This window comes from Bradyrhizobium hereditatis, from assembly GCF_020329435.1.
In the GTDB taxonomy this organism is placed as follows: Bacteria; Pseudomonadota; Alphaproteobacteria; order Rhizobiales; family Xanthobacteraceae; genus Bradyrhizobium; species Bradyrhizobium hereditatis.
On the sequence record NZ_JAGKJK010000007.1, the window covers coordinates 57672 to 112478 of the forward strand.

Here is a 54807-nt window from a genome sequence, read left to right on the forward strand (position 1 = left end):
CCACGCGATCGCCGCGCCCGTGGGCATGAACTGGCTGGTATCTGTTCGCCACAGGCCCCCGAGATCGAGCCCGTAACGTGCGCCCAGCATGTGCACGGCGAGCGCCAGCAGCACTCCGGAAACAATCGCGCCGGCCAGAATCAGGCGGCGTGGAAAATAAGTCGTCTGGGCCATGGCCCGCTTGTAAGGTAAAGCCGGCGCACCGCGCAAGCAGCCGGCTTCGAACGACACGGATATTTTGAATTGCCGACATCACTACCGAACGAAGCAACGGAAGGCGAGGGCGCACGCCCGATCAGCTACGCTTACAAGGCGTCACTGATCTCCTCGGCACAGCAATTCGAGCTGACGGATGCCGGATTGTCGTGGCGAATCGGCAGCCGGTCCGGCGTGTGGCCCTATACCGATATCGCGTCGATCCGCCTGTCGTATCGGCCGATGTCACTGCAAGCCCGTCGCTTTCGCGCCGATATCGCACGGACCGGCGGCGGCCGGATCGCCATCGTCTCGACCACATGGCAGACCGTCTCGCTGATGACGCCGCAGGACCAGGGCTACCGCACCTTTATCACCGAGTTGCACCGGCGAATGAAGGAAGCAGGCAGCAAGGCTTCGTTGACCGGCGGCATCGGAACGGTGAGCTACGCCACGGCGGTTGTGATGCTGGCGCTATTGGCCGTCGCCATGATCGGATTGCTCGGACGCGCACTGGCCACCTCCGAGTTCACCGGCGCACTGTTTCTGGTCGCGATCGCCATCTGGTTTGCCTGGACCATCGGCGGCTTCATCAAGCGCAATCGACCGCGCAAATATTCGTTCGACGAGCTTCCCGAGACATTGCTGCCATAGAAGGCGTCGCAATCAAGCGACACGAAATGTGATTTCGTGAAGTGGGCGAGGACGCGGCACTCTGTGGCTAATGGACGAATTGCCGTGACCACGCCGACGATGCGACTGCCGACAGAGGCCGAGATTGCCGCGATCAATGCGCAGCATCTGATCGAGACGCCGCTGCGCCCGGCCGACCTGCTGTTCGTGTTCGGCACGCGCGAGGATGTCGATGCGCGTGTCGATGAAGCCGCCCGGCTATGGGGCGCGGGATATTTTCGTTGGGCGATCGTCAGCGGCGGGGTGACGCCAGGATCGGATCTGCCTGAATGCGAGATCATTGCCGGCGCGATGGCCGCGCGCGGCGTTCCTGCCGGCATCATCCTGAGAGAGGATCGCGCGATGAATACCGGCGAGAACGTGATCTTCTCGCTACCGATCATCGAAGAAGCGATCGGGCTCGCTAACATCCGCAGCGTGATCTGCCTCGGCAACACCTGGACCGCGCGCCGCTATCCGATGACGCTGCATCGACACTGGCCGGAAGTTGAGAAGATGCTGGTCACGGTCGACAGCTTCAGGACGCCACGGGCCCTTTGGCACACCGATGCCGAATTCAGCCGCCGCATACTCAAGGAATGGGACAAGATCGAGCCGTACAAGGCGAGGGGCTTTATCGCCGAATGGCCCGATGGCAGGCAAGCGCCGCGGTGAGCGCGTCGTTCGCTTAACCCATGATCGACGCGCCGCGAACAAGTAGCACAAGTATCCAAGGCATGATCCGGAAAAGTGTGAAAGCGGCTTTCTGAAGAGATCATGCTCAAACAAAGACCTAGAGCGCGATGACGATGCATCCAAATCGCATCGCGCTTTATGCCGTGTACTCACAAATGTCCAATGTCTGCCATGCCGACCATAGCGACCAGAAAGCGGACAACGCTGAATGTCCGAGAAGGGCCAGAATCGGTCATTTCAGGGGTTGCGCGCGACGGTCTAAAGCGGATACCCCAGTTAAGCTAAGCGGAGACGGGCAGCACGCGAGCGCTCAGCGCGTCCGCTCCTACGCCGAAACCGAGTTTCCGTCAGGTGGCAAAGAGAAATCGAGACGACTTTACCGATAGAACGAAGTTGCAGATCGCGAAGCGCGCGGGGTGGCTGTGCTCGTTTCCGACGTGTCGCACGCCAACGGTTGGAGCGACGTCTGACGGCGAAGGCGAAATCAACATAGGCACGGCAGCCCACATATGCGCGGCCGCTCCTGGCGGCCCGCGCTACGATGCGACCATGACGCCCGAGGAGCGCTCTTCAGCAAAGAACGGCATCTGGATGTGCCGCGACCATGGTAAGGCGATCGATTCCACCGATGCCCAATTCACCGTCGAGCGGCTGCGCGAGTGGAAGAGGCAAGCGGAAAACGAGTCTTGGCGGCGCGTGCTGCGCAATGAGGCGGCGACCGGGCAAGCGGATGCTACCGACCCGCGATTGGCGCAGCGCCTTCGCGCGGCCGCCGAAGCGGACCTCAGGGTTTTTCGGCAGACCGCGAAATGGCCCGTCACCTCGGTCGCACTCACACTTAAAGTGGATGACTTCGACGAGCCAGTGACAACAAGCTCGCTTGCAGGCGCGGTCACGTCGCTGGATGATCTGATCCTTGTCGCACCGCCCGGCATGGGAAAGACCACGACGCTCTTCCAGATCGCCGAAGGCGTACTGGCCGATGGCAAGGGGACGCCGCTCATTGTGCCGCTCGGCGATTGGGCAACGGAAGGCGCGACGGTTCTCGACTCTATTCTCAAGCGTCCAGCGTTCCGTGGAATCTCGGAAGACGACTTCCGCAAGGCCGCCGCGCAGCCTGGCATTGTGCTACTTCTCGACGGATGGAACGAACTGGACATGCGAGCGCGGTCCCGCGCGCGCGTGCAGGTCGTGGCTCTAAAGGCGGAATTGCCCGAACTCGGCCTCATCGTCTCCACGCGCCGGCAAGCACTCGACGTTCCTTTCGGGGGAACCCGCGTCGACCTTCTGCCCCTCAACGAAGGGCAGCAGATGCAGATCGCCGTCGCGATGCGCGGCGACGCAGGTGCGAAGATCGTCGATCAGGCATGGCGCACGGCCGGCGTGCGTGAGCTCGTGACCATCCCGCTCTATCTGACCGCCCTGCTCTCCCTTCCCGAGAACGCACCATTCCCGACGACCAAGGAGGAAGTACTGCGGCACTTTGTGGCCGTGCACGAGAAGGAGGCGAGCCACGCGGAGGCGCTTTACGTCGTCGCGCAAGGATTTCAGCAGGATTACCTCGACGGTCTCGCCGTCTTCGCTACCCGAGCGGCAAACACAGCAATCGCCGACACCAACGCCCGGCAATCGATCTTCGACACAGAAAACCTGCTGGCTGACAACAGACAGATCACGATCAAGCCGCAGCCCGACGCAGTGCTCAATGTGCTCGTCAGCAACCACCTGCTGATGCGCGCAGGCGACACACTGGGATATGCATTCCAGCACCAGCAGTTTCAGGAGTGGTACGCCTCTCATTCGGTCGAGCGCCGGATCATCGCCGAGGTCGACGATCCCAAACAGCGCGAGACGTTGAAGGCGGAAGTCTTCAATCTCCCAGCATGGGAGGAACCCATCCTCTTTGCAGTCGAGCGGCTGGCGCGCGGCGATGTGCACCAACGCACCGCGTGTGGCAAGGCGATCGTCGCCGCGTTCGAAGTCGATCCGATCCTAGCCGCCGAGATGATCTTCCGCTCCACGGAAGAAGTATGGTCGCAGATCGCCGCGACCATTCAGGGACTGGTGGCGCGGTGGCACGCCCCCGGTAAAGTTGATCGCGCCGTCAGATTCATGATCACGTCCGGCCGCTCCGAATTCCTCGATGCAGTGTGGCCGCTCATTACTGATGAAAACGATCAGATCAGCCTGAAGGCGTTACGCAACTGCAGGCGTTTTAGACCGTCGGTCCTTGGAAGTGACGCAGAGAAGAAGATCAAGGCTTTGTCCCCGCACCTCCGGACAGTGCTGCTGAGCGAAATGGCCTCGCGCAGCGGCATGGATGGCCTCGATCTCGCAAGCGCCATTGCGAAGAACGATCCGGATCCTGAAGTGCAGGCATCCGTCGTCGACGCGCTAACGTTCCGGCGCGCGGACCGGCATGTGGCGGAAGTGCTGCAGAATGCCGGCGAAACGACCTTCGATTTGATTGTCCGCAGGGACCTCGTCGACGACGTGGACGACGACCAGGTCAAGAAAGGCGTCGCGGCAGCGCGCATGCGGCAGGCGGCGGAAAAAACATCGGCTTATGATCGCCTGCGCGTGATCGTGTACGCGCAAGGAGGCGAGGACCGAAGCGCTGAGCTGACCGACATCATCAGCACGATGGAGATCGAACAGCGGCAGGATGCCGGGGTGCAATTGATCTATGAAGCGCGCAAACGTTATTCGGACGCGATCACGCAAGGCCTGCTGGCGCGTGTACGTGCAGGCCGCGCGCTGTTTTACGGCGCGGACGACATTCTGGCATCCGCCGGATTCGCTCTGGAAGAGGAAGCGCTTCTGGAAATCGCGCTTTCCGATCCCGGCCGCCACGATGATCGCGCAGAAGCCGCCGCGTCGGTGCTGGGCCCGATCGCCGTGGGCCGCATGGTTGATGCGTTCCTCGACGCAGGAGCGCGGCTGCGCGTCGATGGAAGATTCGACCAAACCGCGAGCGAGATATACAACGGACTACAGACTCGAATCGCGCACGTGCAGGGCGCGAGTCTCGTCGCCGCTGTGCTTGCGCGCTCGGTGCAGGCGGACAACGGGCGGATGGCGCGCTTAGCCGAACTTCTCTCGCGACATCCCGATGGCGACACAGATCGCGGCAGACCCTTCGATCCGGCCTCGCTCGCGGCCGTTGAAGCCCTCGTCGAAGACTGGGGCAGCCGGATGCTGGCCTCTGCGGACGCGCAGCGCTGGCATAAGGCCAGCATCGCTACGCTGCCAGCCATGCTCCCTCCGTAGGCCTGTTGCCCATCTTGAAACGGCTACTGGACGATAATCTGCGGCGTTACCGGGCGTTCCGCGAGGAGGCAAAAGCTGCTGGCTGGCGGCAAGGCGAGGCCTCGAATGAAGCTCACCAGCCCATGACGCACGAGTACCAGCGTGCATTCCTGGCAATCAAAGCGCCGGAAACGGCCGCCATGATGCAGGAATACCTACAAGACGAGCACTTCGGCGAACTTGCCGCGCAGGTGCTCGCTGACCAATGGCGCACTGCAAACGAGCTGCCGAAAGATAAGCGCTTTCCGTTCGGCGTGGACTTCTCGGGCGTGGAGGAAAAGCGCGCGGCGCGCGCCGTCGATCCTGACGCAACGTCGGCGGAGGCGGAAGCGATCTTCGCGGCTATTGAGTCCCTCATTGCGGATGGCGCGACCGACGAGCAGAAAAAGCTCGCCGTCGCTCTCGGCATTGTGGCGTCACGGCTCCCGCACGGGCAGCGTGATAGCACGATCCAGAAGCTCATTGCCCTCGCACCGAGGCGCACACGTTCTGATCTGCTCCTGGGCCTCGTCCTCTCGGGGGAGGAGATCGACACCAAAATTGTCGGCGACGGGATCTCCGAAGTCCTCGAGGCAGCAAAAACCAAGCCATGGATATTGACGCAGAGCGATGGTGATGAATTGAAAAGTTGGCTGCGCCTACTGCCGTTCGTAAATCAACCGACCGAGGCGTTAGCCTTCGTACGTGACATGCCGCCCGCGCAGCGCGAGCCGCGCTTCTTGGAGGGGATGGTCGGAGCTCTTGCCGATGCTCCTTCGGGCGAATCTGAAGAGGTCTTATTCAAGCTCGCCGAGGAAGACCCGCGCTTCTATTTGAACGACCGGTGGCGCACGGCAGTCCTGCGGTTCGGCACACCATCTTCAGCACGTCGAATCGTTGACCTGACCGCCAGCGGGGCTTTCGACCGGACGGGAAATCACTGGCATTTGGCGGGAGAACTCGGCAGCCTGATCGAGGCACATCCGGATCTACGCGCCCATTTGTATAGCCTATTGAAAGGCGGCCCAACTACGCCCGGACTTGCCATGCTGGCCCGGGCAGTCGCAGAGGCTCCCGACGAGGACGGCTTGCTGTTACTCATAAAATTCGAACAGGAACAGAAACGGACCTTTGTGACGTGGCAAACCATTGACCGGCTCGTCACACAGCATGTGCCGTCTAGCGATTGGGCAGGTGCATACGACGTTGTTCCGGTTCCTGCCGGCAGCTTGCGCCAAAAGCTGCTGGCACTGACAACAGACGGCGGTCACGCTGACGCCGCTGCGCGGTGGCTGCGTCAGATTGACTGGATTAGGGATGAACACGGAATGCCGGAAGCAGAGCCGCGTCACCCCGATCTGCCGTCCGGCAAGTCATGGCCAATTATGCAGCCAGACCCGGACGCTACAGCGGAAGGTTAGCTCCGCTGCGTCGAAGGCCAGCGATGTCCGTTGTTGACCCGGCCATGCGGGAAGATCTCCTTCGGGTCATTGGCGGAAGAACGCTAGGCGACCATAACGCGTCCGCTTCTGGGAGGATAGCGACCGAATTGCGCTGCGGAAGAGTCGGTTGAGACCGCGAGTCGGACCGTGATTCAAGCTTGGGAAGCCAGGGCCCGAATCATGCGCTACGAACTCACCGATCATGAATCGACGGCCAACGGATTGAGCGCTTCTTCAGACTACTCGGTCGTATCGACGTCTTCCTTTGCCGTCAGCATGCCCGATAGCGTTCGCAGCGCCAGATCGAGCTGCTCGGTGCTGGGCGCGCCGAGCGCCAGGCGGACGGCGTTGGGGGCATGGCCTGGAGTTACAGCGAACGTAGTCGAAGGGGTGAGCGCGATGTCGCGCCGGGCTGCGGCCGCAACGAAGGTCTGCGAGCGCCAATGTGGGGGCAGGGTGAGCCACAGATGGTAGGACTTGACGTTCGCCTGCACCTCGAAGCCGGCGAGGTATTTGGCCGCCAACTGCTGGCGCCGCGCCGCATCGATCCGTTTCAGGCGTGAGAGTTCGGCCACTGTGCCGTCGGCCATCAGCCGTTGCCCGGCCGCGAATGCAAAGCCGGAAGCCGTCCATCCTCCCGATCGAACCGCGGCCATGACGCGCTCCCGCAGACGCGGCGGCGAAACGATGAAGCCGAGTGCAAGGCCAGGCGCCACCTTCTTCGACAGACTGTCGAGCGTGATGCAGATGTCGGGCGCCAGCGCGGCCATCGGCGTTTCCTCATCGAGAAAGCCATAGACGGTGTCCTCGATGACGGTGAGGCCGAGTTTTTCGACGACACGCAGCAATTCGGCCCGGCGGGCCTGCGGCATGGTCATGCCGAGCGGATTTTGAATTGTCGGCTGGATGTACAGCGCCGACAAATGGGCCTCTCGGTGCGCCTTCTGCACGGCGTCGGGGCGAACGCCGTTCTCATCCATCGAGAGCGGCACAAGCGTGACGCCGAGCCGTGCGGCGATGTCCTTGATAAAGGGATAGGTCAGCGCCTCGACGCCACAGCGGCCGCCACTTGGCACCGTCGCTGCCAGCGCGGCGGCGATGCACTGCCTGCCGTTCGCGGTGAAGACGAGCTGATCGGGGGCCGGAGACCAGTCCTGGCGGGAAAGAAACTCGGCGGAAATCGTCCGCGCCGCCAGCGTGCCCGTCGTAGTCGAGTGCCGCAATGCGAGATCGAGCACTTCGGGGCGCTCGAGTCCCGCAAGGCTCCTTGCGATCATCGCTGATTGTGTCGGCAGGATCGGATAGTTCACTTCCAGATCGATGCGTGCGCCGCGAGGTTCGGTAGGCATGGCGATGCCGCGGCGCGTTTCCCCCGAAACGAAGGTGCCACGCCCGACTTCGCCGACCACGAGGCCACGACGCAACAGCTCTGCGTAAACCCGGCTCGCGGTCGAGACCGCGATCTTTCGCTGATACGCGAAGCTGCGTTGCGGAGGCAGGCGGTCGCCGGGCTTGAGCGAGCCGTTGGCGATCTCGGCTGCGACGGTATCGGCAAGCTTCAGGTACTCGAACTTCGACATTATTGCACCGAGAGCAATGTTTCCCTTGCACCGAGAAATGTATCGGATCATTTTGAACCCATCAAGCCCATGATTGCACTGAGAGGGGTGCAAGCAATCAGATCATTGGAAGGTGCAGGCGCCTCGCAGCGTTTGCGCCAACGGCAGCGGTTTGCCGTGTGAAAGAAGGAGAAGGACGATGACGACGATATCCCAGACGGCAGGTCAGTCTGCTTCCCGCAAGAGCCCGGCCGGATTTTTCGGCGTGCTCGCAGGCTGGGTGAACGGCATCGTCACCTATTTCGCGCACCGCGAGGCTGTCAAAACGTTAAGCGAGCTGGACGATCGTGCGCTTCGCGACATCGGGGTCGAGCGCAGCCAGATTGAATCAGCCGTGCGCGGCATGATTGATCCGATGTACGGGCGGATGATGTGAGGCATTTGGATTGAATGCTCTGACACCGTCGGCCCGGTCGATAGGCCGGGCCGAGTTTTTCGCGGGGCGCTCCGGCGTAACGTCCTACGTGGGCGATGCGGACAACATCGACAATATCGTCGCCGGCGGCACCGCGTCGGTGACGGCGAACATTTCGGGGCCCGGACGCAAGCGCCGTGAGGCTGCTGGCCGGGTCCGTCGTACTTTGCATGGGGTTGTTTTCGATATTTTGTGTTTGGACCCTGCGATGTAGCCCCGAAAGCGCATCTGCACGACGTCCAGGCTACGAGATCGTGGTGCTTTGCGCTCCGCTAGTGCCGGACTACCAGCACCGAGCACTTGGCGTAACGCACGACGTGGCCGGCATTGGACCCGAGAAAATAGGTCCGCATCGCCGGCCGGTGCGAGGTCATCACGATCAGATCCGCCTTGATCGCCGCCGCCTCTTCGAGGATCTCGTGATAGATGCCGCCTTTCCGCACTGCGGCGGAAATGCGTGATGGCTCGATGCCGGATTCCTTTGCCACGATGGCGAGCGCTTCCTCCGATGTCGCGCGCTGCTGGGCGTCGAAATCGGCGGGTACATATTCCGCTAGCATCGCCGGCGTCATCGGCAGCACGTTGAGCAGACGCACTTTGCCGTTCCATGTCTGCGACAGCGTTGCGGCGGTGGCGATCGCGGGCTTGGCAAGGTCGGTGTCGGCCAGATCGATTGGCACGAGAATCGACTTGAACATCTGCTGCTCCCGCTGCGACGGTCCGGTTCCGATTTATCAGAAGCCGACTCTAGCCTCTTGTTTTGACGCGGTTTCTTTTAAGCGAACTTGTTACTATTTCGCTCGAAAAACGGTGGTCAGTTTAGCATGATCGGACTTGGATGTCCGCCTGACTCAATCATCGAGCGCCTGCTTCAGCAGCTTCGGGCTAGTGAAGCGCACAAGCTTGCCGCGGCGGAACGCCACCTCGCTCCAGTCGTCGATCGCGAAATCCAGGATGGCGAGGCCTGCGGTTGGCAGATTGTCCTCAAGTGATTTCTTCGCCGCCGCGTCGCCGCTGCCGGCGAGCATGAGCGCCAGCTCGTGCATGCCGGGATTGTGGCCGATCAGCATCAAGCGCACGGGATCGGTGACCTCGGCCATGCGGATGATTTGCAGGAGCTGCGTCGGCTCGGCACCGTAAATCTCGTCGAGCAATTCGACCTGGGGCTGCGGCGGTCTATCCCGCACTGCATCCTTCATCGCTTCGCGCGCGATTTCCCAGGTCTGCCGCGCCCGCACAGCGGTTGAAACCAGAACGGCATCGGGAAAGGGCGGATGCCGGCCGATCCAGGTTCCGATGGCGGCGGAGTCCCGCCGGCCGCGTTCGTCGAGACGGCGGTCGTGGTCATGGCCCGAAGGCGCGTCGTGTTCTGTCTTAGCGTGACGCAGCAGCATCAAACGGCGCATGGGCGCATTCTCGATTCGGTCTTAGTCTGGACTAATCTACAGGCTCATGTCTCGGACAAGGTGACAAGCGCCGCAGCGGCCCGTAAGAAACGCCATGCCCGAGACTTTCACAAGTGTGACCAACGGCCCCGAGGATGACGCGCCTTTTCGCTCGCGTCTTTCATTCGACCTGGATGTTGACATTTGCGTGGTGGGAGCCGGACTTGCCGGCCTCACCGCAGCGCTGGAGGCCGCGCGACTTGGCGCCAGCGTGGCCGTGCTCGAAGGCCGACATGTCGGCTGGAACGCATCTGGCCATCAAGTCGGCACAGTCATGCCGGGCTACAGTCTTCCAATCGGCGACCTGATCGAGCGGGTCGGGCTCGAGGACGCGCGCGAGCTGTGGGCGATGTCGAAGGAGGGCGCCGAATACGTTCGTGCCGCCGCGACCGAAGACGCGATGCCGGGAATCGCCCTGACGGAAGGGGCGCTGGAGGTCTCCAATGTCGACGCCGGCGAGACGCTGATCAGCCGGCTGCAGTCATTGAGCGAGGATTTCGAGACCGAGGTCGAGGGATGGCAAGTCGATCGCGTTCGCGATCAGCTTGGAACGGAGCGATATTTCCACGGCATCTATTTTCCGCGTGCGTTCCAGATCAACGGCCGCAAATACATCCACGGTCTTGCCGCGCAGGCAAGGCGGGCCGGTGCGCGCATCTTCGAGGACACGCCCGTCGTCAGCATCGATCCGTCAGGCATTCGCAAGCGTATCGTGACGCCATCGGCGCGGCTGCGCGCCTCTCACATCGTGCTGGCCGGCAACGTCCATCTCGGTGCCCCGTTGCGCCGCCTGTCGGAAACGCTGCTGCCGGTCTGGCGCTATGCCGCCGTGACGGAACCGCTTGGCGAGCGGTTGGGCGAAATCATTGCCTTCAAGGGTTCGGTGGCCGACAGCGACGGCATCGATCATTTCCGGATCGTGGATGGTGATCGGCTGATGTGGGCGAGCCCGGAAACCACCTGGGAAGCGCGGCCAAGCCGGTACGGCCCCGCCATTCAGCGCCGCATCGCCACCGTCTTCCCAAGGCTCGGCAAGGTGCCGATTGCCAACGTGTTCGGCGGTGCGGTCGGGGTGACGGTGCATGGCATGCCGCAGATCGGCCAGCTGCGCAAAGGGCTGTGGGTCGCCAGCGGTTTCGGTCGTCAGGGGCTGAATACTGCGGCAATGGCGGGGCAGGTGATTGCACGCAGCATCCTCTGGGGCGAGGACCGCTGGAAACTGTTTTCGCCGTTTGAGCTGGTCTGGGCGGGCGGCGTTACCGGCCGCGTCGCCGGCCATTTGATCGGCCTGTGGGGGCGGGGTCATTCCGCCGCAGCGGGCGCGCTGGCCCGTTACCGCGAGGGCGCACGCGCCCGGGAACGTGTTCGCGAGGCGCGATTGGCGGAAGCCAATCGGCAGGCCGGAGCCAGGCCACCGCGCCGTCCGCCGCCGGGCGCGCCGCGCCCGGTGCGGCCGCAGCCGCCGCGGCCCGCCGAGCCGCAGGACGGCGGAATGCAGGCGGCTTCCTCGCGGGAAAGTGAGAAAATTCGCGGCGGATCGATGTAACGTCGGCGTCTTGGACCCGTATCTGATGGCGACGCTTATGCCCGCCACGCGCACGGAGACTTCCATGTTCGACCGCCGTATCCTGCTTGCATCCGTTGCCGGCCTGTTTGGCCTGGCCGCGTTCCGCTGGCTGCGTTCAACGCCGGCAGAGGCCGCCGGGAAATTCGAGATCGAAAAGACCGACGCCGAATGGCGCGCGCAGCTCACGCCGCAGCAATACGAAATCCTGCGCAAGCACGGCACCGAGCGCCCAGGTTCGAGCCCGCTGCTGAAGGAAAAGCGCAAGGGCATCTTCGCCTGCGCCGGCTGCGATCTGCCACTGTTCTCCTCGGATACCAAGTATGACAGCGGCACCGGTTGGCCGAGCTTCTGGCAGCCGCTCGACAATGCCTTGGGCAAGACCGAGGACCGCAGCTTCGGCATGATACGCACCGAAGTTCATTGCCGCCTCTGCGGCGGTCACCTTGGTCACGTCTTCGACGACGGGCCGCCGCCGACCGGTTTGCGCTACTGCATCGACGGCTTTGGGATGGTGTTTCACCCGGCGGGGCCCTCCGCTTCGTAACCGCCGTTGCTCGGCAATTGTTGCCCGCCCGGCAAATGTGCCCCGGTCCCCGGACCGGGGATTTTTTATTAAGTCATTGATTTTTATTGATTTTGTAGGTTGGCACACCACTTGCGACATCTTCTCCCGACGCGGCCTGCGTTTCCTTGGACCCGGCGAGCCGCCCGGATCGAAATTGGAGAAAATGTCATGGGTATCTTCGGCGCTCTCACCACCGCGGTCGGCGGTCTCCGCGCCAACTCCTACGCGCTGGAAAACGTCTCGGGCAATATCGCCAACTCGCAGACCACCGCTTTCAAGCGCATCGATACCTCTTTCCTTGACCTTATTCCGCAGACCGCAACGACCGCGCAGCTCGCCGGCGGCGTGACCACGCAATCCCGCGCCACCAACTCGGTGCAGGGCGACGTGCAGACGGCGTCGGTTGCGACGTTCATGGCGATCAACGGCAACGGCTTCTTTGCGGTGCAAAAGCCCGGCAACTTCACCGACGGCACGCCGGTGTTCGACGGTGTCGACCGTTACACTCGCCGCGGCGACTTCCAGCTCGACAAGAGCGGCTACCTCGTCAATGGCGCCGGCTATTATCTGCAGGGCGTGCCGATCGACCCGACCACCGGCAATCCATCCGGCAGTTCGCCGCAGGTTCTCCGGTTCCAGAACGACTTCTTGCCGGCGCAGCAAACCACCAGGATCGACTATCGCGCCAACCTCGCCAGCTATCCGCTGACGACCAAGCACGACGTTTCCGTTCCCGGATCGGAATTGATCGTGCCTGGATCATACAGCGCCGGACATAATCCGTTGGCGCTCGGCACACCTGCGGCGCCTTATACCGACGCCTCCAGAAGCGGCACCACCCAGAACAACAAAGCGACGCCGTCGGTTGCAAACACGGCCGCGACCCTGCTTAGCGGCGCGGCTGGCACCAACTCGATCTCCACCAATTTTGTCGCGGGCGACACCATCACGGTCAACGGCCAAACCCTCACCTTCATGGCGTCGGGCACCGCCGTCGGCCCCAACCAGATCAACGTCGACGACAGTATCGGAACCTTGCTGGGCAAGATCGACTTCCTCCAGGGCACGTCAGTCGCGTCCACGATCGCCTCCGGCTCGATCACGCTGCACTCCGGCACCGCCAACAACCTCACGATCTCAAGTTCGAACACCGCAGCTTGGGCTGCCCTTGGCTTTACCGGCACCGTGACGGCGACGCGCGGTGGTGGTGGCGGCGTCGGCACCGGCCAGGTCGTCGGCAACGACAACTCGACGTTCCTCGCCGAGTCGATCGCGGGCGGCGCGGTTACGACCTACGACATCTCGGGCGCGCCGGTGAACTTGCAGTTCCGCTGGGCCAAGGTCGACAGTGCCTCGCTCGGCGCCGGCCATACCGATACCTGGAACCTGTTCTACCAGGTTAATCCCAACGCAACCGGCACTCAGGTCGCGTGGCAGAACGTCAACACCAACTTCACCTTCTCGGCGTCAGGCCAGATGTCGCCGGCGATTCCGTCCGTGGAGCTGACCAATGCCGTCGTCAACGGCGTCGCGCTGGGCAGCCCCGTCATCAATTTCGGTACCGGCGGCGTCACCCAGTTCGCGGATGCCAACGGCAACGTGCAGGTCAACCAGATCCAGCAGGACGGCTTCCCGGCCGGCCAGTTGCAGTCGGTCGGCGTCGGCACCAATGGCCGCATTGTCGGCAACTACTCCAACGGCCGCAACCTCGACCTTGCCGAAATCTCGGTCGCGACCTTCAACGGCACCAACTTCCTCAAGCGCGTCAATGGCGGCGCGTTCGAGGTCACCGACGGATCCGGACAGGCGCTGTATGGCAAGGCCGGAACCATCGTCGGCTCGTCGCTGGAAGGATCGAACACCGACATCGCCGATGAGTTCACCAAGCTGATCGTCACCCAGCAGGCCTATTCGGCCAACACCAAGGTCATCACCACTTCCAACACGATGGTGCAGGATCTCCTGAACGTGCTGCGCTGATCTGCGATGGCTCGTTCGCGAATGCGATTTGAGATGGGCAATTAGTCATGGGTTTGAGTCAAGCTCTCTCTACCGCGATGTCCGGCCTGCGCGCGACGCAAGCCGCGATCTCGCTAGTTGGATCGAACGTCGCCAACGCGGAAACGCCGGGTTACGTCAGGAAATCGGTCATCCAGTCCGCCGGCGTGACCGGCGATTACGGTTCGAGCGTTCTGCTCCACGGAGTCGACCGGCAGCTCGATCAATATCTGCAGGCGGCGTTGCGGACGGAAACCTCCGGCGCAGCCTATGCCGATATCCGCTCGACCTTCCTTCAAAATTTGCAAAGCGTCTACGGAAACCCGTCCGAAACCGGCACCATCGAGGACGCGTTCAACAAGCTCTTGACCGCCTTTCAGGGCCTCTCGACGAGCGCGGACTCGGCGTCGGCGCGTATCGCTGCCGTCGGCGCCGCGCAGACGATGGCGCAGACGCTCAACGCAACGACGCAAGGCATTCAGAACCTTCGCGCCAACGCCGAGATGGGCATCAACGATTCGATCTTTACGGCGAACAACGCGATGGCCCAGATCGCGTTCATCAACAACCAGTTGCAGAAAAACGGCAAGACCGACGCCGCGACGGCGTCGTTGCTCGACCAGCGCGATCAGTACATCACGCAGTTGTCGGCGCTGATGGATATCAGAACCGTCGTCAACGATCTCAACCAGGTGACGGTTTTCACGAATTCCGGCGTGCAGCTCGTCGGAACCGAAGCGGCGCAACTGACCTTCAATCCGCAGGGCACGATGACGCCCAACACGCTGTACAATCCCACCGATCCGACCAAGAGCAACGTCGGCACCATCACCATCAATTTCCCGCATGGCGGCAGCTACGACCTGGTGTCGACCAAGTCGATTCGTTCGGGTAAGATCGCGGCCTATCTCGAGCTGCGCGACGAGACCCTTGTGAAGGCGCAGGCGCAGATCGACCAGTTCGCTGCCGCGATGTCGAGTGCGCTGTCGGACAAGACGACAGCCGGCACCGCCGCTCCGGCGTCCGTCCTGCCGCAGGCCGGCTACGATCTCGATCTCACCGGGTTGCAGTCGGGTAACGTCATTCACGTTAGCTACAAGGACAACACCACCGGCATTACGCACAATCTGTCGATCGTGCGCGTCGACGATCCGAGCGTGCTGCCGCTGAGCAACAATGCAACGCTCGATCCGAACGACGAAGTGCTTGGCGTCAATTTTTCCGGCGGCATGGCCTCGGTGGTTTCCCAGCTCAACGCCGCGCTCGGGCCGACCGCCAATCTGCAGTTCTCCAATCCGTCGGGCTCGACCTTGCGCGTCCTGGACGACGGGGCAACGAATCGCTCGGACGTCCTGGCGGCCTCGGTCACCACGACCATATCGTCGCTCACCAGCGGCAACGCGCAGCTCCCGCTGTTCACGGACAATGGCGGTCTCTTTACAGGCGCGATCACTCCCAATGGTCAACAGCAGGTCGGCCTTGCCGGCCGCATCAGCGTGAATCTCGGGCTGCTCGGCGATCCCTCGCGTAGCGTCGTGTTCTCCACCAACCCGTTGACGGCTGCCGATGACACGACGCGTCCCAACTTCATTCTCGATCAACTGCAGACCGGCTCTTATCGTTATTCGCCGCAAACGGGCATCGGGACCACCGCCGCGCCGTTCACGGGGACGCTGATAAACTTCGCCAAGCAGTTTCTCAGCCAGCAGGGCGAGGCGGCGACCTCCGCCAAGCAGCTCGCGGACGGTCAGGCCGTGGTGTTGAACACGCTGCAAAAGAAGGTGACGGATGCTTCTGGCGTCAACATCGACGACGAGATGGCGCATCTGCTCGCACTGCAGAATGCCTATTCTGCCAACGCCCGCGTGATGTCGTCGATCAAGCAGATGTACGACACGCTGATCCAGGCCATGTGAGGGTTTCATGTCGATCGACGGCGTTAACGGCAGAACTTCCTACATCGGGACCTCGATCATGGGACTGCGGCGGCAGCTCGACGAGCTGACGCAGCAACTCGCCAGCGGCAGGGTCTCGACGAGTTACGCCGGGCAGGGGGCCAATCGAGGCTTTGCGATCAGCCTGCGAGCGCAGGTCAGCAGCATCGATGCGTTCGCGGACACCGCGAAGAACGTCAATACGCGGCTCAACGTCGTCAATCTGGCGCTGCAGGGAATGATCGACATCGGAAAGTCAGTCAAGGGCGCGGCGAGTACGTCGACAATCGTGCTCAACGACAACGGCCAGACCTCCGGCCAGATCACGGCGCAGGCCGCGTTCTCGAACGCGGTGTCGCTGCTCAACAGCCAGTCGGGTGACCGCTATCTGTTTTCCGGACGCACCACCGATACGGCTGCAACCGTGCCGGGCGACGTCATGCTCGATGGCGTGGGAACGCAGGCCGGTCTAAAGCAACTGATCAATGAGCGACGCCAGGCCGATCAGGGCATCGGCAACATGGGGCATCTGACGGTTTCGTCGCCGCCACTCACGACCACGGTGACCAGTCTCGCCGAGGACGGCTCGTCGTTCGGGTTGAAGCTGGGAGCGGTCACCTCGTCGCTGACGGGCGCAATCGTGACGCAGCCAGCCGGCACGCCGCCGGCGACCACGATCGACCTAGGCGCCGTCAATCCGAGCGATGGCGAGAAGGTCACCTTCAATTTCAATCTGCCTGACGGTACCACCGAGGCGATCACGCTGACGGCGACCACGACGAATCCGCCGCCCGCCGGTTCGTTTTTGATCGGCGTCGATACGGTTGCGACAACGGCCAACCTGCAGGCCGCGTTGACGTCCTCCATTCAGACGCTGAGCGACACCTCGCTGGTTGCCGCATCTGCGATCACCGCGTCCAAGAACTTCTTCAACCCGTCGGCGACCGTCATTGGAAGCGCCGTCAACAATCAGAATACGGTGCCGGGACCTATCACCGGCGCGACACTGCTGTCCGGCGCTGCCGGAACGGATTCGCTCTCCGCCAGCTTTGCGGCGGGGGACACCATCACCGTCAACGGCACGCCGATTACCTTCGTCGCTGCCGGCGCGACCGGCAACCAGCTCAATATCACCGACAGCGTGCAAACCTTGCTCGCCAAGATCGATTCGATCACGGGGACCAGTACGCTATCGACGGTCACGGGCGGCGTGATTGCACTACATGGCGGCGACGGCGAAAGCCTTTCGATCTCCAGCTCGAACGCCGCGGCGTTCGCGGCGCTTGGCTTCAGCGGCACGCCGAGTGCGAACCCCGCGCCGCTGCGCGTCAATGGTCCGCCATTTGCCACGGCCACCAATCTGATTGGCGGCACTTCGACAAACACGGTGTCGTGGTACACGGGCGAAATCGGCGCTGATCCGGCACGCGGCACCGCCATCGCGCGCATCGACCAGTCGGTCACGGTGCAATATGGTGCCCGCGCCAACGAACAGGCGCTGCGGTATCAGTTGCAGAACATTGCCGTATACGCCGCGGTGACAACCAACGCCAACAATCCGAATTCGAAGGCGCAGGTGAACGCGCTGCAGCAGCGGATTTCGGCAAACCTGGCGCCGCAGACCGGGCAGCAGTCAATTCAGGACATGCAGGCGGTATTCGCCGGCGCGCAGAACGCCATCAAGGCGTCGACCGACCGCCAGATCCAGCTCAAGGGAATGGCGCAAACCATGCTCGACCAGATCGAGGGCATCAATCAGGACGAGGTCGCGACCAAGATCCTGGCGCTGCAGACCAGCCTGCAGGCCTCGTATCAAACGACTTCGATGCTGTACCAGATTTCGCTCACCAAGTTCCTGCCGATCTGATCGAGCGGCTTCGTACTCAAAACAAAAAGGCCTCCTTGCGGGAGGCCTTTTTCGTTTGCAGGTGAACGTCCTTGTTATGCGGATTTTCGATCGGGCTGTTCGGCCGATTGCAGTTTGCGAGCGCTCTCCAGGATCTGCTGTTCATGGACGATCAGTTTCTTCGCTTCCTTCAGCGCATGGTAGAGATCGCCGTTCAGTGTATAATTGTTGATGCCCTCGATGAATGGCCATGCGCTCGGCATCGTCGTGATGATGTCGCGCACTAGGCTGAAATAGGTCGGGTGGTGCGCCATAGGATCCGGCGACAGGTACATGAGCTGGACGGCGAGATAGACCAGCTTGGCCGGCGTGTCGGCAGTTTCGGGTGTGAGGATGTCTTTCTCGCGCAGGATCGGAATCCTGTCGCCGTCGATCAGCAGTCTGGCGCGCTGATCGGTGTTGGTGATCACGCAGGCGCCGATGATGATTCGCTCGTGCGGTTTGAGCTCGACTTTCAAGGCCATGCCTTTTCTCCATTTGGCGCTTTTCGCGCGTGTCGTGCCCGCCGGCAGATTCGGCATCCTTCCCGAGGATGGTTAACCAATGGTGAAGATGCGATTTGTGCCCATTAGACGGGGCTTTTTTGCACGCGGCCAGTAGAACTACGGGATGAGTTCGGACGCGGCGAAGTAATTTCAGATTCACGGTCTTCGTAACTTCGATGCCGCCAGAACCTGATCAACGTGCTGCAGACCGGCTCGTCGAACGTGACGCTGGTCGCTGGCCGACACCAACGAGGAAAACTGCGAACAGCCAGGCGCCGTCGACCCGCTGTCAATCGCGGTGTCTGCGCTGGCTGGCCAATCAGTCGAAGCAGAGCGTGCCGCAGTTTCTGCGCTAAGCGGGCGGGCAACGTCAACCATCAAGGCGGCGGGGAAAACCGCGCCGTTTTTTTGGATCATGACTTCGCCCGAGAAATAAAAGCGTCGGTCGAACAAAAACACAGAAGCCGAGAATTTAGCGTTCGATCTTAATTCCATCAGAACTAATGGCCGGCATGCTGCCGCAAATATGGATTTTTTGCCGGACTACCGACACAATCGGTAACGCTTGCTAACCATATTTAAAGGCGCAACCTGTATGAAAGTTGGGCAGTTTTTCTCAAGTCCCGCGGTGTCCTGCGAACCGCTCCCATCGAGGTTATGAATGTCTAATGCAGCCCAGGCCTACGCGCGTACATCGCAAACGACGACGTCTCCCCGTGAAATCGAAGCGCAGGCACTGCTGAAGGCCGCACGGCAGCTTCAGGAAGTCCAGGCCAATTGGAACGGTCCTGACAAAGCCATGCACAACGCGCTGCTCTTCAACCGTCGGCTCTGGTCGATCTTCATGAGCGCCGCGGAAGCGCAAGAGAATCCTCAGCCGATGGAAGTACGACAGAACATCGCGAACATCGGCGTTTTCGTGATGAAGCAGACGGTCGACATGCAACTGAATCCGGATCCGGCCAAGCTGAAATCGCTGATCGACATCAATTGCAACATCGCTGCTGGCCTTTCGGGCCGCGGCTAACCGTCAGACCGAGTGTGCCTGAATGGCTGACCTCTGGAACATCATATCAGCCAACTACAAAACGGTGGGAATGACCGTCCCGTCCAATACTCCGTACGTGGCGGTCGATCCCAAGCTCTATGAAGGCAGCTGGACTGGAAAATACGCCGACCAAAAGACGTTCAAGATCACCGTCTCGAACGTCACGGGCTTCCGCGCCAAGGTGCAGTACCAGAGCGGCGGTACCAACAAGTTCCAGGAAGTGCTGATCAAGGACAACGCGTTCCGGATCGGCGATACCAAGTTCACGCTCGCGGGCAACAATACCGCGCTGATCAAGAACGTCGTCACCGATGCCGCCAGCGGACAGACTTATCTTGATCAGGCTTACGCGAAGCGTTCTTGAGCTGTCAGCGGCGGCAAGGCCGCCGATCGCGGTTTCTGATGTCAATCAGATCCGGAGCGCTTAAGCCTTGCGGTCCGTCGCGCGGAGGCGCTGCGGCGCGTCCTTGGTCAGATCGAGAGTGTGGAAATAGGCACGCCGACGCAGCACCGCTTCCTCGGGAAACTGCTTCACCACCTGGCTCGTCTTGACGTCAATGACCTGATAGACGACGGCGCGGGCGTCGCGATCGATCACCACATTGTTCGCTACCGAGGGGTTCGCATTCGAAATGGAGACGCGGACGGCCGCGGAATCGGTGCTAGCGCGCGCACCTGAATCGACTGCCGAGACGCTCTGGCTCGCCGGCAGTTCGGTTGCGACCGCATGTTGTGCCGCCTCGCTCACATGCTGAACGATCGGCGCGGCAACCGGTGCCCCCACCGGCTTGATGTTGAAATCTGTACTCATGGCAGCCTCCAGGCCTGCTGCGAGTCAAATCCCAACCCCTCGTTGGTTGCAATATAGCCCAGTACATCTCAACATGATGTTAGGGAACACGCTGAATCCCGCTCTCACGCGAGCGCGCAAATTTAGTGAAAATTGTAGGCAAAGCGAAAATTCCAATCGCTTACAGCGAACGGCTCACCGAGAGCGGGGTGATATTGCGCGGACCCGGTGCAGTGCGTTGTCCCGAAGCCGTATAGGTGCTCGGGATGGTCTTGCGCTGGATCTCGGTGTTGACGCCGCGCACGATGCCCTCCGACACCGCGTGCGCAGTCGCAAGGACCGTGAGATTGATCTGCAGCATCGCGCGGAAGGTGTCGTGATGGTGGCGCAGCGTGGCCAGCAATTCCGGTGCCACCTGCGCCAGATACTTTTGCCCATTCTTGAGATTTTCGACCGTGATCATGTAACGGCGTGACAGGTCGCCCTTCTTCTCCTCCAGCCGCATCGCCTCGCGCACATTGCCGGCGCGCACCAGTTCGGTTTCGCGCTCGATAATGTCGAGCAGCCCGCTCATCACTTCCATCAGCTCTTCCGCGAGCTTGCGCGCCTCTGCTGGCGTGGAGATTGCTCTTGCGGGTGCCGGTGCGGGCTTGGCTTGAGGATGAAGGCTCATGTCGGGATTCCTTTGGATCAGCCGGCGCGGTTGGCTTGCTGCAGGATCAGGGTGCGGAAGACGTCGTTGGAAATGCCGATGCCGCCGGACCTGGCGAACGACTTCGAGTATTCGTCCGTCAGCATCGAGCGCCAGACGCCGGTGCCGGGCGTATCGCCGAACGGACCTTCGCCCTTGATGCCGGTGGTCATCTGCGAAAACATCGAATTGAGGAACATCGCCTCGAACTCTTCTGCCTTGGCGCGTGTCTTTTTCTGCGCGTCGGGCGAAACCTTGGTCAGCGCGTCCGCGAGCTGCAGGTCCTTGCGGCCGTTGATAAGCGATGCCTTATTGTAGGAATTGGCGATCGCGTTCATCACATCACCTCGATGTCGGCCTGGATCGCGCCCGCAGCCTTGATCGCCTGCAGGATGCCGATCAGATCGCGCGGTCCGATGCCGAGCGCATTGAGACCGTCGACGAGCTGCTGCAGCGAAACGCCGTCCTTGACGATGGCGAATTTCTTGCCGTCTTCGCTGACGCTGACGCCGGTGCGCGGCGTCACCACTGTGCGGCCGCGCGACAGCGGATTGGGCTGGCTCACTTGCGGGCTTTCGGAAATCGTCACTGTGAGATTGCCTTGCGCCACGGCGACGGTGGCGACGCGGACGTCGCGGCCCATCACGATGATGCCGGAGCGTTCGTCGATCACGATCTTGGCAGCGAGGTCGGGGTCGACCTGCAACTGCTCGATCTCGGTCAGGAAAGCAACGACGTTGCCCTTGAACTCGGCGGGGATCGAGAGCTGCACCGTGGAAGGATCGAGCGGCTCCGCAGTCTTGACGCCGAGGAAGTCGTTGACGGCGGCGGCGATGCGCTTAGCCGTGGTGAAGTCGGCGTTGCGTAGCGCAAGGCGCACATTGGGCAGGCGATTGAGCGCGAATTCGATCTCGCGCTCGATGATGGCGCCGTTGGCGATGCGGCCGACGGTGGGCACGCCGCGCACGATCTTGGCGGCTTCGCCTTCGGCCTGGAAGCCGGAGATCGCAAGGGAGCCCTGGGCCACCGCATAGACATTGCCATCAGCGCCGAGCAGGGGAGTGACGAGCAGGGTGCCGCCCTGCAGATTCTTGGCATCGCCGAGCGCGGAGACGGTGACATCCATCCGCGTGCCCTGGGTGCCGAAGGCCGGCAGGTTGCCGGTCACCATGACGGCGGCCACGTTGCCGGTACGGATTGTGGCGCCGCGGATGTTGACGCCCATGCGTTCCAGCATCGCCTGCAGCGACTGTTTGGTGAAGGGGATGTTGTTCAGCGTGTCGCCGGTGCCATTGAGGCCGACCACAAGGCCGTAGCCGATCAGCTGGTTCTGCCGGACGCCTTCGATATTGGCGAGGTCCTTGATCCGAGACGTCGCGCCTACGGACGAGGGCGACAGCGCCAGCGCGAATAGCGCGACGCACGCCACCCAAATCAGTCTTGCCGAACGGATGCCGGGCATCCCTGTGCTCCCCTCGAGGTATTCCACTGGACCTGCGGGCGCCACTCCCATGACGGCGGTCCGCCATTAACTATGCGAGCGGCGTGCCATGTCGCACAAAGCTGCAATGCCTTGATATTGCTGGATGTTTGCTGGACCGCTGGTGTCGCTACCGCTTCACCATGATGGGCGAAACTGCCGCACGTCGGCAGATTTTGCCGAGCCGTTTACGCGTCATTAACCATAAGAAGGCGAAGGTCGTTCGACTCTGACGGTGAGATCACCACATGCGCATCTACGGACCGAACGGCACCACGCTCGGCTCGCCCGCGAGCCATACGCGGCGAACCAGCTCGACCGGCTTCTCGTTGCCGGAAACGCCGGCTGCGCCGGAAGAGACGCGTTCGGCCACAGCGCCCAAGGCCGCCGGTAACATCGATGCGCTGCTCGCACTGCAAGGCGTCGAAGATCCGACCGAGCGCCGCAAGCGTTCGGTGGCGCGGGGCAGGGGGGCGCTCGACGTGCTCGACGAACTCAAGATCGGATTGCTCTCCGGCAATCTCGACGCCTCGACGGTGAACCGGCTGCGCGACGCGGCGGCCAGCCTGAAGTCCTCCTCCGGCGATCCCGGCCTCGATGCCGTGCTCTCCGAAATCGAGCTTCGCGTCGAAGTCGAATTGGCGAAGGCCGGACGACGGTTTTAGTTTCTCATCGCATGACGACGGTGTGACTCACGCCGCCATGTCCTTGCGCGCCGCGTCGTAACGGCGCTGCGCGTTCAGCACCTCCTTCAGATTCTTCTCAGCCCATTCCCGCAAGGGATCAACCGCATCGGCGAGCGTCGCGCCGAGCGGCGTAATCGAATATTCCACGGTCACCGGGACGGTTGCGATGACGTGGCGTTTGATCAATCCGTCGCGTTCAAGCGATTTGAGAACCTGGCTGAGCATCTTCTGGGATATGCCTTCAATGGCCCGGCGTAACGCATTGAAACGCATCGGCTCGTCGCGCACGAGAAGCAGGATTAACACCGCCCATTTGTCGCCGACGCGATCGAGAATCTGGCGGGTCGGGCAATCCGCCGAATAGGCGTTCGGGGTTTTCGAATTGGCAGCTCTCACGGGCGGTTACTCCGGCGTAATCAGGTGACCCAAAAGTGCTCTCTTCACACTTACATCCTTTTCGCTATCTAGTCACCGTTGGATACCATATTGGCGTATCGCAAGGGAGACTTCCATGAAAATCGCCGTCATCGGCGCGTCCGGCAATGCCGGTTCGCGCATCACTGCCGAACTCGCCCGCCGCGGCCACAGCGTGACCGCCATCGTCCGCAATCCCGAAAAGGTCGCCGCCCAGGCGGGCGTCACCCCGGTCAAAGGCGACGTCATGGACCAGGCAGGGCTTGCCCGACTGCTGGCCGGTCATGACGCTGCGATCAGCTCGGTTCGCTTTCTGGCCAGCGATCCGGTCAAGCTGATCGGGGCCGCCAAGGAGTCGAAGGTTGGCAGGTACCTCGTCGTCGGCGGTGCCGGCAGTCTTGAAGTTTCCCCGGGCGTCCGGCTGGTCACCACCCCCGGCTTTCCCGTGGCATACAAGGCGGAAGCCGAGGCGGGCGCCGCCTTCCTCGATCTGCTTCGGGGTGAGAAGGAACTCAACTGGACCTTCCTGTCGCCCTCGGCCTTGTTCGTGGCCGGCGAGCGGACCGGAAAGTTCCGTCTCGGGACCGACCAGCTCCTGACCGCTGCCGATGGAAAAAGCTCGATTTCCTTCGAAGACTTCGCAGTTGCACTCGCCGACGAGATCGAGCGGCCGGCCCATGTCCGCCAGCGATTCACGGTCGGCTACTAAAAGCGCGGGCCCGATAACTTTGTCTGTGCAAGGCCTTGGGGGAAGTACCCCCAAGGGTAGGCCCGATATTGTCTGTCACAACCCGCCGCTATATAAGGCCGGCGCGGACGGACCATTTTCCGCCCCGCCTTGCACGTGAAGATGGGCTGGCCTTGGAAAAGTTGAAGAACTATCGACCCTCCGAAAAAGAGCCTTTCATGAACGAGCGCCAGCGCGAATATTTTCGCGCCAAGCTCCTGGCGTGGAAGGACGAGATCCTGAGGGAATCGAAGATCACCCTGCAGACTCTTCAGGAAGAGAACGTCAATCATCCGGATCTCGCTGATCGCGCCTCTTCCGAAACCGATCGCGCCATCGAATTGCGCGCCCGCGACCGCCAGCGTAAGTTGATCTCCAAGATCGACGCCGCGCTGCAACGCATTGAGGACAACACCTACGGCTACTGCGAGGAGACCGGTGAGCCGATCTCGCTCAAGCGGCTGGAGGCCCGCCCCATTGCAACGTTGTCAGTGGAAGCGCAGGAACGTCACGAGAAGCGCGAGAAGGTTTATCGCGACGAGTAGGGCAGTAACGCCTGATCACTGACCGAGAGCGGTCAGTGCTGCAGGTTACAAACGAGAAGGCCGCCGCTGATGGACAACATTCTCGCGGCCGCACAGACCATCGCCAATGCCCGCCGCAACCGCGCGCCGCTGGCTTCGCTTCCCGCTGATCTCGTGCCGGGCGATGAGGCGGAAGGCTATCGCATTCAACGCGCGGTCCACGATCTCCTGCTGCCGCAAACGGGCAGCCTGGTCGGATACAAGATCGGCTGCACCAGTCCGGTGATGCAGGAATATCTCGACATCCCCCATCCCTGCGCCGGCGGCGTGTTCGCCAAGGGCGTTCACGATAGCGGCGTCAAGCTGCGTCACGGCGACTACGTCCGGGTCGGGGTCGAATGCGAGATCGCGGTGCGGCTGGCACGTAACCTCGCGCCGTCGGAGGCGCCGTTCACCGCGGAGTGGATGATGGAGGCGATCGAGGCCTATCATCCAGCGATCGAGATCGTCGACGACCGCTACGTCAAATGGGAGACGCTGGGCGCACCGACGCTTGTCGCAGATGATTTCTTCGCCGCCGGCTGTGTGCTGGGCAAGGCGGTGGCGCGCATCAAGGCGCCGAATCTGCTCACGCTCAGGGGCCGTGCCGTCGTCAACGGCAAGGAGGCTGGCCATGGCACCGGCGCCGACGTGCTCGGCCATCCCCACAACGCGCTGGCCTGGCTCGCCAATCACCTGGCCGAGGAGGGCAAAGGGCTGCATGCCGGGCAGATCGTTCTCACAGGCAGTCTGGTGAAGACCGTATGGCTCGAGCCGGACGATACCGTCAGAATGGAGCTCGACGGACTGGGCGCCGTGGAAGCCAAATTCACATGAAGTGATCGCAATGGCTGAGAGCGTTCCGTCGGTTCTCGAATCCGAAGCGAGAGGCGAAATCGCCGACATCTATGCCGATATCCGCAAGGTTCTCGGTGCCAGCGTAGTCAACCTGGTTTGGCGTAACCTCGCGACCATGCCGGGCGCACTCGAGTGGACGTGGTCGACCGTGCGCCCGCTTTATCTCGGCGACGCGCCGTTGCATGCCGAAGCCGTCAGGCGGGCCGTCGCACTGCCGGATTGGCCCGGCTTCTCCACCGATACTTTGCTTGCCGCCGGCCTGGACGAAGCCGAACGCGCGCTCATCCGAGATGTGCTCGACAGCTATCAACACACCAATGCGCTCGCGCTCGTCGTGCTCTCGGCGCTGCTGGCGCATTACGAACCGCGCCCCGCTCCAGCCGTGATGGCCGCCGATATAGCCCCAAAACCGTCTGCCGCCAGGATCCCGGAATTGCCGCCGATGGATGCGCTCGATCCCGAAGTGGCGGCGCTGGTCGGCGAACTGAATTCCTTCGGCGAAGATCGCGAACCACAACTGATTGCGAGCATGTACCGGCATCTCGCTTACTGGCCGGCCTATCTCGCGCTCGTGCGAACCATGCTGGCGCCGCTGCAGCGCCAAGGCCGGCTGAACGCGCTTACGCTTTCAACCCGCGCGCTTGGATATGCGCATGGCGCGGTTCTGGCTGCGCAACTGAAGCCGGTGGCACCGCCGGCCACGCTGAAAGGCGCTCTCGATTCCTGCCGCCTTTTCGTTGAACATCCGATCGCGCGCATGACAGGGCTGTGCGCCCTTATCCGGCGCGCGACGCCGGCTTAAGCATCAGCTGTCGGAGCACTTCAGCTCAGACTTGTCCCAGAAGGCCTTGATGGCATTGAAGGGCACGGTGAGTCGTTCCCGATTGCCCCTTAGACGCAGCAAGACCTCGAAGCGGTCATCCTTGATGTTCAGCTGCTCGAAGTCCTGCTGCAGGATGATGGTCATATCGTCGGGATATTTCGACTTAAGGCCGGCCGATAGTTTCACGCCGTCGGCATGGGTGCGGAACGTGATATTTACCGGCCGTTGCTCCGAGGCGAGCTTGAGCGTCTCGGCGATCTTGGAGCGTAACGCCGGCTTGTTGCACGACTCGGCGAATACTGGTGTGACAGGGATGAGGATCGCGAGGAGGAGAAGGATTGCCTCACGAGAAATGGTCATAGCCCGCACTTGCGGGGCATCCAGTATGCCGCGACCTGTCGTTTCCATCACGCTGTCTCTGGAATACCCGATCGCCTGCCCTTACCGGCGAGTGGAGAACTAGGGTTGCTGCTCGCGTCCCCGCGGTTCGCTTAGCCCAGGGTCATGCTAAACAGTTCCGTCAAAAAAGAAAGAGGGCGCGGTGACGCCGGGCTATCGCAGCACCCGCAGTCCGTGTGTGCTGGCGGCGACCACACGGCGGTTATCGGATCAACCGGCGCGCTCTGTGCAGGGGATTTAGCCGCTGCCGTGGTGGGCTGGCGAATTAAATGGTTAATCGAAAACGTCATCGGCTCGAAGCGCCTTCGCCCGCTCGTTCAGAATCACGCGGATCTTGCCGTCCGAGATTTTCGTTAACCATCGTGGTGACCGGCCTTCTGCTGCCGACCAGAGCTCTCGTGAGGGTAACGAGAGGGTTGGCCCGCGCACCGTTGCTTGCGTACGGAAATAGCGCCCTGCGACAAATTGCGCGTCCGGCGTTGCCGCGTGCTCCGCACTTTACGTCTCCTGGCTCTGTGGCGATCGACGGCGTTGGAATGCCCTGGAACGTATGCAGGCAGCCGCCATTGATTGGTGGGGCGCGCATGGATGGGAAACGACGATGAAGATGAAATTTCTTTCACTCGCGGCAGTGTTCGCACTCGCCAGCACCACGGCGCTCGCGCAGGGCGGCAGCGAGGCGGGCGGCAGTCCGCAAGGGCGCGGACCGGCTTCGACAGCGACCCCTGGCGACGACAGGAACGGAGCTGCGATGAAGAACGACGCGGCAGGCTCCACCACCGGCAGCTCCAGGCCCTCGCCGAAAGACCCCAGCACGCAAGGAGCGGGGACCGCGGGCGCTGTGGACAAGAAGGGCGATGCCGCTTCTCCCGGCGGGACCATGAAGAAGTGACGTTCACGCAGGAATGATCTTGGTCGGGAAATTCTGCAATCGTGTCTTCAGACACGCGGTAACCTCAGGCTCCGGCGTAATCGTTCCCGCGAGACACGCCGGCGCCTGATCTTCTGCGACCAAAGCAAACGAAATCACCCGCCACGAGCGTTGCGGGTCAACGATGGTCGCGTCGCTTGGGCTCAGGATGCGCGGTCGCCAGGTGAAGCGCGAAGCGAGCCGATCTCGTTCACTAAAGAGCACGACGGCTTGCCGGTGATCGACTACCCACCGGCGAATTTTTCGTCGAGCTATTGGCAAGTCCCATCACCGTTACAGGCTGATGACATATGCGCTCGTCGCCAGCAGGATAGCGACGCTCACAGCAATGATGATCAAGAAGAATTTTCCCATCTTTTTGTCTCCCGCAGGTCCCCAACGCGAAGCAACAGGAATGGTTCTCTGTCGACCCGCAGCTGCGGTCGTGACTGTCAAGCGAAAGGCCCGCCGTTGCGGCGAGCCCTTCGAAAGTCGAAGCACCGCGGAGATCAGATCGCGACGCCGTAATAGTCGTTGACGGCGCGGGTCCTGGTCGGGTCGCTCCAGTTCCAGCTGCTGTCATTGCGGTAATGCGGCGCGCTCTTAAGCTGCGCTTCGGTCACGCCGGTGACGTAGCCGCCAAGCGAGGTGTCGTATTTCAGTGACTGCCAGGGCAGCGGATAGTGGTCGTCACCGATGCCAAGAAAGCCGCCGAAGGACAACACGGCATAGGAAACCCTGCCGCTCTTCTTGTCGATCATCACGCGCTCGATCGAGCCGATCTTGTTGCGGTCCGCACCATAAACCGCAGTTCCCTCGACCTTATCGCTGCCGATCAGGTTGCCGGTTTCGTCTGCTTCCAAAGACATGGTTCCCTCCGTTGAGGTTGATGGACGGAAAACGAAGTGGTGAGGGCAAACGTTCCGGCGAGCGCTTGCGCATCGACGCGCGCCGAAAACTATCGTTCGAGCGCAGTGAGATTAGCGCGCGCCGACTTGCTGAGCTGGCGGCATCAACTAACAGTGACTCCAGCCATGTGAGATACCTCACCCGGCAAGGACCGCGCCCGGACTTACGAATACTCCGTTAGCGTAGGAGGGAAACATGCGTGCAGTATTTCTTGCCTTCGTGACATGGATAATTGTGTTCTTCACCGGCCTTAGCTCGGCTTCAGCGAAGGATTATCTTTATTGCATTCAGGGTGACGACTTCGCCGGCGGGGCGGGGGAGTGCATCTTCGCCACCCACGCACAGTGCCAGGCCGCGGCTTCGGGGCGAATGGCTTCTTGTACGGAGAATCGCAATCTCAGCGCCAATGCCCAATTCATCGACAAGAGCCGCGTCCGTCGTCGTTCGAACTGAAGATCGGACGGCGGCAGCCGCATTCACCGCTTTTGCGATGCACCGCTCGACCGCGGCCCTCGCCGGGGAAGCTAGCGAGGGCCGCGCTGAGGATCTCCGTCGCGCCTAAGTTCGCAACGAGATGTGGCAAGAAGCACGAGAACCGCAGCAGCGCCGCCATCACCGCTGGCCGTAGCGGCGTGCGAGCCGCCGCAGGGCTTTCCCCTGAGCGCCTCGGCTGTTATTGTCCCAACAAAGAGCCTGAATGGCCCACAAGACGACACCGGGAGGTGACGATGGCAAGGACGTTGGTGATGGCCGGCGCTGCCGCGCTGGCCGGGGTGCTGGCTGCCTTATCGACGCCGGCGATGGCGCAATATCCCGACCGCCCCATCAAGATGATCGTGCCATGGGCCGCGGGCGGCGATACCGACAATATCTTTCGGCCGTTCGCCGCCGAACTTCAGAAGCACATCGGCCAACCGGTGGTCGTGGCCAATGTCAGCGGCGCATCGGGCACGACCGGCGCGCGCGAGGCCAAGGCCGCGGCGCCCGATGGCTATACGATCTACGCCGTGCACGACTATATCCATCTAACGTTCTATGCGGGTATCAGTGACGTCAAATACAGCGACTTCGAGCCGATCTGCCTGGTCTCAGCGACGCCGTCGGTGCTGACCGCGAGCGCCAAAACGCCCTGGAAGAACTGGCAGGAACTCGCCGACGACGCCAAGAAGCGGCCGGGCGAGATTACGGTCGGCGCCACGCTTGGCTCGACCAGCCATATCTTCCCGGCAATGATCGAGAAGGCGGCCGGCGTGAAATTCAAGTTCGTGTCCTATGACGGACTGGCGCCGCGCATGAACGCGCTGCTCGGCGGCCACATCAACCTCACCGACTCCAACCTGACGCAAAAGGGGAAGGTCGAAGCCGGGCTGCTGCGCTACATCGCGATTGCGAGCGAGAAGCGCGATCCGGAAGCGCCCGACGTGCCGACGCTCAAGGAGCTCGGCATGAACATCGTGTACGAAGTGGCCCGTGGTATCTTCGTCCCCAAGGGGACGCCGGCGCCGGTGCGCGCCAAGCTCGAAGAGAGCTGCGCCAAGGCGACCAAGGAGCCGAGCTTCGCTCAAGCAATGAAGGTGCAGGGCACCCGCGTGGCGTTCCTCAATGCCAATGATTACGCGCAGTTCCTCGCCAAAATCGACAACGAGAACAAGGTCGTCATGACCGATCTCGGCCTGATCAAGAAATGAGTATCGGCCGCGACGGCATTGCCGGGCTGATCCTGCTCGCGATCAGCCTGTTCCTTCTGGTCAAGTCCTTCCAGCTTCCGTCGCTGCCCATCGTTCCGGTCGGCCCAGGCTTTTACCCCGCCATCGTGCTGTCATTGATGGCGACAGCGAGCGCGCTGCTGGTCCTGCAGGACCTCCTGAAGCGCCGCGCGCCCGCCGGTGCGGTCGCCGCGCCGCGACGAAATTATCGCCGTGTCCTGATCGCATTCGCGATCGTCGGCGCCTATGTGGTGCTGCTGCCGCTTTTGGGATTTCGTGTCGCCACGGCCTTGTTCGTCGGCGCGTTGCAGGCCGCGTTGGACCGTCCGCGAACGGTGCGGCAATGGGTTGTACTCGCCGCGATCGCGTTTGGCACTGCCGTGGTGAGCTACTTCGTCTTCGAACGATACCTGCTGGTGCTGCTGCCACGTGGCGCGTGGACGGGTTTCTGATGCTCGATTTACTCTGGAACGGCCTCGTCAACGTCGCCCACTGGAAATACCTTGTGCCGCTGTTTGCCGGCACATTGATCGGTGTGATTGGCGGCTCTCTGCCGGGCGTCACCATCACCATGACGGTCATCGTGGTGCTGCCGTTTACCTATGGGCTCGATCCGCTGGCGGGCCTTGCGGCGATGACTGGCGTCTATGTCGGCGGATCGACCGGCGGCCTCATTGCCTGCTGCCTGCTCGGCATCCCCGGCTCGCCCGCTTCGATCGCCACCACGTTCGACGGCTTTCCAATGGCGCGCAACGGCGAGCCGGGGCGCGCCATCTGGCTCGGGGTTTGGGCTTCGGTCTGGGGCGGCTTGCTCGGCGCTCTGTTCCTCGTGTTTCTCACCGGGCCACTTGCGGCGATCGCGCTGGAGTTCGGGCCGTGGGAGTACTTCTCCCTGTTCGTGCTCGCGATGGCGATGGTCGCGGGCCTCGGCGAGTCGTCGCTGCTGAAGGGATTGATCTCGACCGCCATCGGCTTGTTGATCACGGTGGTCGGCCACGATCCGATCGGCAGCGTGCCGCGCTTCACCTTCGGCTCGACGTTCATCGGCGGCGGCTTTCCGTTTCTCCCGGTGCTGATCGGCGTGTTCGCCTTCGCGCAGATCATGACCGATCTGGAGAAGCTGAATTCGCCGCGCGGCGAGGCGCTGCAATCGCTGGCCAACGTAAGGCTCGAGCGCTTCTCGCACCTCAAGGTGAACCTGGAAATCTTCAGGCAGCCATTCCTGCTTGCATGGTCAACGATCGTCGGGCTGATCATCGGGATACTGCCTGCCATCGGCGGCAGCGCGTCGAGCGTCATGGCCTATGACCAGGCCAAGAAATTCTCGAGAACGCCGGATCGTTTCGGCAAGGGCCATCCCGAGGGCATAATTGCTTCGGAAGCCTCGAACAACGCCAATGTCAGTGGCTCGCTGATGACCATTATGGCGTTTGGCATTCCCGGTGACGCCGTCACCGCCGTGATGCTCGGCGCGATGACGATCCATGGCATTCAATCGGGACCGCTGTTCATCTCGCAGAATCCCGATATCGCCTATGGCATCTATGCGGCCTACATCCTGGCGCATCCCTGCATGCTGCTGATCTGCCTCGCACTGATGCCGCTGATGCTGCGCGTGACCTCAGTGCGGATGGCGGTGCTGGCGCCGGTCGTGCTCGTTCTCTGCGTCGTCGGCGCCTACGCGCTGAACAACACCATGCAGAGCGTCTACGTGCTGCTGCTGTTCGGCGTCGTCGGCTACGTGCTGGTCAAGCTCGGCTTTCCGCTTGCGCCGCTGATCCTCGGTTTGATCCTTGGCGACCAGATCGAGATCAATCTGGTGCGCGCGATCATGACCGATGCAAATCCCTGGCTTTTCCTGACGCGGCCGATTTCCGGCTTGTTGCTACTGGCGGCGGCGGGCTCGGTCGCATTGGCCGTGTGGCAGCATTGGCGTCACCAGAACCGGGTGGCCGAGGAAGCACCGGACTTTTGAAGCGCTCCAGCTCTTTAGATCGATCGCCGTTGCCGGCCAGCGAAGAGACCGTAGACAAAGAGCACGAGGATGGCGCCGACTACCGCACCGATCAGACCCGCGCCTTCTCCGGGACTGTACCATCCGAGCGCCTGGCCGAGATAAGTCGCCACGAAGGCGCCGACGATTCCAAGTATGGTGGTGAGAATGAAGCCCGAGGGCTCATTGTCTCCAGGCATAATGAACTTGGCAATCACGCCGGCAAGGAAACCAATGATGATTGTCCAAATTATACCCATCTCGATGCTCCGTTCCTGATTGCCCCGACGTCGCGTCCATCAATTCATGCTGTGGGCAAACGACCGTCCGGCGTGTATTTGTCGACGGCTGCCGGAAGCTCGCGTGACAATCTCGCCAGGATTTCCTCCTGCGACAGTCCGGTCTGCTGTTCGAGTTGTGCCAGAACGTCGGAGCCGATCGCCTGCTTCAATTCCGGCGGCGAGACATCCTTGTTCGGGCCCTGTTTGATCCAGGATTCAGCTTTGTCGCCCTGGCCGTTTTGCTGGAACCTATCGAGTAGTTCGCCGATCCCGCCGCTGAGGAGACCGCCAACCCCGGCGCCGCCCAACATCCCGCTCAGATTACCCAGCAAGCCACCCAGGGGCTGCTGACCGGCGCCTGCATTCGGCTGGCCGCCGCCAGCGCCCTTGAGAAGTTCTGCCAGTTTGTCACGATTTTGATATCCGGCAATGGCGAGTAGCCCGAGGAGGGCAGTCATTGATGGCATTCCGCGGCCCATGGTCGACCTCCCTGTAGTTCGGTGCTGTCAGGAACGCAGGGCGGAAGCTTCGGTTCCAAGCGTGAGCGGCCACAAGATACGCGCCCTATCAATTTGGTGATCCTCGCAAAAACGACCGCGGCCCTCGCCAGGGGAGCTGGCGAGGGCCGCGTTGAACATCTCCGCCGCGCCTAGGTTCGCAACGAGATGTGGGAGCTCGGAAAAAGCTAGAACGGCAGCAATATGTCCATCACCTGCTGGCCGTAGCGGGGTTGCTGCACGTCGGTGATCTGGCCGCGGCCGCCATAGGCGATGCGGGCCTGCGCGATCTTGGTGGAATCGATGGTGTTGTCGCTCTGGATGTCTTCGGGACGGACGATGCCGGCGACGATCAGTTCGCGGATTTCGAAGTTGACGCGGATTTCCTGCTTGCCTTCGACCACGAGATTGCCGTTCGGCAGCACCTGCGTCACCACGGCGGCGACGTTGGTCTGCAACGCTTCCTGGCGATTGACCGAGCCCTTGCCGTCGCTCGACGACGTCGAGTCCGTGGTCAGGATCTTGCCAGGCAAAATCTTAAGCGGCTGCGTGATCGTCTGGGCACCGATGAAATCGCTGATCCCCGAGTCCTCCTTGCTGGAGCGGCTGCGCTGGGTCTCGTTGGACAGGTTGGCCCTATCGGTGATGTTGACGGTCACGGTCAGCAGATCGCCGACGCGGGCGGCGCGCTGGTCCTTGAAAAAGGCGCGGCTGCCGTTTCGCCACAGCGAGTTGGCGTTGTAGGAAGCCTGCTCCGGCTTCGGCATCGGCATCTGCACCGGCTTGTAGCCAGGCTGCGTGGTGGGGTTTTCGATCTCCGTCAGCTTCGGCTTTTCGCCGATCTGCGACAGACGGTCGATCGAGGAGCAACCGCCTGCTGCGGCAGCCAGCGAGAGCATGGCGCCAGTGAGGATGATGCGGTTGAGACGGAGGACTGACATTTACATTACTCGGCTTTTGGAGCGACTGGCGAACTGACGGTGGCGACGGCGACCTGCGCAGGGTGTGCTGTGCCGAGCGAAGAGGTGGCATCGCTGGTCTGCGGCAGGCGGGACACCGGCGGCGTGATCGACACCTGGCCTCGGCCAATCACAGTGCCGGACACCGTGCGCTTCGACTGCAGGTTCATGACGCTGACGACGTCGCCCTCGGTGCCGTTGTCCAGCGCCTTGCCGCGCATGGTGAGATAGATTCCGGGCGTCTCGTAGATCAAGGTGACGTTCTGGTCGCGCTGCACCAGATCAGGCTTGGCAAGATCGGCGTTCTTGATCGCCTGGCCGGCGCGGAGCTGGCGGCGCGCCTGCATGCCGACCGCGCGGTCGCGCACGGCGGCGTCAGTGCCGACTTCCGCCTTCGGCCGGCGTTCGACCACCACGTCGGACGATTTCAAGATCTCATTGCGCTCGATGTTGCGCGCCAGCACGGCGACGTCGACGGTCTCGATCGCCGTGCCGGTGAAACGCAGCTTGGCAGCGGCGCCGCCGTTCTCGTTGCCGATCTCAAGGGTGACGTCGAAGCGGCCATTGCGGTTGTCGTAACGCACGGCGCTGGGCTGTACGGCGCCGCTGTAGCCAGCGTCCAGCCTGACATCAACCGGCTCGCGGTCGAAGGTCAGCAACAGATTGGCCGCATCGCCGAGGCCGTTGCGCCGCTCCAGCGCCTGCGCAACCTGCAGCTCGACGCTCTTGCCTTCGATCGTGCGGGCGAGGCGCGTCACCGAAATTTCCTTCAGGTCGCGGGTGTCGACGCCAATGACATGATGGGCACGAAGGGTGCTCAGCACCTGCGCCACCGGCAGCGTGCCCGTAGTGCCGAGATCCGGGGCGCGGTAGATCGCGATCTGCGCGGCGCTGCCGGCATTGTCGATGACGTCGCCGATCCGTACCAGCTCGTTGGACACTTGCACGTTGGCGCGCAGCACGGGGGCGGCGATCACGCTGCGGTTCGCGAAGCTGTCCGGGCTGTGTGCGAGCGCGGCCGCGCTCGAAGCGGCGGTCAGGGCTGCGGTCAGGAGGAGGGCACGGGCGATCATGATCAGTGCTCAGCGGAACATGTTGGAGGTGGATTGCAGCATCTGGTCGGCCGCGCTGACGACCTTGGCGTTCATCTCATAGGCACGCTGGGCGGCGATCAGGTCGGAGATTTCGGTCACCACCTCGACGTTGGCCTGTTCGAGGTTGGCCTGCTGCATGTCGCCAAAACCGTCGGTATTGGCGATGCCGTCCTGCGGCGTGCCGGAGGCCGGGGTGTCCGTGAACAGGTTGTCGCCGATCGGGTTGAGGCCTGCCTTGTTGATGAAGCGCGTTAGTCCGATCTGGCCGACCAGCGTCGGCGTGGTGGAGCCCGGCAGCATCACCGTGAGCTGGCCCTGCGCGTTGATGGTGATCTGCGAGGAATTCTGCGGGATCGTGATCGTCGGCTGCACCGGATTGCCTTGGGCGGTGACGACGCGGCCCTGCGCGTCCATCATGAACGAGCCGTCGCGGGTGTAGGCATAGGTGCTGTCGGGCATCTGGATCTTGAAGAAGCCTTCGCCGCGGATCGCGATGTCGAGATCGTTGCCGGTGGGCGACAGCGTGCCCTGGCTCATCAGGCGCGGCGTGCCGACAGTCTTGACGCCGCCGCCGATATCGACACCGACCGGCAGGATAGTGCCCTGGTCGGACGCCTGGGCGCCGACGCGGCGCACATGGTCGTAGATCAGGTCCTGAAACGCCGCCCGCTGCTTCTTGTAGCCGGTGGTGCGCATATTGGCGATGTTGTTGGAGATCACCTGAACGTTGAGTTCCTGTGCCGCCATGCCGGTCGCTGCTGTGTAGAGTGCGCGCATCGATCTGTGCCTTCAGCGTTATGCCGGAACGTCGGCGAGTTTCTCGATTGCAGTCCGGTGCAGGTCATGCTGCTGCTGCAGCATTGCCGAGATCTTCGTGTAGGTCCGCGTGATCTCGATCAGCCGGCTCATTTCGTGGACCGAATTGACGTTCGACTTCTCGATGTAGCCCTGGTTCACCCGCGAGGTGGTGTCGGGCTGGGGTGCGATGCCCTGGCCCGCGGAGTAGAGGTTGCCGCCTTCCTTGACGAGCTTCTGCGGGTCGGCAAAGGAGACCAGCCGCAGCTTGCCGCGAACCGAGTCGGTGGTGGCGGTTCCCTCTACGACCGTGATATTGCCGTCAGCCGCAATGTTGATTGACTTGTCGGTCGGCTGGAACACGATCGGGCCGGAGTTGCCCAGCACCGGATCGCCACTCGCGGTCACGAGCTGGCCCTGGTTGTTGATGTGCAGGCCGCCGTCGCGGGTGTAGCGCTCGCCGGCAGCGGTTTGCACCACCAGGAAGGCCTTGCCGTCGATTGCGATGTCGAGCGGATTCTTGGTGTGCTCGGTAGGGCCAGCCGAGAAATCGTGGAAGGTGGCGCGGTCGTGCACGAATGAGACGCGGCGGTCGGCGTGCATGAAGTTGTCTTCATGCGCCGGCGAGCGCAGATATTCCTCAAACAGCGACCGGTCGGCCTTGAAGCCGGTCGTGTTGATGTTCGCGACATTGTTGGCGACGACATCCAGCTGCCGTTCCAGCGTCATCTGCCGCGATAGTCCGACGAGAAGCATGTTCTCCATCGGTGCATCTCCCCTTTGATCGATCCGAAGCAGGCTCTCCCAAGCCCGTGGTCCGGATCTGTCGTGACCTTTGGGCTCTCCCAAGCCGGCCAGTCGCGACGTTTCCTCAGCGAAAGCCGTGCCAAGTCGGGAAACGTTGGCTTTGTAATGGGTTAAGCGTTTTTCGGATTTTGAGGAGGGCGGCAGAAAGGTCTTGTTGACCATGTTTGCCCGGCAGATTTTTCCCAGTTGGGCGTCAATGGAAAGGTTCCGTTAACCATTATTACCCTAGCGTTGCACGTGTAGAGAGCGCGTGTGCGCTGACGGCTTTTGTTTCGCGTTGTGGGGGCGTCCTTACCCAGGCTGGTGGCAACCGCGTTCGTTCCCAGGTGGAAGTGGGCGGGGCAATGGCTGAGAACGAACAGGCGGAAGGCGCAGACGGCGCAGATGCCGCACAATCGAAAAAAGGCAAGCTCAAGCTGATCATAGCGGTCGCCGGATTCGTCGCCATCCTGGGCGCCGGTGCCGGCTGGTTCTTCCTGTTGCGCGGCCATGGCGAGGAGAAGCACGCCGAGGCGCCGCCGCCGAAGCCGCCGTCCTACGTCGAAGTGCCTGACATGATGGTCAACTTGGTCGGTGCTCCCGGCGAGCGTGTGCAATATCTCCGCGTCAAGGTCGTGCTAGAGATCAAGGAGGAGAAGCAGGTCGAGGCGATCAAGCCGAACCTGCCGCGCGTCACCGACCTGTTCCAGACTTACCTACGCGAACTGCGTCCCTCCGACATCAACGGCTCGGCCGGGCTGTTTCGCCTCAAGGAAGAACTGACCAAGCGGGTCAATTCAGCGGTGGCGCCGCAGCAGGTGAGCGCCGTGCTGTTCAAAGAAATCATGGTTCAGTGACGGGACGAATTTAAGATCATGGCCGGCAACGACCAGATGGACCAGGATGCGATAGCCGCCCAATGGGAGGCGTCGCTCGATTCCGAAGATCCCGCGGCGGCCGCGGAAGAAGCTGCCGCCAATGAACTCTCCGAGAGCATGGCGCTGCAATGGGCAGCCATGGTCGAGGATGGCGGCCGGGAATTCGGCAACAAGAACTCCGGCGAGCGGGTTCTGTCGCAGGAAGAAATCGACAATCTGCTCGGCTTCACCGTCGGCGACGTCAATCTCGACGACCATTCCGGCATTCGCGCCATCATCGACTCCGCGATGGTGTCCTACGAGCGTCTGCCGATGCTCGAAATCGTGTTCGACCGCCTGGTGCGGTTGATGACCACGAGCTTGCGCAACTTCACCTCCGACAACGTCGAAGTCTCGCTCGACCGCATCACCTCGGTCCGCTTCGGCGACTACATGAATTCAATCCCGCTGCCCGCGGTGCTCAGCGTGTTCAAGGCCGAGGAGTGGGAGAATTTCGGCCTCGCGACGGTCGATTCCAGCCTGATCTATTCGATCATCGACGTGCTGCTCGGCGGCCGGCGCGGCCAGACCTCGCTGCGCATCGAGGGCCGGCCCTACACCACGATCGAGACCAATCTGGTCAAGCGGCTGGTCGAGGTGGTGCTCGCCGATGCAGAGCAGGCGTTCCGCCCGCTGTCGCCGGTGACGTTCTCGATTGACCGGCTGGAAACCAATCCGCGCTTCGCTGCGATCTCAAGGCCTGCCAACGCCGCGATCCTGGTGCGGCTGCGCATCGACATGGAAGACCGCGGCGGCAACATCGAACTGCTGCTGCCTTACGCGACCATCGAGCCGATCCGCCCGGTTCTGCTGCAGATGTTCATGGGCGAAAAGTTCGGCCGTGATCCGATCTGGGAAGGGCATTTCGCGACCGAAGTAGCGCAGGCCGAGATTTCGGTCGATGCGGTGCTGTATGAAGCCGACATTCCGCTCAAGCATCTGATGAAGCTGAAAGTCGGCGACACTCTGCCGCTCGAGATGCGCCCCGATGCGCTGGTCTCAGTCCGCTGCGGCAACGTCACGCTGACCGAAGGACGAATGGGCCGGGTCGGCGACCGCGTCGCCATTCGCGTCACCAAGCAGTTGCGCAAGCCGAATACCACCTTCGCGATGTTCGAGAAGGCCGATGAACAGACCAAGTTGATGGAGGCACAATGAGTCATTCCCTTGGCATTGTAATCGAGAGTCTGGTGGCGGTGCTGCTGATGCTCACGATCGGCTATTGCATGCTGCTCAACAAGCGGCTGAAGCGCCTGAAAGCGGACGAACAATCGCTCAAGGCCACGATCGCGGAACTGATCACGGCGACCGAAATCGCCGAGCGGGCGATCGGCGGCCTCAAGCACACCGTGCGAGACGTCAACGAGAATCTCGGCAGCCAGCTCACGGCGGCGACGCAGATGGCCGGGCATCTGAAGAGCATGCTCGCCGAAGGCGATGGCGTCATTCGTCGTCTGTCCAAGATCGCGATCGCGGCGCGGCCCTCGCAGGAAGCCGAATCGGCGGCGGCGCCCACGGTCTCTTCCGCCAAGGCGGTCGCAGCTGCCGCTGAAGCGTTCTCCGAACGCCGAAGGGCCAATGGCCTCGCCGCATGAAATCGTTTCGCGACATCCGTGTCATTCCAGTCGTGCTGGTCGCGATCTTCGGCCTTGCGGTGCTGAAGGTCGCCGGCCTCGTGATCGATGGCGGATACGTGTTTGCTTATCAGGCCAGCCAGCCGGCGAAGCGCTCCTGGGCGCAGGACAATCTAGGCTATCCCGGCGGCGCGAAGTCCGATCCCTCCGACATCACCGGGTCGGTCAAGAAGGAAGAAGCACCGAAGCCGGCCGCGCCCGCCACCGAGGCGCCGAAGCCCGACGGCGTCGTGGTGTTTCCTGATCAGAACCCGCAATCGGTATCGCCGTCGGAGCGCGCCATCCTGGAACGGCTGCAGGCCCGGCGCCAGGAATTGGAGCAGCGCGCACGTGAAATTGAAATTCGGGAAAATCTTTTGAAGTCCGCCGAGAAGCGCATCGAGGGGCGCGTCGAGGAAATGAAGGCCACTGAGGCGCGGATATCGACCGCCAGCGGACAGAAGGCCGAACAGGATGCCGCCCGCTTCAAGGGCATCATCACGATGTACGAGGGCATGAAGCCGAAGGACGCTGCCAAGGTGTTCGACCGGCTGGAAATGTCCGTGCTCTATGAAATCGCATCGCAAATTGCGCCGCGGAAGATGTCGGACATTCTGGGCTTGATGCAGCCGGAAGCCGCCGAACGGCTGACGGTCGAACTGGCCCGCCGCGCCGGCGCCGACAAATCCGCTCCCGTGGCCGAGCTGCCGAAAATCGAAGGCAAGATTCTGCAGCCCAGGCCCAATTAGTTGACGCCCAGTTGACCCGCGTCAGAACCTGCGAGGCCCCGACGAAACGAATGAGCGGTGGGCTACCGAAAGGGCACCGCGCTCGTTGGTTTCGAGGGCGATCTTCTGCGCCAGCATCACATCGCCCGCGACAAGGTCTCCGTCCGGGACGAAGCACCATTTGCAGACATGGTGGCCGGTGCTGTTGAGCTCCTCGATGTTCGTCTGCGTGCCGTGATGAATCCGATACCGTGTCCCGGTGTCGCTCCCGACGACATCGAAATATCGGAATCGCTCGTAGCTGGCACGTTGCTTCGGCGAGAGCCAGCTCTTCAAGAGCGCCAGCGCTCGCGCCTCAGTCTCGTAGCGGAACGATCTGCTGCTGGAGCTGGACCGCGCCACTACCAGCGAAAGCGCCGATAGCAGCACGGTGCCGAGCAAGGCCAGAATGAACGAGCATATCGCAAGCGCGATCTGCTGGGTCACTGCCGTCAGCCGCCGACGAGACGCGGATAAAAGAGCGTTTCCTCCGCCGTTGGGTCGAAGGAGCGGATAACCCGTTGCTCGCCGGGCCCCGATCGTACCGCTGCCGTAAAGCCAGCGCCGGTCAATTCCTTGAACCGCCGCTCGGCCTTTTCGACCTCCACGCGATCATGGACGTCGAATGTATGGCGGGTGTCGCCGGTACGATCCATCACGATCTGGGTTGCCATTTCACGCACTCCGATTGGCTGCCTGAGGCAGGTTTGGCAGACCCGGGGGCGCTGGTTGATCGACTGCCGGCCGCGTAGCCCGGGTCTATGATCTTCCTAAAACGGGACGCCTGATGTTGGTTCCAATCATCTGGCGATAATGATTCTGAGCGCAGTGCGTGGCGATACGATGACAAGGTGCGGCGCCTGCGAGCTCGGTTGATAGGCCCGAAAGAGATCGTATTTGGTCGATCGGTCAGGTGTGCTGCCTGCGCCGGCAGCAGGCGTCCAATCTGCCCTTCTAACGAAATCAATGAGTTGACGTTAACAAAGCCTTAAGTCGGCCAATCCAAGATTCAAACCCAAAGGCGAGAGAGCTTCGCCGCAGAACTCATTGGGGCCGCGAGATTTCCTGGATGGGGCAAAGGGCTGCCGCTGGAACTGGGTCGCAGGGCCGCGCCTTGGCGTGGGCGGCCCGGTTTTGCCTCGTCCGGCCGCTTGCCCTTCTCCTGCTGCTCGCCGGCCTGACGTTTTCGCAGGCCTGCCGGGCCGACGATCCGGTCCGGGGGGAGGCGACGTTTACGGCGGGAGGCGGCTTCGCACGGCTGGTGCTGAAGCTGGCAGAGGACGTCGAATCCGACGTTACGACCGCCGGTTCGATCATCATTATCCGTTTCAAGCGCCCGGTAGATATTCCCGTCGATAAATTGTCGGACGCTGTCCCCGATTATGTCGGCCCGGCGCGGCGCGACCCCGACGGTACGGCGATCCGGCTGTCGCTGGCCCGGCGAGCAACCGTCAACACGATGACGGCGGCCGAGCGGATTTTCGTCGACTTCCTGCCCGATAGCTGGACCGGCCCGCCACCGCCGCTTCCTTCAGCGGTCGTGCGCGAACTCGCCGAGCGGGCGCGTGCCGCCGAGCGCGCGCTTCGCGCCCAGCTTGCAGTCGCTGCCGCGAAGAAGAGGCCACCGGTGCGCGTCCGTGCCTCGGTGCAACCAACATTCGTGCGCTTCGTGTTCGAGGTACCTGAGGGCGTCAATGTCTCGTCGGTTCTGAACGAGCAGAAGCTGACGCTGCAGTTCAATAGCGTGCTCAATTTCGATCTGGCCGACGCCAAGGTGGCGGCGCCGCCGAACGTCGCGTCGATCAGCCAACGGGCCGATGTCGATTCTTCCGCCGTCGACATCCTGCTGATCGGCGAGGTCGACGTACATTCTTTCCGCGAGGAAAAGAATTATGTGATCGACGTTGCCTTCCAGCAGGCGGAAAAGCCTGCCGCCTTGGCCGAGGTGCAGGCTGCGGCCAAGCCGATCGCACCAGCCAAACCGGGGCCGACCTCGCGGGTTTCGCGCGACAAGGCACTGAAGGAATCGCCGCCACCGCAGCAGCCGGCGGAGATTCCACCCGCCACCTCGGAGATGATTGCCGAACAGGCCAAGATCGAGATCAAGCCCCCGCAGGTAACCGACGCGCCGGCCGCGGCGACAACGCCGGCCGTCGAAAAGTCGATGCCGGCGGGTGATATCGCCACTCCCGCGAGCGAGAAACTGGCAGCCGCGCCGCAAAAATCATCGGCACCGGCCGAAGCCGCGAAAGCGACGCAGCGCGCTGAACAGATCCAGGCCACCGCAGCCGAAGTGCCGAAGCCCATCGCAATGCCCGTCGAGCCGCCAAAGACGGCAGCTCCGGTCGCATCGAATCCGACGCCGGAAAGTGGCGCCAAGGCCGCCGCCATCGAGGCGAGGCGTGACAGCGACGGGCTGCACGTTACATTCTCCTTTGCTGCGCCAACCCCGGCTGCACTGTTCCGCCGCGCCGACACCGTGTGGCTGGTGTTCGATCATACCAAGCCGATCGATATCGAACCGATCCGCTCCAAGGCCGGCGCCATCATTGGCGATGTCAGCCGACTGCCGCTGGAAAAAGGCCAGGCCATCCGCATCCGCCTCAACCGGCCGCAGATCCCCTCGCTCGAAAGCGAAAGCCGCTCGAAGGGTGCGGAGTGGACGCTGACCTTCGCCGATCGCGGGCAGACGCCGCAGCTGCCGCTGACGGTGCTGCGGAATATTACCGATCCCGCGCTCGCCAACGTCACCGTGCCGCTCACCAATCCCGGCGCGATGCACCGGCTCGTCGATCCCGACGCCGGCGATACGCTGCTGATCGTCACCGCGGCGCCACCGACCCGTGGCCTGATCAAGCGGCACGATTTCGTCGAACTGTCGCTCCTGGAATCGGTGCATGGCGTGGCGGTGCACCCAAATTCCGACGACATCAACGCCGAGGTCGGCTCCGACAAGGTGATGCTCGGCCGGCCCGGCGGATTGACCCTGTCGTCCGCCGACGTCTCGGCCGAACGCGCCACCGCGGCGGTGAGGCCGCTGTTCGACGCCAATGAATGGCGCAAGAACCGGGAAGAGAAGTTCTTTCCGCGCCTGGATGCCTTGATCAAGGCCGCAGCCACAGCAGGACCCGAGCAAAAGTCCCACGCCCGCCTCGACCTGGCGAACTTCTACATGTCGCGCGGCATGTATCAGGAGGCGAGGGGGATGACCAATCTCATCCTCTCCGAGAGCAACCAGGGGACCGAAGATCCCGCCGTGGTCATGGTGCACGCGGTCGCCAGCATCCTGATCGGTCATCCCGAGCAGGCGCTGAAGGATCTTGCCAATCCGGCGATCGGCAACGGCTATGATTCCCAATTGTGGAAGGGGTTCGCCTTTGCCCGTCAGGAGAAATGGGCGGACGCGCGTGAAAAGTTCAAGAACGCCGAATTCTCGATTGCCGCGCTGCCGCTGGAGTTGCAGCGCATCGTCGCGGCCGACGCGATGCGGGCCTCGCTCGAGGTCAAGGATTATGGCGGGGCGTCGCGGCGTCGCAGCGAACTCGAGGTGATCGGCGTCCCCAGCGAGATGAAGCCGGAGATCGCGGTGCTGCGCGGACGCCTCGCCGAGGCACTGGGACACGACAAGGACGCGCTCGACGCCTACAGGTTCGCGGTACAGTCGCGCGACCGGCAGGCGTCGGCGGAAGCGAGGCTCTTGCAGGCGCTGCTGCGGCACAAGCGCGGCGAACTCGGGCAGGCCGAGTTGATCAGCGAACTGGAAGCGCTGTCGGTCATCTGGCGCGGCGATACGATCGAGTTGAAGGCGCTGAACAAGCTGACCCAGCTCTACGCCGAAAGCGGACGCTATGCCGACGCGCTCGGCGCCGCCAAGACTGCAACCAAGCTGCAGCCCAATTCCGAACTGTCGCGGCAGGCCCAGGATGCCGCGTCCGCGCTGTTCTCGGAACTTTATCTCGGCCCCAAGGGCGACGAGATGAAGCCGGTCGACGCGCTCGCCATGTTCTATGAGTATCGTGAATTGACGCCAATCGGCCGGCGCGGCGACGAGATGATCCGGCGTCTCGCAGACCGGCTCGCAGCGATCGACCTGCTCGATCAGGCCGCAGAGCTACTTCAGTATCAGGTCGACAAGCGGCTGGAGGGGGCCGCGCGCGCACAGGTGGCCGCGCGCCTTGCCATGGTCTATCTGACCGCGCGCAAGCCTGACCGGGCAATCACCGCGCTCCGCCTGACCCGGATCGCCGATCTCTCGGGCGAATTGCGACAGCAGCGGCTGCTGCTGGAGGCGCGGGCCCAGAGTGATGTCGGGCGCCACGACCTTGCGCTCGATATCATCTCCAACATCACGGGCCGCGAAGCGATCCGGCTGCGTTCGGACATCTACTGGGCGTCGCGGCAGTGGCGCGAGGCCTCCGAGCAGATCGAGCTGTACTATGGCGACCGCTGGCGGGATTTCAAACCGCTGAACGCCATTGAGAAGAGCGACATGATCCGCGCCGTAGTCGGCTATGCGCTGGCCGAGGATGCAATCGGCCTGGCTCGCTTCCGGGAGAAATATGCGCCCCTGATGACAGGCGAGGCCGACCGGTTCGCGTTCGATACCGCGAGCAAGCCGGCTGCCTCCAGCAGCGCTGAATTCTCAGAGATCGCCAGGATGGCCGCCAGCGTCGATACGCTCGACGGCTTCATCCGTGAAATGAAGGTCCGCTTCCCGGACGCTACCGCCCGCGCGCCGGGCCCGCCTGAAACGTCGGGGGGTGAGCCGGTGCACACCGGCGCCTTGCCGGCGATCGTCGGTGTCAGGAAGATCGACCTGTCGAAGCGGGCCAAGTAGCGGATTCGGCCTCAGCTTCGGCCAACTTTTGACGAGTTGACGCATTAGGGACGATGTCAGCGCCGCCCTGGCGCATAACCGCAATCGTCTAGCCGTCCAATGCCGCTGACCCGAGACCGAATCATAGGACATGACAACGAACGCCTCGCGTTCAGGTTCACCATGCTGAACAACACTGACACGGTCGAGTGCCAGATCAGCGACGCCGCATTGGACGAACTTGGTGGCGTGAAGGGTACGGAGAGCATGGCGCGGCAGGCGCAATTTCTCTCGTTGAGGGACGCCGTCGAGGGCATTGCATCCGAGATTTTCGACAAAGGGCCGTGTGTGAAAGGCCAGGTCGTCAGGATATTCACCAAGCACATTCAGAAATCGCCGCCGCCACTGGCCGAGCCGATCGCGGCCGATCCGGATACGGAAAACGCTGCTTCGCTGCGGGTCATTGCCGAAACGAGGCCGGCAAGCGCGGCGCAATAACGCGCCGCACCGTAAACACTCTGGGGACCGCGTGGCGGCGCCGTGTTGCTCAAGGACCCGGAGTAACCCAAGCGGTTGCGATCATGCCTTTCGAATCCAGCCCGATCCGCCAATGCGACGCGCCGTTTTCGTGTCTGACGGAGTAGACGTCCTCGCCCTGGGAGCCCACTCCGAGGAATCTGACCGACTCGACAGCGCGCAATTCGGTAAGGCCGAGCTGCAGGTTTGGTAATTGCTGGCGGGTAGCTTCGGCCAGCGCCGCGCTCATCTCGTCGTAATTGGGCTTGCCGCTGATGATCCCGTCAATGAGCCGGCGAAGGGCTGCCTCCGTTCCCGGGCTTGCGGTCTGGCTTTTCACTTTCTCCGCCGTCCTGCTTGCAATCTGCTGCGCTGTTGCTGCGTCAACGCGTTGCATCGGAAAATTCCCGCCACCCTGATGCAAGATGACCGATGCTGCTGGCCCTCGTCCATCCCGGACGAACGTGATCTGTGCATCGACGACGTCAGCAAAGAATTCGGTTGGGCTCTGCGCATAGAACGGGACTTGTTGTTGCCCGGTCAGACGGGCGAGCAAATGATCCGCCTCGCGCGTAACCGTGAAAAGGGCGTTGTCATCGAGCTGGTAGAAACCGGCATAACCGTCGAGAATTGCCGCATCTACGGCGACCTTCTGGCGCGAGGTCTGGCCCGCGGGACTGCTGCCGGGCGGTAGCGATTCTGCGGACGAGGCAGTCTGCCCGTTGCTGGACTGAATTCTCGCAGCAAGGGCGTTCCAGTCCCGACAGCCAAGGATCTTGGCAATCAGCTCCAATGCCTCGCTGTGGGTGATGGAAACGGATCTGGCGTTCAGCGCTTCACGTAGCGTTTGCGCCATAGCTTTTGCGTCGCGGAAATCGCGCATGGGACGATCCTCTGCATCGACGAACGGAAAGATGTCAGGAGCTTGCGTTGCTGACCCGTTCGCTCGGGACATGAGGAAAGCCTTAAAGCGCGGCTCGATACGTTCGCCATACCCTTGGGAGGAGGGTGCAAGCAGCGGGTCGTATCCACCCGCCGAATTTGTGCGCCGGCGATCCCGGTCTTGTCAATCGGGAAGGCGGACAGAATGGAGCCATCGAGCGCGACGAGATGGCGCGCGTCGCTCGGTCGCCCCTCGACAGATGTGCGGCAAAGCGGCACCCTGCGGGGAAACAATTTGACGGAGGATGTCGCCACGATGAGCAAGCCTGCCAAAACCGAAGCTGAACTCATTGCGATGGCGCGGGCCGAGCTGAAGGCCCACCTCGATTGTCCCGATGGCATCGAGATCTCCGTGATCCGCGACGGCGACAGCTGGGAATTCCGCGCGAGGGCGGAAGAGGCGACGATCGCCAAACCAGGTTACCCCGAATGCGTCGCCATGCTGGTCCAGATCGGCGATCACCTCAGCAAGCAGTATAGCTTCAAGGAGTAAGGCGCGAACGTCGGGCCCGATCCTGACGGTTCGATTCCATCACAGCGTAAAGATTCGCCCCGGGTTCAGGATGTTCTTCGGGTCGAGCGCGCGCTTGAGGGTGCGCATGGTCTCGATCTCCGCTTCGGTGCGGCTCATTTTGAGGTAGGGACGCTTCAGGATGCCGATGCCGTGCTCGGCCGAGATCGAGCCGCCGAATTCGCCCGTGATGTCATAGACCAGCTTCTCGAATTCATCGTGCTTGTCGGGCGTATGCTCATGATGGACGTTGACGTGCAGATTGCCGTCGCCGGCGTGGCCGAACACGATGACAAACGCTTGCGGATCAATGGCGCGAACGCGCGATCCGATCGTGTCGGCATACTCTTCCATCCGATCGATGGCGAGGCTGACATCGAAGCCAAGGCGGGCGGTGTAGGGGAAGGTGCGGCCCAACTCGACGCTGGAATCGCGGATGCGCCAGATCGCGGCGGCCGATGCATGCGAAGTCGAGAGTGTTGCGTCGAGGATCAGATTGTCGCCCATCGCCGTCTCGAGCAGTTTTTCAAGATCGGCATGGATACGCTCGGGGTCGCTCCCGGAAGCCTCCAGCAGAACGTAGAACGGATGATGCGTCGGTAACGGCCCGGCCACGCCCTTCACGCGCTCGACGGTGAGGCGGTAGTACGCATTCCACATCACCTCGAACGCAGTCAGTTCGCCGCCCAGATGTTCCCGCGCCATCTTCAGGAAGGTCGTGACTTGCCTGAACGATGGAAGGGCGCACAGCGCCACCTGCCGCTCCGCCGGGGCAGGGAAGACGCGGAGCGCAGCGCGCGTCACGACACCGAGGATGCCTTCGCTGCCGATGAACAGCTGCTTCAGGTCGATGCCGGTATTGTTCTTGATGTATTTGCGCAGGCCCTTGAGCACGGTGCCGTCGGCGGTGACGACTTCGAGACCGAGGATCAGGTCACGCGTCATGCCGTAGCGGATGACGCGGTTGCCGCCGGCGTTGGTTGAGATGTTGCCGCCGATGGTGCAACTGCCGCGCGCGCCGAGGTCGAGCGGAAACATCAATCCGTCCTGCTCGACCCGCTCCTGGAGCTTCTGCAGCGGCGTGCCGGCCTGCACGATGGCGACGCCGGCGGAGGCATCGACCTCTTCGACGTTGTTCATGCGCTCCATCGAGAGCACGATTTCGTTCGCGTTCGGCAACGCGCCGCGTACCAGCCCGGTCATGCCGCCCTGCGTCGTAACGGGGATGCCTTGGCGGTGACAGAGCCTCAGCAAGGCCGAGACATCCTCCGTCGTCCTCGGGCGGACCACAGCGCGCGGTTTCGGCACCGGATTGCCGGCCAGGTCGTGATGATAGCGCGCGTCGATATCGTCGCCGGATAGGACCGCGCCGTTGCCTAGCGCGTTGCGCAGTTCATCAATGAAGCCCTCGGACATGCCCTGCCTCTTCTTTTCTGAGAAGTTTGGCCGAAGCTATACATGCGGCATTCCCGAGATGAAACCCGGTGCAGCCGCTATCACGGCATTCTCAGCAGGAAGAGCGCGCTTTGAAGCCTCCGTCCGTCGGATGGTGCTGTCACCGGCCGATCAGTGCGGCTGTCGCCGGGAGATCCTGTGCGGGGCTTTCTTGGTGCGCGAATTCGGCATCAGCGGTGTGTCGGTAGGGCTGATGGTGGGGCTGTCCCGGTGCTCCGGCTCGATCGAAGTGATGTGGTTGCAGGCGTCGCACTTATAAACGTAGACGAGAGGGCGCAGTCCGATCCGAGGCAGCTTACCGATCTGAGCCGTAGCTGCGCCGCATTTCTCGCAGCGCGGCGGCAGACCGGTTTCTGAAGGCGGGGCGGGCATATCGAACTATCGCTGAAGCAACAAACGACTCAATTCGGCAATGGTGGTTCCGGATTGCATCCTAATCGTGGACAGAAACTCCGTAAGACTACGAGGTCGTGCCACTCATTCGCTGCCAACGACCATCTTTTGCCACCAAATCGGCCCCGGCTGGGCATCCAAACAACCCACTGCACGGCGCAAATTCGCAACGCCAGCGCGTGACCACACGGTAATTCCACCGGATTAAGTCCGGGCGAATTGCAATTGTGAGGCGTGCAGAATGTCTTCCACCAACGGCCACGACACATCGATGCGAGCAGCGCTTGCCACCGCAGAAGCTGTGGCATCCCGTCCGTCGCCCGCTGATAAATTCAATATTGATCGGGAAGGGCCGGCGAAACGCAGCGCAAAACTCAGGGCGCTGCAGCAACGATTCCAGAGGCTGAACGAATATTTCGACGAAGCAGCCGCTGAAATTCGCGCTTCGCTCGAGCGGTCGCCGCGCTAGCGCACGAACCGCAAAAGCGCACGCCGGCTTTCAGAACGGGCGTTTGCGGCAGATCAAGGCAAAGTCCGGTGGGATTGTCTTACAGAGCAATCAGTGCCGAGTGGCTCGTTATTCCGGATGGGATGGCTCCGGTGAAGAGGCCCGGACGCCCGAAGCAAGATGGCGTTCGAAGAAACGTCATCTTGCTAAGGGCCCTCCGGGCCTCGCTATTCTCCGATCGAAGTGAGACATCATGAAGTGGGATGCCGCTTCGGCATCGCCTTACTTCTTCTCGTTCTTGTCGATCTTCGTGACAGCGTCCGCCTTGTCGAGTTTCGTGATGGTCTTGGTCCCCGCGGTATCGCTCACGGCGAAGGTGACCCTGTCGCCGGCGTGCACGGCGTTTAGCCGTGCGCCATCCTGGACCTTGAATTCTTCAGTCGCGGCGCCGGTGTTCGCCCCGGTGGTGCCGTCGGGCATATCCCTGATGGTGATGGTGCCGCTGATCCGGTCTATCCTCGTTATCATTCCGGTCCGCGTGTGCTGTGCCAGAGCCGACGTACCGACGATGCTGAGGGCCGCCGCAGCAGCCATAATCATCCCTGCGATTTTCATGGAGAACTCCCCGGCTGTAGGGTGTCTACGATAAGCCGGGATTGCGGCATAAGTTCCGCATCGAAAGGCATTGCCGCAATTTTCGCGGGATAGCGTTCTCTCGAACGGACCATCCTCGTAACGAGAGGTAGGACGGAAGGTCCGGTTTGGCCCAATCAAACGGTTGAAGTCTAGGCCGCGCCGGCCTCGGGCTCGAGCTCGGTTTCCGTCACGGTACGATTGCGGCCGAGCCGCTTGGCTTGATAGAGCCCGCGGTCGCAGCGCTCGATCATCGCTTCCGCTGACTCGGCGAGGCGGAATTGCGCGACTCCGATCGAAACCGTGATGCTGCCGATCTCCTTGCCGGTGGCCCGGCGGGTAAGCTTCGCTTCGGCAATGCGGCGGCGAATGCGCTCGGCCACCGACGTACATGCCGCGAGATCGGCGCCCGGAAGCACCGCAATCAGTTCCTCGCCGCCATAGCGGGCAGCGAGATCGACTTCACGAACACCTTCCTGCAGGACCTTTGCGACCAGCCGAAGCACCTGATCGCCGACTTGATGGCCGTAGTCGTCGTTGAATTTCTTGAAGTGATCGATATCGATCAGGAAAACGCTGAGCGCCTCGTCCTTTTCCATCGCGGCGATCTGGGCGAGGCGAAGGAACTCGTCCATCGAGTGACGGTTGGCGAGCCCAGTCAGCGCATCGGTATTGGAGCGCTGCTCGGCCGCCTTCAGCGAGTCGCGGATGCTGTCCAGTTCTTCCGAGGTGGCGGCGAAATTCGCCTCGAGCTTGGCGGCTCGGGCCGTCGCCTTTGACAATTCGTCAACCAGTTTTGCAATGATTGTCCGGGGATCGGCGCTAGCGGCGGCTTCGGAAGACACTTCGCCGAGCGCCTTGATGTGGCTTTGGTTGTCGGTAACGGCTGTGTTGAGGAATTGCTGGGCGGTGGCAATCAGGCCGCTCAGTTGCTCCGGAAGATCGCCCAGCGGCTCCACGCCGGACTGCGGCGCAACGTAGGTGATGTAGAGCTCGTGGTTGGTCGCGGCATCGAACTTGCGCCTGCCGGCGATCAGGATGTCGATGGTCTTGCGCAGCGCCACCGAGCTGCCCAGCGCATATTCGAACCAGACGGCGAAATTGGTCGGCGTAGCAGGTACGGACTGCTGCGACATCAACCGAATAGCGCGGTCGGCAATCGTCGTTGCGTACTCGACGTCCATATCGCCGATCGGCTGCCCTGCCATCGTCTGATCCGGTGATGCGTTTGATGCGAAATCAGTTTCCCTGGCATCCATTGTGCACGAAGGAACTAATCTGACCTTAAATTCGGTCGGAAAGTCCGCGGCAAATACGTAACAAATGTTGACCTATTCCAGTCCGGGAGCCCGAGATTCCCGGCTAACTGCCGCCGTAACTCTGGACCAGGCTGCCCGCGACCAGTGACCAGCCGTCGACCAGGACAAAAAAGATCAATTTGAACGGGAGCGACACCACGACCGGTGGCAGCATCATCATACCCATCGACATCAGGACGGATGCGACCACGAGGTCAATGATCAGGAAGGGCAGGAACAAAAGGAAACCGATTTCGAAGGCGCGTTTCAGCTCGGAGATCATGAAGGCCGGGACCAAGATCCGCAGCGAGAGGTCTTCGGGCGCCGCTGGCGGGGGCTCGCTGGAGAGGTCCACGAACAGCTTCAGATCCTTTTCACGAACGTTCTTCTGCATGAAGGCGCGCAACGGCACGGAAGCCTTTTGCAGCGCTTCCTCGACCCCGATCTCGTTGGCGACCAGCGGTTTGATGCCGTCGTCGTAAGACCGCTGCAGGACGGGGCCCATCACGAAGGCTGTCAGGAACATTGCGAGCGCAATGATCACAGAATTGGGTGGGGCGGTGGCAGTGCCCAGCGCGGTGCGCAGCAGGGACAATACGACGACAATCCGCGTGAACGACGTCATCATGATCAGGATCGACGGCGCGATCGACAGCACCGTCAGCAGTGCGATCAATTGGATCGCGCGCTCGGTGACGCCGCCTCCGCCCTGGCCGAGATTGATGCTGATGTCCTGCGCCAGCGCCGGATCGGCGAGCGATCCGGCGGCGGTCAGGACTAAGAAAAATAAAACTCTACGCGGAGAAGTCGCCGGCCTCACGAAGGATTCTTCGGCCGGCCCAGCAATGACGCCATCTCGTCTTCGAGATTCTCGAAGCCGCTCTTCTGCGGCGCGGGCGCAGGCGTGGGTGCGGGGGGCTCGCCGCGGGCGGTGCGGGCAGGCGGCGTCTCCGGCGCAACCGGCGGCGCGACGGGTTCGGCCGGCCGGCGCAGGGCAGCTTCCAGCCGCTGTGCCATCTCGGCGAGATTCTGGTCGGCGCTCGATGGCGCTGGGGCAGGCGGGGACGGAGGGGTGGGAGGCGAAGGTGGCGGCGCCGCAGCGCGCTCGGGTGCGCGGACCGGTGCCTCGCGAACGGGTGTTGCCTCTCGCAGTGCTTCGCGGATCGGGGGCGCCTCGCGGACCGGCGGAGCCTCGCGCGGCACCTTGGGCAGCTCGCGCTGCGGCCGCGGCATCAGCGGCTCGCCGCGGGGCAGGCGCGGCGGGGCACCTTCGGGTCGGCCGCTGATCGATTCCGGCGTAAAGCCTGTCAACGGATCGCTGCGCCGCTCAGGCATGGACGGCGGCGCGGGGCGGCGGATTTCCTCGGCGAAGGAGGGCCGTGCGGGACGCGGCGGGGGCTCCGGCATCTGCGGTTCGGCGTGATGATCGAAGGCTTCGGCTGGTCGCAAATCGGGTCGTGCAGTCTCTCTTGCCGCCGCCTCGTCGCTCCAGGCGGCATCCGGCAGCGGCGCGATGCGCGGTGGCTGCTCGCCGACCGCCGGGCGGGGCGCCATCTGCTCGCGGTTAGGCATCGCCCGCACGATGTTGGGTTCGACCACGATGTCGCTCGGACCGCCGATCATCAGGAGATGCTCGACGTTATCGCGCCGTACCAGCACCAGGCGTCGGCGGCCGTCCACGGCGGCGGCATCGATCACGGCAAGGCGCGGCATGCGACCGCGCTGGGTGTTGGCGCCGAGGCGGTTGTTGGCGAAGCGGCGAACCAGCCAGGCGGCCACGCCGATCAGCGCCAGAACGGCGATGAATGCGAAGAGGAATGTCAGTGTCTGCATTCTTTAGTCCCCGGCCACGGGCCGTTCTCGAGTACCGTTAGGTCTTCCTGTCCGAGCCTGTTCCCTGGGGGGAACGCCCATTCCCGCCCGCCGGATCATGCCCTGCGCGATCCGCATACGGCGAATCACGCCCGAGATCAGCCTTATTTCTTAATTCCCCGCGGCGACCCCGCCGCCCCGGTTAATTAATAGACCAAGAATCGCGAGGTCCAAAACGACTTCTGAGCGCCCCAAGCCGGGTTGGTTGCTGCTGGTTAACGTAGTTTTCGTGGCGAAAATGCGCTGTTTTTGCCGCAGTTGGGCGGCATTGGGCCGCGGTGCGCGATTTTAACCACCCGTTAACCATACACCGGGCAAATTCTGCCTACCTCGCGGTTTCAGCCAGAGGTTAACGGGAGCCGCTCGCGATGGCCATCAACGATCTTCCGATCCTGTCGGCGCTGCGCACCAAGATGCAGTGGCACCAGGAACGCCAGCGCGTGCTCGCCGAAAACGTATCCAACGCCAATACCCCGAATTTCAGGCCGAGCGATCTGGTCGAGCCGAAGTTCGACCGCAAGGGGACGAATGTCGACGGCGCGATGGGCTCGCTCGCCATGATGCGCACCAGCGCCACGCATATCGGCGCCTCCGGCGGCGCGCCGAGTTTCAGGGGGGACGGCGGCAGGAGCGGCTTCCTGACCAAGCCGGCCGGCAACTCGGTCAATCTGGAAGACCAGATGCTGAAGGTCTCGGCCAACCAGATGGACTATGCAGCCGCCACTTCGCTCTACACCCGCAGCCTCGGCCTGCTCAAAACCGCGATCGGAAAGCGCTGACGCGCCGCGATTAGGAGAAGTAGATCATGGCAGATGATGGCAGCGACTTCGCCCGCTCGATGAGCATCGCAACCTCCGGCCTGCGCGCGCAGGCGGGACGGATGCGGGTGATCTCGGAAAACATCGCCAATGCGGATTCGACTGCCCCGACCGCGGGCGGCGATCCCTACCGCCGAAAGGTGCCGACGTTTTCATCCGCGCTCGACCGCACGCTGGATGCGCGCGTGGTGACGCTCGGCAAGATCGGGACCGATCAATCAGCATTTCGCGTCAAGCATGAGCCGAGCAATCCGGCGGCGGACGCCGCCGGCAACGTCAAATACCCGAACGTCAATCCGCTGGTCGAAATGACCGACATGCGCGAGGCGCAGCGGTCCTACGAGGCCAATCTCAACATCATCAGCGCCACGCGCCGCATGATCCAACGCACACTCGACATCCTCAAGGCCTGAACAGGGACCATAGAAAATGGCTTCACCGACCGTTGCAGCAAATGCCTACGCCGCGCTTTCGCGCATCATGGAAACCGGCGGCGCCGAGAAGGGCAACCAGTCCACCGGCGGCCCGTCCTTCAGCGCGCTGCTCAAGGACGCCGTGGGAAGCGTGCTGGAAGCCGGCAAGAAATCCGACACCCAGACCATGGCAATGGCCTCCGGCAAGGCCAACGTCATGGACGTGGTGACGGCAGTGGCGGAGACCGATGTCGCCGTCTCGACACTGGTGTCGGTGCGCGATCGCGTGATCCAGTCCTACGAAGACATCATGAAGATGCCGATCTAACGTCCCTTGGGACGTCATCCCGGGGCGCGAAGCGAACTATGATGCGCAATTGCGCATCTGAGGATCTCGAGATTCCGGGTCTGGTGCTTGCGCACCATCCCGGAATGACGGTGCAAGTAAAAGCAAGCGAGAGAAACAACAATGACCGGTGCTGAAACCCTCGACGTGGCGCGCGATGCGATCTGGACCATCGTGGTGATATCGTCGCCCCTGATGGTGATCGGCCTGGTAGTCGGCGTGGTCGTGTCGCTATTCCAGGCGCTGACGCAGATCCAGGAACAGACGCTGATCTTCGTGCCGAAGATTCTCGCGATTTTCGTCACGCTGCTACTGGCATTGCCGTTCATGGCGGATTCGCTGCACGGTCACATGATGCGGATATCGTCGCGAATCATAGGCGGTTGATGCATTGTGACTAAATGCGCGTCGAC

61 protein-coding genes (2 of these 61 running past the window's edge) are annotated in these 54807 nt (G+C 62.4%); 35 read left to right on the plus strand and 26 right to left on the minus strand.

From position 1 onward, the window contains the following. Positions 1-174 carry the start of a hypothetical protein gene (locus tag J6524_RS17445; protein WP_225672683.1) on the minus strand. The gene continues 261 nt to the left of window position 1, outside the view, so the window shows 174 of its 435 coding nt (coding positions 1-174); it begins with the start codon at positions 172-174; its stop codon lies beyond the left edge, outside the window. A gap of 69 nt (positions 175-243) precedes the next feature. On the opposite strand from J6524_RS17445, the gene J6524_RS17450 reads away from it, so the two are divergent. The 4 genes from J6524_RS17450 to J6524_RS17465 all read left to right on the plus strand — a co-directional run bounded on the left by J6524_RS17450 (position 244) and on the right by J6524_RS17465 (position 6272). Then, positions 244-849, plus strand: coding sequence for a hypothetical protein (locus J6524_RS17450; protein WP_225672685.1), 606 nt, complete (start codon positions 244-246; stop codon positions 847-849). Positions 850-948: 99 nt separating this feature from the next. Further along, positions 949-1542 carry a YdcF family protein gene (locus J6524_RS17455; protein WP_225673213.1) on the plus strand — a complete coding sequence of 198 codons (594 nt, stop codon included), beginning with the start codon at positions 949-951 and terminating at the stop codon, positions 1540-1542. 570 nt (positions 1543-2112) lie between these two features. Next, positions 2113-4833: an NACHT domain-containing protein gene (locus J6524_RS17460; protein WP_225672687.1), complete on the plus strand. Its 2721-nt coding sequence runs from the start codon at positions 2113-2115 to the stop codon at positions 4831-4833. A 14-nt stretch (positions 4834-4847) separates the two neighbouring features. Next, the gene (locus J6524_RS17465; protein WP_225672688.1) at positions 4848-6272 is read left to right on the plus strand and encodes a hypothetical protein; all 1425 of its coding nucleotides are present in this window, start codon (positions 4848-4850) and stop codon (positions 6270-6272) included. 260 nt (positions 6273-6532) lie between these two features. On the opposite strand, the gene J6524_RS17470 is transcribed toward J6524_RS17465, so the two are convergent. Then, positions 6533-7873, minus strand: coding sequence for an aminotransferase-like domain-containing protein (locus tag J6524_RS17470; protein ID WP_225672689.1), 1341 nt, complete (start codon positions 7871-7873; stop codon positions 6533-6535). A gap of 178 nt (positions 7874-8051) precedes the next feature. Here J6524_RS17470 and J6524_RS17475 point away from each other — a divergent pair, with 178 nt between their 5' ends. Beyond that, positions 8052-8288 (plus strand): DUF1127 domain-containing protein, encoded by a 237-nt coding sequence (locus J6524_RS17475; RefSeq protein WP_225672691.1) that lies wholly within the window; start codon positions 8052-8054, stop codon positions 8286-8288. 311 nt (positions 8289-8599) lie between these two features. Here the strand turns inward: J6524_RS17475 and J6524_RS17480 are convergent, their stop codons facing one another. After that, positions 8600-9025 carry a universal stress protein gene (locus J6524_RS17480; RefSeq protein ID WP_225672693.1) on the minus strand — a complete coding sequence of 142 codons (426 nt, stop codon included), beginning with the start codon at positions 9023-9025 and terminating at the stop codon, positions 8600-8602. A 153-nt stretch (positions 9026-9178) separates the two neighbouring features. Next, entirely contained in the window at positions 9179-9733 is a 555-nt protein-coding gene (locus tag J6524_RS17485) for a SixA phosphatase family protein (RefSeq protein WP_225672695.1), read from the minus strand. A gap of 94 nt (positions 9734-9827) precedes the next feature. On the opposite strand from J6524_RS17485, the gene J6524_RS17490 reads away from it, so the two are divergent. From J6524_RS17490 to J6524_RS17510, 5 genes are all read left to right on the plus strand, one after another. Then, positions 9828-11318: an NAD(P)/FAD-dependent oxidoreductase gene (locus J6524_RS17490; protein ID WP_225672697.1), complete on the plus strand. Its 1491-nt coding sequence runs from the start codon at positions 9828-9830 to the stop codon at positions 11316-11318. Positions 11319-11382: 64 nt separating this feature from the next. Beyond that, positions 11383-11883: a peptide-methionine (R)-S-oxide reductase MsrB gene (msrB, locus tag J6524_RS17495; RefSeq protein ID WP_225672699.1), complete on the plus strand. Its 501-nt coding sequence runs from the start codon at positions 11383-11385 to the stop codon at positions 11881-11883. A gap of 189 nt (positions 11884-12072) precedes the next feature. Continuing rightward, on the plus strand, positions 12073-13884 hold the full coding sequence (locus tag J6524_RS17500; RefSeq protein WP_225672701.1) for a flagellar hook-basal body complex protein: 1812 nt from the start codon (positions 12073-12075) through the stop codon (positions 13882-13884). Between the two features lie 47 nt (positions 13885-13931). Further along, positions 13932-15818 carry a flagellar hook-associated protein FlgK gene (gene flgK / locus J6524_RS17505; protein WP_225672703.1) on the plus strand — a complete coding sequence of 629 codons (1887 nt, stop codon included), beginning with the start codon at positions 13932-13934 and terminating at the stop codon, positions 15816-15818. Positions 15819-15825: 7 nt separating this feature from the next. After that, a complete protein-coding gene (locus J6524_RS17510) occupies positions 15826-17703 on the plus strand; it encodes a flagellin family protein (protein ID WP_225672705.1) in 1878 nt (625 codons plus the stop codon). A gap of 74 nt (positions 17704-17777) precedes the next feature. On the opposite strand, the gene flbT is transcribed toward J6524_RS17510, so the two are convergent. Next, positions 17778-18206 carry a flagellar biosynthesis repressor FlbT gene (flbT, locus tag J6524_RS17515; protein WP_225672707.1) on the minus strand — a complete coding sequence of 143 codons (429 nt, stop codon included), beginning with the start codon at positions 18204-18206 and terminating at the stop codon, positions 17778-17780. A 682-nt stretch (positions 18207-18888) separates the two neighbouring features. Here flbT and flaF point away from each other — a divergent pair. After that, positions 18889-19254 carry a flagellar biosynthesis regulator FlaF gene (gene flaF, locus J6524_RS17520; protein ID WP_225672709.1) on the plus strand — a complete coding sequence of 122 codons (366 nt, stop codon included), beginning with the start codon at positions 18889-18891 and terminating at the stop codon, positions 19252-19254. A gap of 22 nt (positions 19255-19276) precedes the next feature. Continuing rightward, a complete protein-coding gene (locus J6524_RS17525; protein WP_225672711.1) occupies positions 19277-19639 on the plus strand; it encodes a hypothetical protein in 363 nt (120 codons plus the stop codon). Between the two features lie 60 nt (positions 19640-19699). On the opposite strand, the gene J6524_RS17530 is transcribed toward J6524_RS17525, so the two are convergent. From J6524_RS17530 to J6524_RS17545, 4 genes are all read right to left on the minus strand, one after another. Further along, the gene (locus tag J6524_RS17530) at positions 19700-20086 is read right to left on the minus strand and encodes a hypothetical protein (protein ID WP_225672713.1); all 387 of its coding nucleotides are present in this window, start codon (positions 20084-20086) and stop codon (positions 19700-19702) included. Positions 20087-20246: 160 nt separating this feature from the next. Further along, positions 20247-20738, minus strand: a complete 492-nt coding sequence (locus tag J6524_RS17535; protein ID WP_225672715.1) for a hypothetical protein — start codon at positions 20736-20738, stop codon at positions 20247-20249. 17 nt (positions 20739-20755) lie between these two features. Then, positions 20756-21094, minus strand: a complete 339-nt coding sequence (flgJ, locus tag J6524_RS17540; RefSeq protein WP_225672717.1) for a flagellar assembly peptidoglycan hydrolase FlgJ — start codon at positions 21092-21094, stop codon at positions 20756-20758. Then, on the minus strand, positions 21094-22218 hold the full coding sequence (locus J6524_RS17545; protein WP_225672718.1) for a flagellar basal body P-ring protein FlgI: 1125 nt from the start codon (positions 22216-22218) through the stop codon (positions 21094-21096). The genes flgJ and J6524_RS17545 overlap by 1 nt, the downstream gene beginning before the upstream one ends. A 266-nt stretch (positions 22219-22484) precedes the next feature. Between J6524_RS17545 and J6524_RS17550 the strand changes: the two genes are divergently transcribed. After that, complete coding sequence (locus tag J6524_RS17550) at positions 22485-22901, plus strand: flagellar assembly protein FliX (RefSeq protein ID WP_225672720.1); 417 nt, start codon at positions 22485-22487, stop codon at positions 22899-22901. A gap of 27 nt (positions 22902-22928) precedes the next feature. Here J6524_RS17550 and J6524_RS17555 read toward each other — a convergent pair whose 3' ends face one another. After that, a complete protein-coding gene (locus J6524_RS17555; RefSeq protein ID WP_225672722.1) occupies positions 22929-23318 on the minus strand; it encodes a winged helix-turn-helix transcriptional regulator in 390 nt (129 codons plus the stop codon). A gap of 115 nt (positions 23319-23433) precedes the next feature. On the opposite strand from J6524_RS17555, the gene J6524_RS17560 reads away from it, so the two are divergent. From J6524_RS17560 to J6524_RS17575, 4 genes are all read left to right on the plus strand, one after another. Further along, positions 23434-24045 carry an NAD(P)-dependent oxidoreductase gene (locus J6524_RS17560; protein ID WP_225672724.1) on the plus strand — a complete coding sequence of 204 codons (612 nt, stop codon included), beginning with the start codon at positions 23434-23436 and terminating at the stop codon, positions 24043-24045. A 197-nt stretch (positions 24046-24242) separates the two neighbouring features. Then, entirely contained in the window at positions 24243-24608 is a 366-nt protein-coding gene (gene dksA / locus J6524_RS17565; protein ID WP_197082755.1) for an RNA polymerase-binding protein DksA, read from the plus strand. A 69-nt stretch (positions 24609-24677) separates the two neighbouring features. Further along, positions 24678-25463: a 2-keto-4-pentenoate hydratase gene (locus J6524_RS17570; protein WP_225672726.1), complete on the plus strand. Its 786-nt coding sequence runs from the start codon at positions 24678-24680 to the stop codon at positions 25461-25463. 10 nt (positions 25464-25473) lie between these two features. Continuing rightward, entirely contained in the window at positions 25474-26286 is an 813-nt protein-coding gene (locus tag J6524_RS17575; protein WP_225672728.1) for a hypothetical protein, read from the plus strand. Positions 26287-26289: 3 nt separating this feature from the next. Here the strand turns inward: J6524_RS17575 and J6524_RS17580 are convergent, their stop codons facing one another. After that, complete coding sequence (locus tag J6524_RS17580; RefSeq protein WP_225672730.1) at positions 26290-26715, minus strand: ClpXP protease specificity-enhancing factor SspB; 426 nt, start codon at positions 26713-26715, stop codon at positions 26290-26292. A gap of 592 nt (positions 26716-27307) precedes the next feature. On the opposite strand from J6524_RS17580, the gene J6524_RS17585 reads away from it, so the two are divergent. Then, positions 27308-27598: a hypothetical protein gene (locus tag J6524_RS17585; RefSeq protein ID WP_225672732.1), complete on the plus strand. Its 291-nt coding sequence runs from the start codon at positions 27308-27310 to the stop codon at positions 27596-27598. Between the two features lie 527 nt (positions 27599-28125). Here the strand turns inward: J6524_RS17585 and J6524_RS17590 are convergent. Continuing rightward, positions 28126-28485 carry a PRC-barrel domain-containing protein gene (locus J6524_RS17590; RefSeq protein WP_225672734.1) on the minus strand — a complete coding sequence of 120 codons (360 nt, stop codon included), beginning with the start codon at positions 28483-28485 and terminating at the stop codon, positions 28126-28128. 235 nt (positions 28486-28720) lie between these two features. Between J6524_RS17590 and J6524_RS17595 the strand changes: the two genes are divergently transcribed. The 4 genes from J6524_RS17595 to J6524_RS17610 all read left to right on the plus strand — a co-directional run bounded on the left by J6524_RS17595 (position 28721) and on the right by J6524_RS17610 (position 32206). Further along, positions 28721-28978: a DUF3551 domain-containing protein gene (locus tag J6524_RS17595; RefSeq protein ID WP_225672736.1), complete on the plus strand. Its 258-nt coding sequence runs from the start codon at positions 28721-28723 to the stop codon at positions 28976-28978. Between the two features lie 275 nt (positions 28979-29253). Beyond that, entirely contained in the window at positions 29254-30213 is a 960-nt protein-coding gene (locus J6524_RS17600) for a Bug family tripartite tricarboxylate transporter substrate binding protein (RefSeq protein WP_225672738.1), read from the plus strand. Then, complete coding sequence (locus J6524_RS17605) at positions 30210-30683, plus strand: tripartite tricarboxylate transporter TctB family protein (protein WP_225672740.1); 474 nt, start codon at positions 30210-30212, stop codon at positions 30681-30683. The genes J6524_RS17600 and J6524_RS17605 overlap by 4 nt, the downstream gene beginning before the upstream one ends. Further along, a complete protein-coding gene (locus J6524_RS17610) occupies positions 30683-32206 on the plus strand; it encodes a tripartite tricarboxylate transporter permease (protein ID WP_225672742.1) in 1524 nt (507 codons plus the stop codon). The genes J6524_RS17605 and J6524_RS17610 overlap by 1 nt, the downstream gene beginning before the upstream one ends. Before the next feature lie 14 nt (positions 32207-32220). On the opposite strand, the gene J6524_RS17615 is transcribed toward J6524_RS17610, so the two are convergent. The 6 genes from J6524_RS17615 to flgF all read right to left on the minus strand — a co-directional run bounded on the left by J6524_RS17615 (position 32221) and on the right by flgF (position 36615). Further along, positions 32221-32484 (minus strand): GlsB/YeaQ/YmgE family stress response membrane protein, encoded by a 264-nt coding sequence (locus J6524_RS17615; RefSeq protein ID WP_225672743.1) that lies wholly within the window; start codon positions 32482-32484, stop codon positions 32221-32223. 44 nt (positions 32485-32528) lie between these two features. Beyond that, entirely contained in the window at positions 32529-32984 is a 456-nt protein-coding gene (locus J6524_RS17620) for a YidB family protein (RefSeq protein WP_225672745.1), read from the minus strand. A 206-nt stretch (positions 32985-33190) separates the two neighbouring features. Beyond that, complete coding sequence (gene flgH / locus J6524_RS17625; RefSeq protein ID WP_225672747.1) at positions 33191-33943, minus strand: flagellar basal body L-ring protein FlgH; 753 nt, start codon at positions 33941-33943, stop codon at positions 33191-33193. Positions 33944-33948: 5 nt separating this feature from the next. Continuing rightward, positions 33949-35034 carry a flagellar basal body P-ring formation chaperone FlgA gene (gene flgA / locus J6524_RS17630; protein WP_225672749.1) on the minus strand — a complete coding sequence of 362 codons (1086 nt, stop codon included), beginning with the start codon at positions 35032-35034 and terminating at the stop codon, positions 33949-33951. A gap of 9 nt (positions 35035-35043) precedes the next feature. Next, positions 35044-35832, minus strand: a complete 789-nt coding sequence (flgG, locus tag J6524_RS17635; protein WP_225672751.1) for a flagellar basal-body rod protein FlgG — start codon at positions 35830-35832, stop codon at positions 35044-35046. Between the two features lie 18 nt (positions 35833-35850). After that, on the minus strand, positions 35851-36615 hold the full coding sequence (flgF, locus tag J6524_RS17640) for a flagellar basal-body rod protein FlgF (RefSeq protein WP_225672753.1): 765 nt from the start codon (positions 36613-36615) through the stop codon (positions 35851-35853). Between the two features lie 386 nt (positions 36616-37001). Here flgF and fliL point away from each other — a divergent pair, with 386 nt between their 5' ends. From fliL to J6524_RS17660, 4 genes are read left to right on the plus strand one after another with little or no spacing between them, the layout of a single operon-like run. Next, entirely contained in the window at positions 37002-37493 is a 492-nt protein-coding gene (gene fliL / locus J6524_RS17645) for a flagellar basal body-associated protein FliL (RefSeq protein WP_225672755.1), read from the plus strand. 18 nt (positions 37494-37511) lie between these two features. Next, on the plus strand, positions 37512-38711 hold the full coding sequence (gene fliM, locus J6524_RS17650; RefSeq protein ID WP_225672757.1) for a flagellar motor switch protein FliM: 1200 nt from the start codon (positions 37512-37514) through the stop codon (positions 38709-38711). Then, complete coding sequence (locus J6524_RS17655) at positions 38708-39148, plus strand: DUF6468 domain-containing protein (protein WP_225672759.1); 441 nt, start codon at positions 38708-38710, stop codon at positions 39146-39148. The genes fliM and J6524_RS17655 overlap by 4 nt, the downstream gene beginning before the upstream one ends. Next, complete coding sequence (locus tag J6524_RS17660) at positions 39145-39915, plus strand: MotE family protein (RefSeq protein ID WP_225672771.1); 771 nt, start codon at positions 39145-39147, stop codon at positions 39913-39915. The genes J6524_RS17655 and J6524_RS17660 overlap by 4 nt, the downstream gene beginning before the upstream one ends. Before the next feature lie 21 nt (positions 39916-39936). On the opposite strand, the gene J6524_RS17665 is transcribed toward J6524_RS17660, so the two are convergent. Further along, complete coding sequence (locus tag J6524_RS17665; RefSeq protein ID WP_225673215.1) at positions 39937-40302, minus strand: hypothetical protein; 366 nt, start codon at positions 40300-40302, stop codon at positions 39937-39939. A gap of 83 nt (positions 40303-40385) precedes the next feature. Next, positions 40386-40607: a hypothetical protein gene (locus tag J6524_RS17670; RefSeq protein WP_225672773.1), complete on the minus strand. Its 222-nt coding sequence runs from the start codon at positions 40605-40607 to the stop codon at positions 40386-40388. A gap of 395 nt (positions 40608-41002) precedes the next feature. On the opposite strand from J6524_RS17670, the gene J6524_RS17675 reads away from it, so the two are divergent. Both J6524_RS17675 and J6524_RS17680 read left to right on the plus strand, forming a co-directional pair. Further along, positions 41003-44770, plus strand: coding sequence for a tetratricopeptide repeat protein (locus tag J6524_RS17675; protein WP_225672775.1), 3768 nt, complete (start codon positions 41003-41005; stop codon positions 44768-44770). 99 nt (positions 44771-44869) lie between these two features. After that, complete coding sequence (locus J6524_RS17680) at positions 44870-45247, plus strand: DUF1488 family protein (RefSeq protein WP_225672777.1); 378 nt, start codon at positions 44870-44872, stop codon at positions 45245-45247. Between the two features lie 49 nt (positions 45248-45296). Here J6524_RS17680 and J6524_RS17685 read toward each other — a convergent pair whose 3' ends face one another. After that, positions 45297-46148, minus strand: coding sequence for a glyoxalase superfamily protein (locus tag J6524_RS17685; protein WP_225672779.1), 852 nt, complete (start codon positions 46146-46148; stop codon positions 45297-45299). 315 nt (positions 46149-46463) lie between these two features. Here J6524_RS17685 and J6524_RS17690 point away from each other — a divergent pair, with 315 nt between their 5' ends. Continuing rightward, positions 46464-46700, plus strand: a complete 237-nt coding sequence (locus tag J6524_RS17690) for a hypothetical protein (protein ID WP_225672783.1) — start codon at positions 46464-46466, stop codon at positions 46698-46700. A gap of 39 nt (positions 46701-46739) precedes the next feature. Here the strand turns inward: J6524_RS17690 and J6524_RS17695 are convergent, their stop codons facing one another. Continuing rightward, positions 46740-48134 (minus strand): FAD-binding oxidoreductase, encoded by a 1395-nt coding sequence (locus J6524_RS17695; RefSeq protein WP_225672785.1) that lies wholly within the window; start codon positions 48132-48134, stop codon positions 46740-46742. On the opposite strand from J6524_RS17695, the gene J6524_RS17700 reads away from it, so the two are divergent. Beyond that, positions 48133-48432: a hypothetical protein gene (locus J6524_RS17700; RefSeq protein WP_225672787.1), complete on the plus strand. Its 300-nt coding sequence runs from the start codon at positions 48133-48135 to the stop codon at positions 48430-48432. The two genes, J6524_RS17695 and J6524_RS17700, sit on opposite strands and share 2 nt — an antisense overlap. 864 nt (positions 48433-49296) lie before the next feature. Here J6524_RS17700 and J6524_RS17705 read toward each other — a convergent pair. The 4 genes from J6524_RS17705 to J6524_RS17720 form a co-directional block, all read right to left on the minus strand. Further along, positions 49297-49629 carry a copper-binding protein gene (locus J6524_RS17705; RefSeq protein WP_225672789.1) on the minus strand — a complete coding sequence of 111 codons (333 nt, stop codon included), beginning with the start codon at positions 49627-49629 and terminating at the stop codon, positions 49297-49299. A gap of 170 nt (positions 49630-49799) precedes the next feature. Next, positions 49800-50783: a GGDEF domain-containing protein gene (locus tag J6524_RS17710; protein ID WP_225673217.1), complete on the minus strand. Its 984-nt coding sequence runs from the start codon at positions 50781-50783 to the stop codon at positions 49800-49802. A 226-nt stretch (positions 50784-51009) separates the two neighbouring features. After that, complete coding sequence (fliP, locus tag J6524_RS17715; protein ID WP_225672791.1) at positions 51010-51765, minus strand: flagellar type III secretion system pore protein FliP; 756 nt, start codon at positions 51763-51765, stop codon at positions 51010-51012. Continuing rightward, the gene (locus J6524_RS17720) at positions 51762-52778 is read right to left on the minus strand and encodes a flagellar biosynthetic protein FliO (protein ID WP_225672793.1); all 1017 of its coding nucleotides are present in this window, start codon (positions 52776-52778) and stop codon (positions 51762-51764) included. The genes fliP and J6524_RS17720 overlap by 4 nt, the downstream gene beginning before the upstream one ends. Before the next feature lie 407 nt (positions 52779-53185). Here J6524_RS17720 and flgB point away from each other — a divergent pair, with 407 nt between their 5' ends. The 5 genes from flgB to fliR all read left to right on the plus strand — a co-directional run. Continuing rightward, complete coding sequence (flgB, locus tag J6524_RS17725; RefSeq protein WP_225672795.1) at positions 53186-53596, plus strand: flagellar basal body rod protein FlgB; 411 nt, start codon at positions 53186-53188, stop codon at positions 53594-53596. A gap of 26 nt (positions 53597-53622) precedes the next feature. Further along, positions 53623-54048, plus strand: coding sequence for a flagellar basal body rod protein FlgC (gene flgC / locus J6524_RS17730; protein ID WP_225672797.1), 426 nt, complete (start codon positions 53623-53625; stop codon positions 54046-54048). Between the two features lie 16 nt (positions 54049-54064). Next, positions 54065-54376 (plus strand): flagellar hook-basal body complex protein FliE, encoded by a 312-nt coding sequence (fliE, locus tag J6524_RS17735; RefSeq protein WP_225672799.1) that lies wholly within the window; start codon positions 54065-54067, stop codon positions 54374-54376. Between the two features lie 141 nt (positions 54377-54517). Next, positions 54518-54781 carry a flagellar biosynthesis protein FliQ gene (gene fliQ, locus J6524_RS17740; RefSeq protein WP_225672801.1) on the plus strand — a complete coding sequence of 88 codons (264 nt, stop codon included), beginning with the start codon at positions 54518-54520 and terminating at the stop codon, positions 54779-54781. Between the two features lie 14 nt (positions 54782-54795). Further along, a protein-coding gene (gene fliR, locus J6524_RS17745) for a flagellar biosynthetic protein FliR (protein ID WP_225672803.1) crosses the window boundary here: on the plus strand, positions 54796-54807 show its start. Its footprint extends 759 nt past the window's final position; only the first 12 of its 771 coding nucleotides appear in the window; the start codon lies at positions 54796-54798; the stop codon falls past the right edge of the window.

Excerpts from the sequence above, each read along its gene's own strand:
- J6524_RS17475 (WP_225672691.1), top strand. The coding sequence starts at position 8,052 with ATGACGACGATATCCCAGACGGCAGGTCAGTCTGCTTCCCGCAAGAGC.
- J6524_RS17680 (WP_225672777.1), top strand. The coding sequence starts at position 44,870 with ATGCCGCTGACCCGAGACCGAATCATAGGACATGACAACGAACGCCTC.
- J6524_RS17570 (WP_225672726.1), top strand. The coding sequence starts at position 24,678 with ATGGACAACATTCTCGCGGCCGCACAGACCATCGCCAATGCCCGCCGC.
- J6524_RS17710 (WP_225673217.1), bottom strand. The coding sequence starts at position 50,783 with ATGTCGCAGCAGTCCGTACCTGCTACGCCGACCAATTTCGCCGTCTGG.
- J6524_RS17595 (WP_225672736.1), top strand. The coding sequence starts at position 28,721 with ATGCGTGCAGTATTTCTTGCCTTCGTGACATGGATAATTGTGTTCTTC.
- J6524_RS17470 (WP_225672689.1), bottom strand. The coding sequence starts at position 7,873 with ATGTCGAAGTTCGAGTACCTGAAGCTTGCCGATACCGTCGCAGCCGAG.
- J6524_RS17500 (WP_225672701.1), top strand. The coding sequence starts at position 12,073 with ATGGGTATCTTCGGCGCTCTCACCACCGCGGTCGGCGGTCTCCGCGCC.
- J6524_RS17695 (WP_225672785.1), bottom strand. The coding sequence starts at position 48,134 with ATGTCCGAGGGCTTCATTGATGAACTGCGCAACGCGCTAGGCAACGGC.
- J6524_RS17720 (WP_225672793.1), bottom strand. The coding sequence starts at position 52,778 with ATGCAGACACTGACATTCCTCTTCGCATTCATCGCCGTTCTGGCGCTG.
- flgK (WP_225672703.1), top strand. The coding sequence starts at position 13,932 with ATGGGTTTGAGTCAAGCTCTCTCTACCGCGATGTCCGGCCTGCGCGCG.
- J6524_RS17550 (WP_225672720.1), top strand. The coding sequence starts at position 22,485 with ATGCGCATCTACGGACCGAACGGCACCACGCTCGGCTCGCCCGCGAGC.
- J6524_RS17605 (WP_225672740.1), top strand. The coding sequence starts at position 30,210 with ATGAGTATCGGCCGCGACGGCATTGCCGGGCTGATCCTGCTCGCGATC.
- msrB (WP_225672699.1), top strand. The coding sequence starts at position 11,383 with ATGTTCGACCGCCGTATCCTGCTTGCATCCGTTGCCGGCCTGTTTGGC.
- flgA (WP_225672749.1), bottom strand. The coding sequence starts at position 35,034 with ATGATCGCCCGTGCCCTCCTCCTGACCGCAGCCCTGACCGCCGCTTCG.
- flgH (WP_225672747.1), bottom strand. The coding sequence starts at position 33,943 with ATGTCAGTCCTCCGTCTCAACCGCATCATCCTCACTGGCGCCATGCTC.
- J6524_RS17455 (WP_225673213.1), top strand. The coding sequence starts at position 949 with ATGCGACTGCCGACAGAGGCCGAGATTGCCGCGATCAATGCGCAGCAT.
- flgF (WP_225672753.1), bottom strand. The coding sequence starts at position 36,615 with ATGGAGAACATGCTTCTCGTCGGACTATCGCGGCAGATGACGCTGGAA.
- J6524_RS17530 (WP_225672713.1), bottom strand. The coding sequence starts at position 20,086 with ATGAGTACAGATTTCAACATCAAGCCGGTGGGGGCACCGGTTGCCGCG.
- dksA (WP_197082755.1), top strand. The coding sequence starts at position 24,243 with ATGAACGAGCGCCAGCGCGAATATTTTCGCGCCAAGCTCCTGGCGTGG.
- J6524_RS17525 (WP_225672711.1), top strand. The coding sequence starts at position 19,277 with ATGGCTGACCTCTGGAACATCATATCAGCCAACTACAAAACGGTGGGA.
- J6524_RS17585 (WP_225672732.1), top strand. The coding sequence starts at position 27,308 with ATGAAGATGAAATTTCTTTCACTCGCGGCAGTGTTCGCACTCGCCAGC.
- J6524_RS17690 (WP_225672783.1), top strand. The coding sequence starts at position 46,464 with ATGAGCAAGCCTGCCAAAACCGAAGCTGAACTCATTGCGATGGCGCGG.
- J6524_RS17535 (WP_225672715.1), bottom strand. The coding sequence starts at position 20,738 with ATGAGCCTTCATCCTCAAGCCAAGCCCGCACCGGCACCCGCAAGAGCA.
- J6524_RS17610 (WP_225672742.1), top strand. The coding sequence starts at position 30,683 with ATGCTCGATTTACTCTGGAACGGCCTCGTCAACGTCGCCCACTGGAAA.
- flaF (WP_225672709.1), top strand. The coding sequence starts at position 18,889 with ATGTCTAATGCAGCCCAGGCCTACGCGCGTACATCGCAAACGACGACG.
- J6524_RS17615 (WP_225672743.1), bottom strand. The coding sequence starts at position 32,484 with ATGGGTATAATTTGGACAATCATCATTGGTTTCCTTGCCGGCGTGATT.
- J6524_RS17560 (WP_225672724.1), top strand. The coding sequence starts at position 23,434 with ATGAAAATCGCCGTCATCGGCGCGTCCGGCAATGCCGGTTCGCGCATC.
- flgJ (WP_225672717.1), bottom strand. The coding sequence starts at position 21,094 with ATGAACGCGATCGCCAATTCCTACAATAAGGCATCGCTTATCAACGGC.
- J6524_RS17590 (WP_225672734.1), bottom strand. The coding sequence starts at position 28,485 with ATGTCTTTGGAAGCAGACGAAACCGGCAACCTGATCGGCAGCGATAAG.
- flbT (WP_225672707.1), bottom strand. The coding sequence starts at position 18,206 with ATGGCCTTGAAAGTCGAGCTCAAACCGCACGAGCGAATCATCATCGGC.
- J6524_RS17575 (WP_225672728.1), top strand. The coding sequence starts at position 25,474 with ATGGCTGAGAGCGTTCCGTCGGTTCTCGAATCCGAAGCGAGAGGCGAA.
- J6524_RS17480 (WP_225672693.1), bottom strand. The coding sequence starts at position 9,025 with ATGTTCAAGTCGATTCTCGTGCCAATCGATCTGGCCGACACCGACCTT.
- flgC (WP_225672797.1), top strand. The coding sequence starts at position 53,623 with ATGGCAGATGATGGCAGCGACTTCGCCCGCTCGATGAGCATCGCAACC.
- J6524_RS17510 (WP_225672705.1), top strand. The coding sequence starts at position 15,826 with ATGTCGATCGACGGCGTTAACGGCAGAACTTCCTACATCGGGACCTCG.
- fliQ (WP_225672801.1), top strand. The coding sequence starts at position 54,518 with ATGACCGGTGCTGAAACCCTCGACGTGGCGCGCGATGCGATCTGGACC.
- J6524_RS17685 (WP_225672779.1), bottom strand. The coding sequence starts at position 46,148 with ATGCGCGATTTCCGCGACGCAAAAGCTATGGCGCAAACGCTACGTGAA.
- J6524_RS17700 (WP_225672787.1), top strand. The coding sequence starts at position 48,133 with ATGCCCTGCCTCTTCTTTTCTGAGAAGTTTGGCCGAAGCTATACATGC.
- fliM (WP_225672757.1), top strand. The coding sequence starts at position 37,512 with ATGGCCGGCAACGACCAGATGGACCAGGATGCGATAGCCGCCCAATGG.
- J6524_RS17545 (WP_225672718.1), bottom strand. The coding sequence starts at position 22,218 with ATGCCCGGCATCCGTTCGGCAAGACTGATTTGGGTGGCGTGCGTCGCG.
- J6524_RS17485 (WP_225672695.1), bottom strand. The coding sequence starts at position 9,733 with ATGCGCCGTTTGATGCTGCTGCGTCACGCTAAGACAGAACACGACGCG.
- flgG (WP_225672751.1), bottom strand. The coding sequence starts at position 35,832 with ATGCGCGCACTCTACACAGCAGCGACCGGCATGGCGGCACAGGAACTC.
- J6524_RS17655 (WP_225672759.1), top strand. The coding sequence starts at position 38,708 with ATGAGTCATTCCCTTGGCATTGTAATCGAGAGTCTGGTGGCGGTGCTG.
- flgB (WP_225672795.1), top strand. The coding sequence starts at position 53,186 with ATGGCCATCAACGATCTTCCGATCCTGTCGGCGCTGCGCACCAAGATG.
- J6524_RS17460 (WP_225672687.1), top strand. The coding sequence starts at position 2,113 with ATGACGCCCGAGGAGCGCTCTTCAGCAAAGAACGGCATCTGGATGTGC.
- J6524_RS17490 (WP_225672697.1), top strand. The coding sequence starts at position 9,828 with ATGCCCGAGACTTTCACAAGTGTGACCAACGGCCCCGAGGATGACGCG.
- J6524_RS17705 (WP_225672789.1), bottom strand. The coding sequence starts at position 49,629 with ATGAAAATCGCAGGGATGATTATGGCTGCTGCGGCGGCCCTCAGCATC.
- fliE (WP_225672799.1), top strand. The coding sequence starts at position 54,065 with ATGGCTTCACCGACCGTTGCAGCAAATGCCTACGCCGCGCTTTCGCGC.
- J6524_RS17670 (WP_225672773.1), bottom strand. The coding sequence starts at position 40,607 with ATGGCAACCCAGATCGTGATGGATCGTACCGGCGACACCCGCCATACA.
- J6524_RS17660 (WP_225672771.1), top strand. The coding sequence starts at position 39,145 with ATGAAATCGTTTCGCGACATCCGTGTCATTCCAGTCGTGCTGGTCGCG.
- J6524_RS17675 (WP_225672775.1), top strand. The coding sequence starts at position 41,003 with ATGGGGCAAAGGGCTGCCGCTGGAACTGGGTCGCAGGGCCGCGCCTTG.
- J6524_RS17600 (WP_225672738.1), top strand. The coding sequence starts at position 29,254 with ATGGCAAGGACGTTGGTGATGGCCGGCGCTGCCGCGCTGGCCGGGGTG.
- J6524_RS17580 (WP_225672730.1), bottom strand. The coding sequence starts at position 26,715 with ATGGAAACGACAGGTCGCGGCATACTGGATGCCCCGCAAGTGCGGGCT.
- J6524_RS17620 (WP_225672745.1), bottom strand. The coding sequence starts at position 32,984 with ATGGGCCGCGGAATGCCATCAATGACTGCCCTCCTCGGGCTACTCGCC.
- fliL (WP_225672755.1), top strand. The coding sequence starts at position 37,002 with ATGGCTGAGAACGAACAGGCGGAAGGCGCAGACGGCGCAGATGCCGCA.